Below are 56560 nucleotides of genomic sequence, written 5' to 3'. Positions count from 1 at the left end.
CGCCATGAGTAAAGACTTGACTATGATTGCAGCGGGTTCAACCGCTGCAGTGGTAGGAGGATTAATGATTGCCGTGGGGGCACTGGCGGAAATTGCGACCGCAGGTGTCAGTACCGCACTGATTGTCGGTGGATTGGTGGTCGTCGGGGCCGGTGCTGGTGTTGCCATTGCCGGGGGAGTTGACTATGCCAAGCAAACCAGCGCGCTCAGCACGGCTATTACGACCAAAACAAAACTACAACAACAGTATTCTGCCACCAAAAACGTGAATACGATTGTTCAGAATCTTTCGGGCCAGGCATCCGCTGCGGTTCAGGCCGCGGGTTCTTTACTGGCAGGTTGGCAGACGCTTGAACAGGACTTTATTGTCTTCCAGTCGGCGCTGACCAGCGCGACCCCAGATTTAGGCTATTTCCTGATCGCGCAACTCAATGCGGCGAAAGCGGACTGGGATGATGTTGGCAATCATGCCCGTAAGCTATTGGATTATGGTTCTTTACCGGTCAGCAACGCATCGGTCACCAGCAGTGGGATCCTGTTGCCTAACCCAACGGCGACGTTTGCACGGCTGGCTGCTGCATAGCGTTTATTAATCATCAATCAGGCCCGTGAGGGTCTGATTGTTTTAACAGACAAACCGGACGCATCGTTTCACGATGATGCCAATAAGTGACCCGTGTCTAAGGTTCAGAGTATGCCAGCATTGAAAGTCAGCTTTACTCAGGCATTAACGGCTCAACAAAATGTGCGTCAACAGATGACGCAGGTCGCACAACAATTAGAACAGCTTCCGCCCATTAACGATCCGCAGATCCCCGATCTGAATGGAAATATCCTCTCCGTCCACAATCATGCGAATTATTATCTGTCTGACATTGTGGTGAGAATGGATTCGTTGTATTCCGAGGTTATCAAGTTTGGAGACGAGCTGGATTCTACGGTTGCCAACATCCGTTCTGAATTAAATGGGCCTGACGGACAGGAATATCTCACAAAAGCTCAGGGGCAGATTAAGCAATTACTCTCCGACAGCACGCCGCTATCTGCATCTCTGAATGAGTTCAATGAGGTTGTTATTTCCTTTAATAATGACATTACGACGGACTCAAGGAACTTGCTAGCCGATCAGCAAAGGGCGCAACAGTTATTAGCTGCCGATCGGGCAAGGTTAGAAGCTCTTAACGCTCAGCTGAATGCGCTGAAAGCTGAGCTTGAAAGTAAAAAGAGGATGGAAATTATCATCGGCATTTTTACTTTTGGGATTGGCGCCGCGATTATGGAATTAACAGGCTATGTGCAAAGCACGGAGCGGACGATTGCTCAGGCGCAACAGGAAACGGGGATGCTTTATCAGGAAATAGGACAACTCGGCGCCACCAGTGATGCACTGAACGCATTGACCAAAGGAACCGCTATTTTGTGTGGCCTGACACAATCTCTTCAATATGGTTGGCAAACCGTGACGGCCGACCTGTCGGAGGTCACCCAACAACAGGTGACTGCGGATTTTCTTATAGTCTCCGTTAATACCGTACAGGCGAACTGGCAGGAAGTGATGCGCACCGTTGAGCAATTGCAGTAAGCCAAAAACCAATTAACGACTTTGAGGTTTTCATTATGATCATGCAAGCCATTGCAGCTGCGAAAAATGATACTGAATCATCATCAACCAATGCCTTAATGACAGGTATTCAGGGCATCGGTGCTTCATCGATTGCTCAACAGACTTATGCGAGCACTGTATTATGTCAACCCAATATTCATTTAGATATTTTACCCGATCTTCCTGCACAGCAGGCTATTGCGCGCGATCAGGCGCAGGAATGGTTATCTTCGATTAATCCGGCGGCCATCTCTTCGCTGGTAAATGTGCGTAATTTTTCGAATCAGGTGGGGGCTTACGTCGATGCACTTCTTCCGGCGGCACAAAAATATGACATGGGGGATAAAAGCCAGCTTCATTATATCCAGCAGGGTATCCAACAGTTGCTTTCTCTTGCTCAGAAAAACGTCACTTCCACGGGAGTGTTTGTCGATAACGTCCAGGTTTATGTGAATGGGATCAACAGCAGTCAGAGCACATTTAAAGCGGCTAAAGAAACCGTGCAGACGCAAATTACCGGTGATAAAGGGGAAATATCGGCACTCCGGCAGAAGCTAAACGATCTGAATAAACAGATGGATGCAGATATTGTGCAGATTTCGGCGGGAGCGGTGAGCGACATTATAGGGATCGGCATGATTGTCATTGCGGCCACAACAATTATCGAAACCGGTGGGGCAACGCAAACGCTTCTGGCTGCGGGTATTACCCTGGTCGCAGGCGGAACGCTGGCGATGACCATAAGCTCTGCCGATATCGTCAAAGCGCAAAAAGAGTACAGCACAACGTTGACCAATCTCGTTGGGCTTGAACTGGAGGTGGCTGTTTTTGACACGGTTTATAACCAGTTGACGGCCAGTGAAAGACTTTCTCAGTCTGCCATTGATTCCGCTAAGTTGCTGGTCAACGGATGGCAGACCGTTGCTGATAGCTACCAGCAAACGCTGACCGACCTGCAGCAGAGTTCAAAGGGGTATCTGGCACTGAGGCTGAGTGCGATGAAACGCCAGTGGCAACAGCTAGGTGAACAGGCGGGAAGCGTGATGCAGTTAGGGCCGCTGCCTTTCAATACTGTTCCCGCAAATGAACTGAAGTCGAGTGCATGACAAGCGAAGATTAATATTTGGCTGCTGCTGCCCGGCAACCGCCGGGCTGACAGGCTTGTTTCCGTCCGAAGGCGGTACACCGTCAGCGCTGTTGGCTGAAGGTGAGTGGTACAAAACAGAGCAGGGAATGCAATCGCATTCAGCCTGCATTGATCATGCGGCGGTGCGCTTCGGCCATGGCCTCATGTGGGCCGGACTGACCGTTATTCATGAATTCATGGGCAACCGCAGCTCTTTTATGCTCATCCATCGCTGCGTAAGACGTTGACGAGACGGTCATGGATACAGTGTTATTTCCCATCATCTTCTGATGACTTTCCACACCCTGGATCCTGACAGGAGCCGCGGCAGACTGCATCTGGTGAGCAGGAGCTTGCGCATTGTTGACGCGCTCATGGATATCCACGGTTTCAGTGGCCCAGGCCGAAGAAATTAAACCAAAGCCCAGCAAAGATGTTAATACGATATTTTTCATGATAACTCTCCATTTCTGAATTAGTGATGTCCGGGGAAGTACAACCGATATTTTCAGTTCCATAACTGAAACAGGTTCGGCAGTGTTTATTTATCCGGGAGAGGGCTGGATATTCATTTCCTGGCATACTCTGACGCCGAGTATTGATGAAGTGATTCAGCCTTTCTGATAAGTTGCACTAATTATATCGAATGGCTTCTGTTTGCTGCATGACATGCTAATGACATCTTTGTCATGAATGTCAGGGTTTACATCGATAATATACAGAGGTGAATATGAAAATGTTCGCTAGGAAACCTATAGGCTGGGCAATGTCATTCTCACCGGACAGCAACCTAACAATCAGGTAGTTGGAGGGGATAGGTAAGTTTATGATTAATCATAGTCTGTATGAACGGCAGACTTCATTTAACATAATATACATTATGCGCACCAGTATTGTAATGGCTCAATAGTAATGTCCGCCTGTGGCTCAATTCAGATGTCCGCGCTATGGTAAGCTTCACTGGTCCGTTTAAACTACCGGGAGGCATATCATGAGCGCAGAAAGCTCAGGAGTGTTTACTTTGAAAGAGATCAACCGGATCAAGATTATACAGGACGTCATTGAACGTCGCATCACAACGCGCCGTGCGGCCGAGCACCTCGGTATCAGCGACAGGCAATGCCGCAGACTTCTTGCCCGTTACCGTGAAGGCGGACCGCTTGGTATGGCCAGCAGACGATGTGGCATGCGTGGTAACCGCCAGTTGCCACCCGGGCTCGCAGATCAGGCTCTGGAACTGATCAAGACGCGTTATGCTGATTTCGGTCCGACTCTGGCGCGTGAAAAGCTCGAAGAACTCCACGGACTGTTTCTTGGCAAAGAAACTGTCCGGCGCATCATGGTGCGGGCTGGCTTATGGGTTCCCCGTAAACAACGTGCCGCAAGGATCCCTCAACCACGGTACCGGCGTCCGTGTACTGGTGAGCTGATACAAATAGATGGCTGTGATCACGACTGGTTTGAAGGCCGTGGCCCGGCCTGCACCGCGCTGGTCTATGTTGATGATGCAACCAGCAAACTGATGGAACTGTTGTTTGTTAAATCGGAGTCCACGTTTTCTTACTTCGAAGCCACGCGGCGCTATATCGATAAGCATGGTAAACCGCTGGCACTGTACAGCGATAAAGCCGGTGTTTTTCGTGTTAACAATAAACACGCCACAGGCGGAGACGGGCATACTCAGTTTGGGCGAGCCATGCATGAACTGAACATCCAGACTATCTGTGCAGAAACCAGTCCCGCCAAAGGGCGTGTAGAACGAGCTCACCTCACTTTACAGGATCGTCTGGTCAAAGAGCTGCGGTTACAGGGCATTTGTTCAATGGAGGCTGCAAATGACTTCGCTGAGGCCTATATGGCTGACTATAACCGCCGTTTTGGCAAAGTACCGCGACATGATTTTGACGTACACCGTGCTGTAGAACATGATGAGGACCTGGGGCTTATTTTCACTGTTCGTGAAAAACGTAAAGTCTCAAAATCGTTGACGATACAATATGATAAAATGTTGTACCTGATTGAAGACAGCGAACTGAGTCGCCGTGCAATAGGTAAATATATCGATGTGTATCACTATCCTGATGGCAGAAAAGAGCTGCGCCTGAACGGTACGCTACTTCCCTACTCTACCTACGACCGACTGTCAGAAATCGACCAGGGCGCGATTGTCGATAACAAGCGTCTTGGCCGAACCCTGGAGTTTATCAGTCTGGTGCAGAGCAAGCGGGATAACACGCGCTCTCAGTCAATTCCCGCTGGAGATGGCCCTTCCCGACGACGGCCAAAGCAGGAAGGGAAGAAATCCCAGCGCTCACTGGATAATGATGACATGCTCGAAGCACTCAAACAGCTTCAGTCACGTTCAGAGGACATTTTTGGTAAAAGAGCCCGCTGATGGTACTCACTGGCCGGACAGTGGTTGCTCACCAGTTGATATTGTCCGGCCAGACCCATGATGTATTATTCATTTCGTTCAGCATCTTTATGTCCTGCTTTTCACGGGCATACTTACCCCATAATGAATGAAAAGAACGAACAATACTGATTAACTGCTTTTTTCTTTGCTCCGGAGATAGGCTGATAAAATAGCAGCACCTGCTGTCAATATTATCCTCAATGAAATTAAAATCAGAGTCTGATGCATATTTTACTGTTAGCATAATATCATTCGACGTTGTTCTCTCAGACTCTGTTAATGCTGATTCTATCAGGTATTCAAAGGCATACATGACAGACAGCTGGTTTTTGTCTGTCTGAATATAACCCATTGAGTTTCTGAGTATTGAGGACTGTACCAGGACCAGAGGCCATAAAAGCTCAACACCATAAAGCTTATATGTATCATGTTGATCATACTGATGTTGCTCAACACGACGATTACCTTCCCGTGCTTTACGAATATCATAGGCAAGGGATAACATAAATCCGTCTTTAACTTTAATCAGTGGGCTTTCATCCACGATGTAATGAATGAGTTCATGTAATTCATTCAGGGCTTCTGAATCTCCCCACAGTATAAAACCTGCATTGTTCGGCGTTAACTCGTATCGAAGCATGGGCTCAATCATCCTGTTGTTTCAGTCGGAGGAAAGTCTATCGGCTTTGTTGAATAAATCGAACTTTTGCTGAGTTGAAGGATCAGATCACGCATCTTCCCGACAACGCAGACCGTTCCGTGGCAAAGCAAAAGTTCAAAATCACCAACTGGCCCACCTACAATAAAGCCCTCATCAACCGTGGCTCCATAACTTTCTGGCTGGATGATGAAGCTATTCAGGCCTGGTATGAGTCAGCAACACCTTCTTCACGAGGCAGACCTCAGCGCTATTCTGACCTTGCCATCACGACTGTGCTGGTCATTAAACGCGTATTCAGGCTGACCCTGCGCGCTGCGCAGGGCTTTATTGATTCCATTTTTTCTCTGATGAACGTTCCGCTACGCTGCCCGGATTACAGCTGTGTCAGCAGGCGGGCAAAGTCGGTTAACGTCAGTTTCAAAACGGCTTTGTTGAATAAATCGAACTTTTGCTGAGTTGAAGGATCAGATCACGTATCTTCCCGACAACGCAGACCGTTCCGTGGCAAAGCAAAAGTTCAAAATCACCAACTGGCCCACCTACAATAAAGCCCTCATCAACCGTGGCTCCATAACTTTCTGGCTGGATGATGAAGCTATTCAGGCCTGGTATGAGTCAGCAACACCTTCTTCACGAGGCAGACCTCAGCGCTATTCTGACCTTGCCATCACGACTGTGCTGGTCATTAAACGCGTGTTCAGGCTGACCCTGCGCGCTGCGCAGGGCTTTATTGATTCCATTTTTTCTCTGATGAACGTTCCGCTACGCTGCCCGGATTACAGCTGTGTCAGCAGGCGGGCAAAGTCGGTTAATGTCAGTTTCAAAACGCCCACCCGGGGTGAAATCGCGCATCTGGTGATTGATTCCACCGGGCTGAAGGTCTTCGGTGAAGGCGAGTGGAAAGTCAAAAAGCATGGCCAGGAACGCCGCCGTATCTGGCGTAAGCTGCATCTCGCCGTTGACAGTAAAACACATGAAATCATCTGTGCAGACCTGTCGCTGAACAATGTGACGGACTCAGAAGCCTTCCCGGGTCTTATCCGGCAGACTCACAGAAAAATCAGGGCAGCATCGGCAGACGGCGCTTACGACACCCGGCTCTGTCACGATGAACTGCGGCGTAAGAAAATCAGCGCGCTTATCCCGCCCCGAAAAGGCGCGGGTTACTGGCCCGGTGAATATGCAGACCGTAACCGTGCAGTGGCTAATCAGCGAATGACCGGGAGTAATGCGCGGTGGAAATGGACAACAGATTACAACCGTCGCTCGATAGCGGAAACGGCGATGTACCGGGTAAAACAGCTGTTCGGGGGTTCACTGACGCTGCGTGACTACGATGGTCAGGTTGCGGAGGCTATGGCCCTGGTACGAGCGCTGAACAAAATGACGAAAGCAGGTATGCCTGAAAGCGTGCGTATTGCCTGAAAACACAACCCGCTACGGGGGAGACTTACCCGAAATCTGATTTATTCAACAAAGCCACGTTGTGTCTCAAAATCTCTGATGTTACATTGCACAAGATAAAAATATATCATCATGAACAATAAAACTGTCTGCTTACATAAACAGTAATACAAGGGGTGTTATGAGCCATATTCAACGGGAAACGTCTTGCTCGAGGCCGCGATTAAATTCCAACCTGGATGTTGATTTATATGGGTATAGATGGGCTCGCGATAATGTCGGGCAATCAGGTGCGACAATCTATCGATTGTATGGGAAGCCCGATGCGCCAGAGTTGTTTCTGAAACATGGCAAAGGTAGCGTTGCCAATGATGTTACAGATGAGATGGTCAGACTAAACTGGCTGACGGCATTTATGCCTCTTCCGACCATCAAGCATTTTATCCGTACTCCTGATGATGCATGGTTACTCACCACTGCGATCCCCGGGAAAACAGCATTCCAGGTATTAGAAGAATATCCTGATTCAGGTGAAAATATTGTTGATGCGCTGGCAGCGTTCCTGCGCCGGTTGCATTCGATTCCTGTTTGTAATTGTCCTTTTAACAGCGATCGCGTATTTCGTCTCGCTCAGGCGCAATCACGAATGAATAACGGTTTGGTTGATGCGAGTGATTTTGATGACGAGCGTAATGGCTGGCCTGTTGAACAAGTCTGGAAAGAAATGCATAAGCTTTTGCCATTCTCACCGGATTCAGTCGTCACTCATGGTGATTTCTCACTTGATAACCTTATTTTTGACGAGGGGAAATTAATAGGTTGTATTGATGTTGGACGAGTCGGAATCGCAGACCGATACCAGGATCTTGCCATCCTATGGAACTGCCTCGGTGAGTTTTCTCCTTCATTACAGAAACGGCTTTTTCAAAAATATGGTATTGATAATCCTGATATGAATAAATTGCAGTTTCATTTGATGCTCGATGAGTTTTTCTAATCAGAATTGGTTAATTGGTTGTAACACTGGCAGAGCATTACGCTGACTTGACGGGACGGCGCTTCCCTACCCTCATGGCCGCCTCCCAGGAATCGACCCAGGTGCTTATCGTGGACATAATCCTTTACTCATAAATTTATCTTATTCCATTATTGTACCTGTCGCGCAAAAGTTGCAGAAAAGCCATAAACGCAGGAGAATCCTGTCGGCGGTGAGGATAATAAATATGGTAGCCGTCAAAATATGGACACCACTCGGTCAGAACAGCAATCAGCTTGCCGCTTTTGATATATCCATCTGCAACATACTCGGGAATATAGGCAATCCCCAGCCCGTCTAATGCTGCATCGAGCTGATGAATCGTGCTGTTCGCAATATATTGCCCTTTGACTTTCAGACTGAATTTCTGAGCATCTTTCTCGAATTCCCAGGCGTACAATCCACTCGTATCAGAATAGCGGACGTTAATGCAGTTGTGGTTCAAAAGATCCTGCGGCTTCCTGGGCTTAGCATAACGCTTAAAATAATCTGGTGCAGCAACAACAAGCTGGCGCCAGTTCTGGCTTATTTTTGCGGCAATCATATCATTATTCAGAACATCGCCCGGACGAATCCCGGCATCAAAACGCTGATCAACAATATCTGTAAATCCATAGTCAATGCCGATTTCAATCTGAATATCTGGGTAGCGACTCAGAAAGTCCGGTAATACAGGACGGATCAAATACTGGATAACATCATCTGCCGCCGTGAGGCGTATGACGCCAGTGGGTTTTTCCCTAAGCTCACTCAACCGACTAATAGCATCATCAACCTGTTCCATTAACGGGCCAACTTCGTTAATGAGCCTTTCACCTGCTTCCGTAGTGGAGATACTGCGGGTGGTTCTGGCCAGCAGGCGGATCCCAAGCCTTTCCTCAAGAGATTTCACCGTGTGGCTGATGGCTGAGGGTGTCACACCTATTTCAGCTGCGGCTTTGGTAAAGCTTTTCAGCCTGGCCACTGTTAAAAAAACCTTTAATTCATCCACACGATTCCTCCTCCTCGGTCCCTACTGGAGACGTCAGCGTACCAGTCTGTCATTAATTATCAAATAAATTTCACAAGTAAGTGAAATTTATGTTGATTAATAAATAAAATTCAAAATGGTACTTTATATTCCACGACGTGAATATGTCCTCGTTGTAGTGACGGCTTTTAATTCTGAAAATGAGGTAATCATTATGCAAGATTTTATCTATCATAATCCGGTAAAAATTCTTTTTGGTCGCGATCAAATTTCTGCGTTAGCACAAGAAGTCCCGCAGGGTAAAAAGGTCATGATTGTCTATGGCGGGGGCAGCGTTATAAAACACGGTATATTGAAACGCGTAAAAGAGTCCCTGACAAACACCCTGGTTTATGAGTTTGGCGGTGTAGAAGCAAACCCTCATTATGAAACCCTGATGAAAGCCGTTGAGATTGTCAGAACAGAAAAAATTGATTTTCTTCTGGCCGTGGGCGGCGGTTCAGTGATCGACGGGACTAAATTTATTGCCGCCGCAGCCCTCTACGAAAATGATCCATGGGAGATCGTCAAGAGTTATGGCGGCGTGGTGAAACAAGCTCTCCCTTTTGGATGCGTGCTGACCCTGGCGGCCACGGGTTCAGAGATGAATAACACGGCGGTGATTAATCGGGTGACCACCCAGGATAAACTCTTTTTCACCTCCCCTTACGTTATGCCGAAATTTTCAGTGCTCGAACCGGAAATGACCTACACGCTGCCTGAACAACAAACCGCAAACGGGGTTGTTGATGCCTTTGTCCACGTTCTTGAGCAATACATTACTTACCCGGTTAACGCTAAGGTGCAGGATCGCCTGGCGGAAGGACTGCTGAGCACGCTGAAAGAAGAAGGCCCAGTAGCCCTTAAAAATCCACAGAACTACGACGCCAGAGCTAACATCATGTGGGCTGCGACGATGGCCCTGAATGGAATGTTGAGCGCAGGTGTCCCAACTGACTGGGCTTCTCACATGATTGGCCAGGAAATTACTGCATTATACGGAATCGACCACGCCCGTACCCTCGCTATCGTTATGCCTGCACTATGGCGCTTGTGCAAAAAGGAAAAAGCAGAAAAGCTGGCTCAGTACGGTGCGCGTGTCTGGAATATTCCTGAGTCTGATAGCGAAAAAATGGCCGATGAGGCTATCAATGCCACCGTGGAATTTTTTGAACTGATGGGCGTTAAAACCCGACTTTCTGATTATGGTCTGGGCGCGGAAGATATTTCAGCTGTTATCGGCAAGTTAAAAGAACATGGGCACATCGCATTAGGTGAACATGGAAAAATTACTGCTGAAGTGGCGGAAACAATACTGAACATGGCACTTTAATTGACTAACGATCTACTCTATTAGGCGCTAAGCCTGCGCACCTGGCAGGCTTAATTAAACATTAACGGTATTGCAAAATGCAGAAAATGAATGACACATTTCCCTATATGCCATTAATGGCTTTTGCGATGACCGGATTTATTTGCATCATGACGGAAACTATTCCAGCAGGATTATTGCCAGAAATCAGTAAGGGAATGAATATTTCGCTGGCTAGCGCAGGCCAGTGGGTCACCGTCTACGCCCTCGGGTCATTATTTGCCGCTATTCCGTTAACTATCGTTACCCGGTCGTGGAATCGGAAATATGTCTTATTAATGACCGTAGCGGGATTCTTCATTTTTAATACCATTACCGCACTTTCATCAAATGTTTACCTGACCCTGTTAGCGCGTTTGGGGGCCGGGGCGGCTGCGGGACTGGCGTGGAGCCTGCTGGCGGGGTTTTCACGCCGAATTGTTGAGCCGCTTCATCAGGGTCGGGCTATGGCGATAGCCATGGCTGGGACACCGCTGGCGCTCTCACTAGGCGTTCCGCTGGGAACCTGGCTTGGGCATTATCTTGGCTGGCGCCTGACGTTCGGTATTATGTCAGTACTTTCGCTGTTACTAATGATATGGATCCGTATCAGCGTTCCGGACTCTGCGGGGCGGCTTTGTTGAATAAATCGAACTTTTGCTGAGTTGAAGGATCAGATCACGCATCTTCCCGACAACGCAGACCGTTCCGTGGCAAAGCAAAAGTTCAAAATCACCAACTGGCCCACCTACAATAAAGCCCTCATCAACCGTGGCTCCATAACTTTCTGGCTGGATGATGAAGCTATTCAGGCCTGGTATGAGTCAGCAACACCTTCTTCACGAGGCAGACCTCAGCGCTATTCTGACCTTGCCATCACGACTGTGCTGGTCATTAAACGCGTATTCAGGCTGACCCTGCGCGCTGCGCAGGGCTTTATTGATTCCATTTTTTCTCTGATGAACGTTCCGCTACGCTGCCCGGATTACAGCTGTGTCAGCAGGCGGGCAAAGTCGGTTAACGTCAGTTTCAAAACGTTCACCCGGGGTGAAATCGCGCATCTGGTGATTGATTCCACCGGGCTGAAGGTCTTTGGTGAAGGCGAGTGGAAAGTCAAAAAGCATGGCCAGGAACGCCGTCGTATATGGCGAAAGTTGCATCTGGCAGTTGACAGCAACACACATGAAATCATCTGTGCAGACCTGTCGCTGAACAATGTGACGGACTCAGAAGCCTTCCCGGGTCTTATCCGGCAGACTCACAGAAAAATCAGGGCAGCATCGGCAGACGGCGCTTACGACACCCGGCTCTGTCACGATGAACTGCGGCGTAAGAAAATCAGCGCGCTTATCCCACCCCGAAAAGGTGCGGGTTACTGGCCCGGTGAATATGCAGACCGTAACCGTGCAGTGGCTAATCAGCGAATGACCGGGAGTAATGCGCGGTGGAAATGGACAACAGATTACAACCGTCGCTCGATAGCGGAAACGGCGATGTACCGGGTAAAACAGCTGTTCGGGGGTTCACTGACGCTGCGTGACTACGATGGTCAGGTTGCGGAGGCTATGGCCCTGGTACGAGCGCTGAACAAAATGACGAAAGCAGGTATGCCTGAAAGCGTGCGTATTGCCTGAAAACACAACCCGCTACGGGGGAGACTTACCCGAAATCTGATTTATTCAACAAAGCCAAGTCTATCAGTAAAGAGAATGAGAGATCAAAGTGGTCATTTTAATTGAGCTGGATAACGGACATTTCAATTGAGCCTTGACAAGTATGAATCCATGGGAAATCTACACATTATCTGTTGTCATTGCCCTGGTCATTGAGCCCACTGAAAGTACCTTCCAGACGCTGTTCATCATTTTCCGTTTTCAGGTGGCGTCGCTGGTGCGCTATACCAGTTCTCTTTTGGCACCATTACACTGTTTTCCGGTTGCAATACAAAGTTCGGAGACATGATCTGCACGTTAAATTCATTGAAGACGTCCTGAATATTGCTGTGCAGTTCGTTACGGGCATCCGCCAGTGACACATCCGGCAGCAGTCGTACCTGTAATTCATAAGCAATGTACCAATCCATCAGACTCAACTGTCGCACCAACGGTGGCTGTGAAAGATCGATTCCTTTGGCACGTTTGGCCGCCAACTCCAACATTGCATGCACCTGACGCCATGGCGTGTCGTAACCAATGGTGACGCCGACAGTCAGGTTAACGCCACCGTTTGTACTTTGCGCACTCAAATTGGTAATTTTACCGCTTACCACGACAGCGTTCGGCACGGTAACCACGTAGTTTTCACGGGTGATAATTTTGGTTGCAAGCATACCAATTTCACTTACCAGCCCCTCGTTATCTGCCACCCGAATCATGTCTCCTTTGCGGAGAGCACGCGAGTAAATCAAAACCAGACCACTCATTGCATGGTTCATCACCCCGGCAGAGCCTAGCGTGAGCATCAGGCCAAAGAAAACACTGATGCCTTTAAAAGCCAGTGAATTGGCCCCGGGCAAAAAAGGATAAGCTGCCGAAAGCGCAAAGAGCCACACCACGACTGAAATCAGCTTGCGGGTTGCACCAACTGTTTCAGGATGGATACCGGGCAGTTGCAAACGCCCTGCTTCCACCTGATTGAGTACCATCTTTAACAACTTCAAAATGAAGGCGGTAATAAGGAAGATGATCAGAACAATCAACAGGCCCGGTAACGCTGAGACAATAGACAGCGCGATATCGCGTACCGCGCGTACGGACCACTCTCCCAGAGACTCTCCCCAGACGCGCGTCCAGGGGAACAGGCTGAAGGTCCAACTCAGCCAGACATAGAGTGCGACAATTCCCAGTAAAATCATCAACAACGTATACAGGCGCGTTTCGATAGCACCGATAAACCGCCGCCAGCGCTGAGGTACCCAGCTTCGATTCTCAAAAATACGCCGGCGATAAACACGTTTGATCCAGCGCCATAAACGGTATGTGCCGTACCAGAACAGCACCAGTGCCAGCAGTCCCGCTACGGTCTTCACCGCCGATAGCGCCAGCCAGCCGCTGTTATACTGATCGCTCAAGGCTGAGCGTTGCGCTTCCATACGCGCCAGTACGCGCTGCGCCGCCTGGTCAAGCGTAAGATCGTCTCCCTCGTCGAGATCGCCTGCTGTCAGTAGCATCACCGGTTTGCCGTTCATCACGATGAGCCGTCCCGGCTGGTTATAACGATTTACTGACACAATCTTTAGCGGTTCGCGAACATCAGCTTCAGTGAAATTTCGTAGCGTATTGCGGATGCGTAACACCCGTTCTTCTGGCGTGGTAAGACCGAACTTTGCCTGTAGCATGACGATCGGTTGATGGAAAATATAAACCGTGCGAGCGCGCTCCTTTTCAGTGGGCTCCTGTCGAGGTTCCGCCGCATGGGAATTAACAAGCACAGAGAAGAGAAAACACGTTAAAAGCGCGAGCACAATCCTGTTCATATTCGCCACCGAAAACGCGAGAATTATCGTTATTTTTCAAAAAGCCAAATCAAGGCCGATCGCTTTTTTAGCATAGTCCAGCCCTTCACTTACGCAATGATAGATACCCCTTTTTCCGATATCGCACGGATCCAGTCCTCATCGGTATTGCCATCGATAACGATGGTATTCGCCAGAGACACATCGCCAATCACAAACGATGACGCGGTGTTTATTTTTTCCGGTGAGGCCAGGACAACCGTCTCGGCGGCTCTGCCGGAAAATGCACGTTTGATGCACGCTTCTTCAAAATCACCGGTCGTCAGTCCCGCGTCAGGGTGGATGCCGGTCACTCCCATAAAGAACAGATCTGCGTGAATATTTTCGATACCTTCAATGGCCCCCGCGCCGACCGCAACAATAGAGTGTTTATACAGGCGGCCACCAATCAGAATCACCTCGACAGAAGGATGATTAACCAGTCCCAGAGCGATACTCGGGCTGTGCGTTACCACGGTGATGTGCAGGTCAGGAGGTAAAAACGTAATCAGTTCAGCGGTCGTTGTCCCGCCGTCAACGATCACCACCTGACCCGAAGAGATAAGCTGGGCACCTTTTTGGGCCACCTTTTTTTTCGCATCCATCTTAACGAGTTGACGTTCTGCGAACGGAGCAATGGCTGAAGATGACGGTAGCGCGCCACCGTGAACGCGCTGTAAACGCCCTTCTGCCGCCAGTTCACGTAGATCACGCCGTATAGTGTCTTCAGAGACATCGAAGAGAATACTAAGTGCTTTCGACTGAACTTGCCCTTCGGCTTCGAGTTTTTCAACGATCAATTGTTTGCGCTGACTGGTGAGCATTTAGATTCCTGATGTTGCATGATTAATCTTGAAGTTGCACGATAATGCTGGTTATGATGAATACTCTACGTAAGGAGGAACAATCGTGCAATCAAAACGTGCAGATGTACGCATTATTGACAGTGAAACGCTGTCAAATAACTGGTATATCCTTAAAAAATATACCTTTGACCTGCAGCGCCGTGATGGCGAATGGCAGCGGCAAAACCGTGAAGTTTATGACCGGGGTAACGGCGCGACAATCCTGCTCTATAACCGTGAGAAAAAGACGGTGATCCTGACCCGCCAGTTCCGTTTTCCTGTATTTATCAACGGCCATGAGGACGATTTGATCGAAGCTGCTGCCGGGTTGCTCGATAACATGGATCCAGAGAGCCGCATTAAAGCTGAGGCGGAGGAAGAAACCGGGTTTAGCGTTTCATGCGTGCAGAAAATCTTTGAAGCGTATATGAGCCCGGGCTCCGTTACGGAAAAACTCTATTTTTACCTTGCCGAGTACCATCCGAAAGACAAAACCAGCTCAGGCGGCGGAATCAAGGCGGAGGGCGAAGATATTGACGTACTCGAAATAACGCTGGAAGAAGCATTACAGGGCATTGAAACGGGTAAGATTGTCGACGGAAAAACCATCATGCTGCTTTACCATGTTGCACTGAAAGGCATTTTGTAATTTGCGACGCTCATGACGCCTGCCGCTGCGCAGGTGTCTGCCTGTGCTATTCTTGCAAAAACATGCAAAACGGAGATCTGACAATGGCTGACTGGAACCCTTCCCTTTACCTGCAATATGGTGCAGAACGAACGCGTCCTGCCGCTGAACTGCTCGCCAGAATTCCACTGGATGAGGTCTCCTCCATCGTTGATCTGGGCTGCGGGCCAGGCAACAGTACTGCCCTGTTAAAGCATCGCTGGCCCTCGGCACATATCACTGGGGTTGATAATTCACCTGCGATGCTGGAAGAAGCACGCAAGGCGTTACCTGACTGCCATTTTGTTGAAGCCGATATTCGCCAGTATAAGCCCGGCCAGCCGCTGAGTCTGATTTACGCTAATGCATCGCTGCAATGGATCCCTGACCATTACGATCTCCTGCCTCACCTTGTCTCTTTGCTTATGTTAAATGGCGTGCTGGCGATCCAGATGCCTGACAACTGGCTCGAACCCACCCATGTGGCGATGCGTGAAGTGGCGCTGGAGCAAGATTATCCCGATCGTGGTCGTGAACCGTTGCCCGGCGTACATGCCTATTTTGATATTTTGTCAGAAGCCGGTTGCGACGTAGATATCTGGCGGACAACGTATTTTCATAAAATGAGCTCTCACCAGGCCATTATTGACTGGGTCAGCGCCACCGGTTTGCGCCCCTGGCTGCAGGAGCTGAATGAGAGCGAGCAGAAACATTTTCTGAAACGCTACCATGAACTACTGGTAGAGCAGTATCCGCTCCAGGAAAACGGGCAGATACTGCTGGCTTTTCCACGGCTGTTTATTGTTGCTAAACGTCAACCCTGATGGCTTATGACCGGGCTTCTTTGAGCAGCTGTTGAATGACCTTCTCTTGCTGTTCATAGTTGCCTTCGCCAAAAGAGGTGTAGCGTAACTGCCCTTTCGCATCAAAATAGTAATGTGCGGGCCAGTACTGGTTGCTGGTTGCCGAAAGCATTCCAGATTTGATAGTTGTTATCGGTCACAACCCGATAGGGCAACTGCCACTTATTCACCGCATTTTTTACCGAGGAAAGCGGTTTTTCCCAGGGGTACTCGGGCGTGTGGACCCCAATCACCACCAGACCCTGTGACTGGTATTTTGTCGCCCAGTCACGCACATGCGGGAGCGTATGCTGGCAGTTGATACAGTCCCATGTCCAGAAATCGATCAGCACTACCTTACCGCGCAGCGATTCAGACGTGACACTGTCACCATTTATCCACCCTGTTCCACCGCTTAACGAAGGTAACTGACTGCTGGGCTCCGCCATCACGACTGGCTGAAGCTTCACCGGTGTGGTTGCTGGTTTTGCCAGATTCAGCAACGATGTTTCCAGATAGTCGGCAACGCCGTTAGCGCCTTTCAATATGGATGTTACGCCTGTTGCATTCAAAGCCACAGCCGCTAGCATCACGCCCCCCGCAGCCTGGCGTAATCTCTCCATCAGCGCCGACTTTGCTCTCAGCGGTGCCATCAGTTTTCGCCCGCCGATAATAAGCAATCCCAGCATCAGCGCGCATCCGCTGCCATAGGCGGCCAGCAGAGCCCCTGTCGCAATGGCTGAATTCCCCGCAATATTAATGCTGAAAATGGCGCCCAGAATCGGTCCGGCACAGGGAGACCAGAGCAACCCCACGGCTAGTCCGGCCAGAAAAGCCGATGCTATACCGCGCGTTTGCCCGCTCCGGGTATTGAGGGCATTTCCCACGCTGACGGCAGGCTGCGCAATACGCCGGGCAAAGGATGGAGAGATTAAGCTCAGCGCGGCGATAGCCAGAATGACAAGCGCGACCCAGCGCCCGATAATGGTTGCCTCTGCAATCCACTCGCTGGCGACGGTGACGGCCATCGCCACCAGGGTGAACATCACGATCATCCCCGCAAAGAGCGCCAGAATATGTCGTCGTTGCCCTTGAAAACCGGCGAACAGGAGCGGAATAACCGGGAGCGTACATGGACTGAGCAGGCTTATCATCCCACCTAAAAAAGCGATTATCAGAAACATAGTGACCTCACATGACAGATGCTGCAACGCTGCAGTGAGGCTATTTCATCGTACCGATGTGTTCAGGATATGTGTAAAACCTGGGGTTTTGTCTGGCTCTGTATCTGTCTCCCTGAGAGATACAAAGCCGTACAATTAGCGTCGAGGCAGTGCAATGGAGACGTCGAGCCCTCCCTCTGCGCGGTTTACCAGCTTCAGCTTTCCTTCGAGTTGGGCGGTGAGCTGCGCGGCAATAGCCAGACCAAGCCCGGTTCCGCCGGTGTCACGGTTGCGCGATGTTTCAACTCGATAAAAAGGCTGCAACACGGCCGCGAGCTCGGCCTCGGGTATTCCCGGCCCCGCGTCCCTAATGTGAATGATAAGCTCCTGGGCAGATGAATCATCAATAGCGATGACGGCACGCTCGCCGAATTTCAGAGCGTTATCCAGCAAATTAGTCATCACCCGACGAAGCGCCTGCGGGCGAGTAACAACGGGTAAACGAGCCTCGCTTGCCTGAAACTGCACGTTTTTACCGATGTCCTGATAATCGCACGCTATGCTATTTACCCACGCGTTCAACTCCAGTTTCAGCGACGTCTCTTCCAGTGATTCTGATGACCGGGCATATGCAATCCCCTCCCGCACCAGACGCGACATGTTATCAAGGTCATTTAATAGCTTGTCGCGAAGCTCAGGTTGTTCTGCCATTTCGACACGCAGTTTCATGCGTGTTATTGGGGTCTGGAGATCGTGAGAAATGGATGCGAGGATCTGCGCGCGGTCTTTGATATAGGACTGGATGCGAGCCTGCATTGCATTGAAGGCATGCGCTGCTCGTTGTACTTCAACCGGTCCCTTCTCTTTCATGGGGGCATTTGCCGAAGGATCCAGCGTATCTACCGCATGGGTAAATTGTGAAAAAGGCCGTATCACCTGTCGTACCGCGATCCAGGAGCAGGCAGCAAGGAGCAAAAGTTGCAGGATGAGAACAACAGGTAGCCAGCTTGCGACCGGCGGCATTCGGGGGATCAGGTCAATGGTCAGCGGCGAGCCATCGTGCAATGTGAGATGTGCCTGAATATGGGAAACAGAACCCGGAACCGCGGTAAAACTGAGCGGATAGTCAGCCGCGAGGGTCTCTTTTAACGTTCGGATGGCATCCTGCGAACGCTTATCCGTCGGCGCGGCGCCAGGCTCACCTGCACCGAGGATATAACGATAGTTACCCCGTTCAAGTCGCGGAAGCCAGGCCGCGCGTTCACTGGCGGGTAACCGGTCTAAAATGGCCACGCTGGTTGCAACATCGTATTCCAGATTACCGAGCATCACCGTGCGGGCACTGTGCATTCGTTCAACCATGACCAGCGTCATACTCAGGGCGTTGGCCAGCAAGAGACCCGCAAGCACAATGATCAGCAGTCGGGCAAGCAGTGAGCGTGGCCAAAGCGTCATTCATTAACCTCTTTGATTGTCACGGGCATGGTAAAAACATAGCCTTCACTGCGCACGGTTTTAATATAGGCAGGCGTGCGTGCATCTTCATTCAGACGCTGGCGAACCCGGCTTACGAGCAAATCGATAGAACGTTCAAACAGTTCGGCGTCTCGCCCTTGCGTCAGGTTGAGCAACTGATCCCGGGAGAGAACACGTTGAGGATGGTCGAGGAATACGCGCAGCAGGCGATACTCCGCCCCGCTGAGCGCCACGATCACCCCTTCCGGGTCAATTAAGTGGCGGGCGACGGTATCCAGTTGCCATTCACCAAACATCACCAGTCGTCCTGCCTCGGTCACCTGTAAATTGGGCGGCATGGTGCGAAACCGCCGCAAAATTGCTTTGATACGTGCCAGTAGCTCACGGGCGACAAACGGCTTCACAACGTAATCATCCGCCCCCATTTCCAGTCCCAGGATCCTGTCCGTCTCTTCGCTGCGCGCCGTCAGCATCAGGATGGGCAAATCTTTGTGTTTGCCGCTGCGAAGCTGTCGACACAGGGTGAGTCCATCATCACCGGGCATCATGACATCCAGCACTACCAGGTCGATATGCTGTTTATCCAGCACGGCACGCATCTCTTTACCGTTTGCCGCACCGGTCGCGCGATAACCGGACTTAATGAGATAGTCGACAATCAGTTCACGAATATCCCTGTCGTCATCGACGACAAGGATATGATCAATATGCTCCACCGAATTCTCCTGACTGAGGGGTAACGTATTGAAAATAGCACATATCACAGCCTATCCGCGTCGATAACCGCCTTGACGAAATCCTGTGGATCTTCCTGAGGAGGGTTGTGCCCCACGGTTGCGCCGAAGGTGCGGTGCTCATATTTACCGGTAAATTTACCTGCATAGGCCTGCGGTGCCGGGTGCGGCGCACCGTTATTTCCGCCTTCAATGGTAATGGTCGGGACGGTAATATTCGGCAAAGTCGCCAGTTTTTGCTCGTAGCTGTCGTATTTACGCTCCCCTTTTTCCAGCCCTAAACGCCAGCGATAGTTGCTGAGCGTCACTGCGACGTGATCCGGGTTATCAAGGGATTTGGCGCTGGCGTTAAAGGCTGCATCGCTAAATTTCCAGTCAGGCGATGCCTGCGACCAGATTAAGCGCGCGAAATCATGCGTGTTTTTGGCATAGCCTTCAGCACCACGCTCGGTGGCGAAATAGAACTGATACCACCACTGCTGTTCGGCTTTTGGCGGCAACGGTTGTTTGCCAATCTGCTGGCTGCTGATGAGATATCCACTCACCGACACCAGTGATTTAACGCGCTCTGGCCAAAGCGCCGCAACGATATCCGCCGTACGGGCACCCCAGTCGTATCCCGCGAACACCGCCTGTTTGATATTCAAAGCGTCCATCAGGTTAACAATGTCTTTCGCCATCGCCGAAGGCTGGCCGTTGCGCGGCGTTTTTGCAGACAGGAAGCGCGTGGTGCCGTAGCCGCGCAGAGAAGGCACAATCACCCGGTAGCCTTTGGCCGCCAGCGCAGGCGCTACCTCGGCGTAGCTGTGAATATCGTAAGGCCAGCCGTGTAATAAAATGACCGGTTGACCATTTTTGGGGCCGATGTCGACATAACCGACATTCAGATCGCCGGCGTTAATTTGCAGTGGATGATCAAAAGCTGACGCGAAGTTTGTGCCGGTGGCTTCGGCCTGACAGGACATCACCGTGCCAAGAGAAACGGTCAGTGCGAGGGTTGAGTACGCGAGTTTGCTGAACATGTTGGTATCTCCGGTTGAGTACATTTCACGGGGATATAACAACACCTCAATGTATAGCGGATATGTGCGAAAGCGGGTTTATTGCAAGCCTGTGTATGTATCCGGGGCGCTGATACAGTGTGATACAAACACAGGCGTTACAGATTTACAGGGAGAGGCGATAGCGGACGTAATCGTCAGCTTCACCATATTTATCATAGAGTTTACGCGCCGGATTGTTCTCCCTGGTGACCCAGTATAGTTTTGACCACCCTTCCCGCTTGCCTTCCTCTATCAGGGCATCAATGAGCGCTTTTCCGGCTCCCGCCCCGCGCTCGGTGGCATCAACAAACAGATCTTCCAGGTAACAAATGGGCGCCGTCGACCAGGTTCCTTCGTGCAGAATGCACATCGCAAAACCGATGACCTTTTCGTTCTTCTCTACTACGCGGCAGAACATCTGTGAACGATCTGATAACGCCCTTTCCCATGTCGATGCGGTAACAGATTCCTCAAGGTAGCAGTCATAAAAATGGGTATAGCCATCCCACAGGGGACGCCATTGAGAATAATCATCTGCGCGTAAAGCTCTTACCGTGACAGCCATGTATTTCCTCGTATTACAAAGAGTTCGCCATTATCAAAACCCGACTTAGTTTTCGGTAACGTCACATCACCTCTTTAACGGATTTTTAACCGCATTTCACGTGCCAGCCTGGCAAGACGCTGAGTACGACAATACAGCGTAAACAGCACAAAACCACTGCTATTCATCACTACCCGACAAAGTAACAGTGCGGAGAATGCGATGACTAGTGGCCAAAGACTTCCGTCATGGGAAAGCAGAAGATATAGCGTCTGAACGAGGGTTAGTACCAGCATAACTATGAACAGCGTCATAAACCCCTGCAATCCCGACGTTGCCCCTCGTGCCAGAAGCGCGCTTATAACAATGAGCGCGCCTGTCATTACTAATGATGGTACGAAAAAGCTCAGTGCATGATTTAATGGAGATAACCCCTGCATAGTATGGAGAAAAGGCAAAAGGTTAAACGCAAACACCACTAAAAACAGAGGGAACAACGTGGCTACCGGGTAAGGATTTTGACGCGGCAACTCGCTAAGGGGACGAGAAAAATACTGTTCCATCTCGGGAGTGGAATAGTTCAACAAACGAGGATCACGACGAGCAATAGCTTCCTCTATCTCTCTGCCATGCTGCAGAAGATCCAGGAAAACCCGTCCCGTTAAAAGAGACAAAAATCCCATCAAAATTTCGCCACTAAAGAAATGTTGCCCATTTTTGGTAGTGAATAACCCCAGCATGGCTCAGCAGAATGTGATAGACATGAAAATATCAGAACCCAAACAAAAGCATAACGCTTAAATATGGAGATCCGCGGATGACGATACCGACTCTCACGACAGAACGCCTATTGCTAAAACCGTTGGTTGCCGAAGATGCCGTCCAGATACAGAAGCTTTATCCGCGCTGGGAGATCGTCCGCTATATGGTCTCTTCTGTACCCTGGCCCTACCCGGATAACGGCGCGGAAAACTATGTCAATAATGTGGCGCTGCCGGATATGGCAAAAGGAATTGCCTGGTTCTGGAGCATCCGCCGTCGCGACGTTCCCGATGAACTGATGGGCATTATCTGCCTTTACGATGTCGAAGATAATAACCGTGGTTTTTGGCTGGCTCCGGAGTTTCAGGGTCAGGGATTTATGCGAGAGGCCAGTATTGCAGCAACGGATTATTGGTTTAATACACTGAACAAGTCGTTATTGCGTGCGCCAAAAGCCGCTGCAAATAGCCGCTCCCGACGTATTTCGGACAGTAGCGGCATGCGGCTTATCAGGACAGAAAAGAAAGCGTACGTCAGCGGAATACTGGATTCTGAGCTGTGGGAGATCACCCGCGACGAGTGGAACGCCCGTCAGGTCAGCTGATAATGTTTATCCGGCATCAGCCTGTCAGGAATAGTCTCTTCATCGTTCATCTGCAGCAGATCGCGTTCCATCATGTTGCAGATGGCGTCCAATGGCAGGTCATTATTTTCTGTACCAAACGGGTCTTCCAGTTCTTCCGCCAGTGCATCCAGCGAGATGAAAGTGTAAGAAATCAGCGCAGAGACAAACGGCGTCATGTAATGCAGGTCCACAACCAGCGCGAACGGCAGCATGATGCAAAACAGATACACCGTACGGTGCAGAATTAACGTATACGCAAACGGCACTGGAGTCGTCGCAATACGCTCACAACCAGACAGAACGATGGACATGTCGTTCAGACGGTTATTCAGACTGTGGAAAAGAATGTCTGATAGTTGTCCGTTACGACGTCGAACAGCCAACCACTCTCCCATGATCAGCAAAATACGGTTCGCCGGCGAGTTGGCTTCCATCACTTTTTTTAAATCATCTGCGGCAAGATAGCGAGACAACTGACCGGCGTTCATTTCCCGGCGCAGGGTCATGCGTAAACAGTTGGCGAAGGCAATCTGCAGGCGGACAAATTCACCCAGATACTTATCGTCTGGTAGGGTGTTTTTTACCTCGCGAAACAGAGAGCGGGCCGCTATCATCAGTTGCCCCCAAAGCAGGCGAGCTTCAACGTAGCGCGAATAACAGGCGTTGTTTCTGAAACCTAAAAAGATAGCGATCGCCACGCCGAGAATGCTAAATGGCGCAACCGTAAATTTGATGCCGAGAGAGGTATACCACGGTAGCATCACGATCACGGCGATAGATAACAGGAAGTTAAGTAACAGTCGGGTATAGATTTTAGGCAGTACTGAGCCATGCCAGACAAAAATCATTTGCAGCCAGTGCTGCTTAGGACGAACAATCATAGTGAGTTTCAGAAAAGAAAAGAGCGTGGTTATTAAACGTGATCCCCCACACGGTTGCAAGCATGTTAATGGAACATTGAAATTTCACACCTGTTTAGCTTTAACCGCACGGTGCTGCATCTGAATTTTTAAACAGGCATAATAGTATGTTGTAACTAAATGGTGATGTTATTAAACCCGGCCGAAGCCGGGTACCGTCCTTAGCAAAGCGGTTTTACCGCTGAGCGCATTCCTTTCAACAAAATGGCATCAAGATCCAGTGTCACCTGGTCTACGAGACCACGAACCTGAGTGAGATCCTGCTCCCAGTGCTCACTTACGCTCAATACCGCCTGCACCAGCTCACGGGTACTGATCTGCTTATCGTGATGCTGCGCCCACAGCTGTTGATAACGTTCGAGCCAGTGTGCATCATCCTGCACCGGATAGCGTTCCCCGTTACGCTCTGCACGATAGAACGCCATCAGTGCCGCTAAGGCAAATGTCAGGCGTGCAGGTAATTTACCTGTCGCTTTCTGCCCTGCCAGCAGCTGCGGCAGTATACGAGTGCGATATTTGGTCATGCCGTTGAGCGCAATAGAGAGCAACTGATGCCTGATGTAAGGATTACGGAACCGACCTGTTACCGCGCTGGCGAAAGATTCCAGTTCATCACGCGGTAGATCCAGAACAGGAATAATTTCCTGATAAATCGCTTTCTCGACGAAGGCGCAAACGTCGCTATCATTCATCGCCTCACCTACCGTATCCAGCCCTGCCTGAAATGCCACCGGCACCAGCGCCGTGTGTGCACCGTTCAGAATCGCGACTTTTCGCTCTTTGTATGGCTTGATGTCATCAACAATCAGCACATTTAGCGGGTATTTATCCAGGCAAAGCTCACGGGCAAGGGATGCCGGTCCCTGAATGACAAATAAATAGAAATGTTCAGCCGTATCCAGGAACCCATCGTGATAACCCAGCTCAGCTTCCAGCGTGGCCACTTCGTCACGCGGATAACCGGTCACAATACGGTCGACCAGCGTCGAACAGAAGCTGTTGGCCTCGTTCAGCCAGCGGATAAAAGCGGCAGGCAGCGCCCACTCTTGCGCATAGCGCAACACCAGTTCACGAAGTGCATCTCCGTTGTAGTCAATCAATTCACAGGGAATGATTATCCAGCCTTTGTCTCGCGCGCCGTTAAAGTGACTGAAACGCTCAAACAGCAATCGCGTGAGCTTCGCCGGGTAACTCACTGCGGGGGCATCTTCAAATCTGTCACCGGCGTGATAACTTATCCCGGCTTCGGTGGTATTCGAGAAAACAAAGCGCATATCCGGGTTGTGAGCCAGTTTCAGGAACTCATCATACTGGCTATAGACGCTGATCTCCCGGTTAACGGAACGGATAAGACGGGCATCGCTCACCGCCTCCCCCTGCGCATTCAGGCCACGAATAATCGTGGTATACAGGCCATCCTGTGTGCTAAGCGACGGCGGGAAGTCACTTTGAATAGGACGAACGATAACCACACCAGCGTTAAGATCGGTATGTTCATTTAACAAATCGAGTTGCCAGTCGACGAACGCACGCAGGAAATTGCCTTCACCAAACTGAATGATACGTTCAGGATATTGCGCACCGGGAAAATCACGACGGTTGAGAGTGTCCACTTTAGGTTCCTTTTATAATTAGTCATACAGCCTGATAAGATTGGTACGATAACTTATCAAAACCTGACGACCAGAAACCCTGTTTTGATCAATCCCGGTGCAGTTGTGCAAAATAATTACAGGAACTTGTAGAACACGGACGTGGCCGTCATGGCACCGTCCGGCATAAGAGCATAGCGTGGGATCTCGCCGACCTTTTGCCAGCCAGCGCGCTGGTAAAACGTCTCGGCGCCGCTGCCTGTGGAAGTATCAAGCACCAGCACGGAAATGCCTCTGGCTCTGGCCTGAACTTCAAGCGCTTCCATTAGCGCCATCGCGGCCCCTTTCCGACGCGCTTTCTCATGAACCAGCAGCTTCGCTACATCGGCGCGATGCGGCTGGTTTTCCGGCTGGTCTGTGATTAACTGCACCGTTCCGATGATGCCGTCCTGCAAGTCGACACAGGCCAGCACGAGGCGCTCATTGCGCCCTACGCTTTCAGCAACACCGCGCCAGAAAGAGCGGCCCTTCTCCAGACTAAAGGGAAGCATAAAGCTGACGGATGCGCCGCCGTTGACACAGTTTTCGAGGATCCCGGCCAGGGCATCAATATGGGTGAGAATGTCTTCGCGGGTGAGGCTTTTGATTTGCAGTGAGGTATTCATTGTTATTCCTTACGTTGAATACGCTCACTGTGCATTTAACATCTTCTTAACGCAAACGGATCGGACATAGGCTTTTGTTATGTCACCGGGCGCGCTGGCGCTGCTGTTTCATGGCATACATCTTTTCATCAGCATCTTTTAACCACTGCTGCAGGTCGTTGCCGTTATGATCGAATTCACTTAGCCCCCATGAGAAGTGAAGCGACCAGGGGTGTAACTTGCGGGCGTTATAGTTTTCTACCTGCTCGACGAGGTACTGCATGGCAATCCAGGCGCCCTGCTCATCCGTATCCGCAAACAGCACGGCGAACTCGTCCCCGCCAAAACGAACCAGCAGATCCGCTTCACGGAAAGAAGCACGCATCAGTTGCGCCATGGCTTTCAGCGCCTTATCCCCCTCTTCATGCCCGAAGCGATCGTTAATTTCCTTAAAGCGATCCAAATCCAGCCAGCCGAGCGTCAGCGGCTCGGCCCGGCGCCGGGCAACGGAAAGCGTGAAACGCACGAGTTGATTAAAACCCCGACGGTTGAATAGCCCGGTTAATTCATCCGTGGTCGCCGCGCTGATGGCAGCAAATTCATCTTCCGCCAGTGCGCCAAGGTCTCCCAGGACAGCAAGGTCGGCGTCAGAAAACTCCCGGGGAGCGTAATCAATCAGGCATAGCGAACCAACGCTTGCGCCGTCACGCAGGCGCAATGGGAAGCCCGCGTAGAAACGAACACCGGGTTCGCCTGCCACCAGCGGATTATCAGCAAAACGATCGTCCTGTAGCATATCTCCCACCACCAGCGGCGCTTCGGTAAGGATCGTATGGCCACAAAATGAGATGTTACGTGGCACACTGCCGGGTGCCTGCCCATCGGCTGATTTAACGATCAGGGCATGTTCATCAATAAGATTGACCATCGCAAGCGGCACCTGGAAGAATCGCTTTGCCAGTCGTGTTAAGCGGTCAAACGATGGGGAACCGTCAATCTCGAGCAAACCAGACTCACGCAGTGAGTTAAGACGTTCCGTTTCATTTTCAGGGATTGCAGGTGCTTTCATAATGTCTCCTGACGTAAAGCGTTACTCAAAGCGTAGCTTAAACAGGGACATTGTCAGTGTTCTAACATCCTGCTAAGTCGCTTACTATTCACGTCAATGCCTTATGACGATTAACGCAGCTATGTTTCACTCCCGGAGGTCGCGGCAATTTGCTCATCCGACACCCGGGCGCTGGTACGATTTCGACCCGCTTTTTTGGAACGATAGAGATGATCGTCCGCTTCGGCCATCAGTTTGTTGAAGACCTCCGTCAACTGCCATGACTCAGCCTTGCCACTCCCCAGGCCAATACTGACCGTCAGATGGAGCGCTTGCTGACGCCATGTAAAAGGGTGACTGGAAACAGTGGACCGGATACGCTCAGCCAGTTCAAAACCATTCTGCGCGTCGCCAGAGTTTACCACCACCGCGAACTCTTCTCCGCCCATTCGCGCCACCATCCCATCTTCACCAACGACCTCCTGAACCTGCTGGGCGAACGACGCGAGCACACGATCACCGCACTCATGGCCGTAGTTATCATTAATGCTTTTGAAGTAATCAATATCCAGCAGCATGACGGTCAGAAAACGTGAATGGCGGTGCGTTTCTTCACGCTTTAACGCCTCATAAAGCCCGGAACGCGAGTAAACCTGCGTTAAAAAGTCGTAATCCGCCCTGAGAGAAACCTGGCGAATCAGGGAATTAATCGCTGCCATGCTGACGGATACCATCACCGGGCAGATCGCCATTGTGGCGATCCCCAGACGGGCTGAAAACATCATCGGCGTCGTAAACGGTGTCGCCACGGCAATATTAATAATCGAGTTGGCGACCAGAATGATTTCAGTCGCGCCCGTGATAAACGTCAGCAGACAGGTCGCAGGCAATGAGTAGCGAACCGCACACCAGATAAGCGCAGGAAGAGGAAATGAGAGACTCCCCGCCCCGCCAATCACCACCGATGCAACCACCGAGACGATCAAGGCAATCACCGGCAAGAGCTGTTCAAGACGTAACCTGAATTCACGCTGGGGCATACGTAACGTGAGCATACAAGGCACAACAAGCACGCCGGTTGAGAATTGTTCGCTAAACCAGTCGGCAAACAGCGGCCAGAAGGTGTGACTATCAATCCCCACTGACCCCACCGCACCGAGCAACGCACAAAGCAGCGCGGCAATCAGGCAGTAGTTAAACAGACGTAACGCGTTGAGCGGGTCGGGGGTTTTCTTCATTAACCGTCTGTCGCGCTGAACCAGCACGGCGACAACAACGATAAAGATCATATTAGACAGATTAATCACCACTGAGGCCATTCCCCAGTTGGTCGTCACTGCGTCGTACGTCAGCATAGCAACATACGACACCGCGTAATAATGCAGGCGATTCAGATAGACATAACGGGCAAAGATCCCCGCCATGACGCCATTCAGCGGCCAGAACAGCGACAAGGCCTCAACCAGCCGTAATTCCGCCCCCACAAAATAGAATAAGGTGGTGAGAATAAAAATCGCCAACGCATTTCGCAGCGGCGTATCGGGTTGGAACAGCCTGAAAGCGGTAAGAGCAGAACGCATTAAATATCATTCCATATGTTGCTTATGGCAATTACTGCGGTCGTCAGCATGGTCGGGACTAACTTAGGATGCATCTATAACACAATTACAACGGGAGCATAACTCGTCAAATTTAGGTGTTCATCTGGAGCACCAGCCAGTGGTGGATCACGCTGACGATATAATGCTGTTGCTGCACCGTAAGCTGAACACCCTGCGGAATGTTATGCCATTTTGCCAGACAACCCCGACAACAGGTGGCCGTAGCATGTTGGGCAATAAACACCGGGTGACCACGCATCGGTGTCTGTTTGCCATCATTTACCGGCAAGGCCGGAGCAAGGCGCTTTTCTACAAAGTCAGCGGCATGTCGATCGATGGTTTCGGCACCTTTGTCCCAGCAGTACTGTCTTTCCTTATCGCCTAAGCGAAAGCGCGAACGAAAAGTCGATCGCGCCAGGCGGGAAAAGAGAGGGTCAAGGTCAGGCATCAGTACACGGAACGCCCAAGACGCTGGGTCAGTTTTTCCAGAACCGCCACACCGGCAAGCGAATTCCCCGTTTCATCCAGCTCCGGGCTCCAGACGGCAATCGCCATTTCATGAGGCACAATTGCCACCACACCGCCGCCAACGCCCGATTTTGCCGGGAGGCCGACGCGCCAGGCAAACTCACCAGCGTTTTGATACATCCCGCTGGTTGCCATCAGCGCATTAATCTGACGCGCCTGCAGAGGTGAAACCACCGGCTGGTTAAGATGCGGAGCGTGCCCCTGGTGCGCCAGGAACAGGAATGTCTGAGCCAGCTCAACGCAGCTCATTTTCAGGGCGCAGTAATGGAAATAATTTTGCAGTACAGTCGCCACGTCATTATGGAAATTGCCGAAGGATTTCATCAGCCAGGCGATGGCGGCATTGCGGGCGGAGTGTTCAAATTCCGAGCGCGCCACCACCGGATCGTAGGCGATATCGTCTACGCCTGAAAGCTGGCGAACAATCTCAAGCATTCGCTGACGCGGCGCGCTGAGGCGGCTTTGCAACATGTCGCAGACCACCAGAGCCCCGGCATTGATAAAGGGATTTCGCGGTTTACCCTGTTCGATTTCAAGCTGCAGCAGTGAGTTAAAAGGCTGGCCGGAAGGATCTTTACCCACGCGCTGCCAGATCTCGTCACCTTCATACTGGCGCATAGCTGCAACCAGACTCAGCACTTTGGAAATGGACTGAATGGAAAAACGTTCAGTTGCATCGCCTGCCTGGTATCGCTGTCCGTCCAGGGTGCAGATAGCGATGCCAAGTTTATTCCCGCTGACCGAGGCAAGGGCCGGAATGTAGTCGGCAACCTTCCCCTTTCCAATTAACGGACGAACCTGCGCCAGAATCTCGTCCAACATCTCATTATGGATGACCGCAGCCACACTTTGCTCCTTGCCCTCAGGCTAAAACGGGCAGCGAGTATAACAGAGGCTAATGTATTGCGTCAGGCGCTAAGACGAAAACGCGAAACCGCCTGCAATAAAAGATCGGATTGCTTTTGCAGCCGCACTGAGGAATCCGAGGCGTCAGAGACCAGTAAATCCGTCTGACGGGAGACCTGATTAAGCGCCTGAAGTTGGCTCGTCATCCGATGAATACTCTCTCCCTGACTGAGCGTGGCGGCTGAGATCTCATTCAGCAAACTACTTAAATTCCCCACCAGACCGGTGACCTGCTGCAAATTCTCTTCCATCAGGTTGACGGCGCGGGAACCGTCTTCAATGCCCTGCAAAGAGCGATTGATTAGCTCCTGGATAGTCTGGGTCGAATGACTGCTCTTTCTGGCCAGCAGTCCGACTTCCCTGGCGACAACGGCGAACCCCCGCCCCTGGTTCCCGGCATGGGCAGCCTCGATGGCGGCATTCAGCGCCAGGATATTGGTCTGAAACGCCACGCTGTCGATCATTGCCACGATCCCGCGCATCTCTGAGGATCGGTCGACGATCGCCTGCATAGAGGCATTAACGGCAGACATCATCCGATCTCCGCCAACTACCGCCTGGCGCGCTTCATCAGCCCGCGAGCTGGCGAGTCTGGCATAACCGGTGTTCCCTTCTACATGCGTTTCCAGTGCCGCAATATGCGCCGTCACGTCCTCAAGCTCTTTCGCCTGACGTGCCGACTGCTGATACAGCTTCTGGTTGCCCTGCGCCAGGGCACCAATGTTCTCAACCATAGCGGTGGTCGCATTGCTGACCTCAGACACCAGCTGCTGCAAACCCTGTTGCATAGTGGCAATACTGTCGCTGAGCTGCCCTATTTCCCGGTTGAAACGTATGACACCCGGCGGGATGCCGGAGAGATCTCCGGCAGCCAGTCGGTTGATATGCGCAATCAACCGACGCAACGGCGTAATCACCCATCGGGACATGCCGAACCAGACGGCAATAGCGATGGCGAGTAACAGAACCGGAGCAAACAGGAACAACGTTTGCAGACCGGAAAGCTGCGCCATCAACGTCTGGCGGCCCTGCACAGCCTGCTGCTCGCTGGCTTGCTGGTAGCGCGCGTAATTGTCGTTAAAGTCTGTCTGAAAAGCCTGAGCCGGTACGGCAAAAAACGCGTCGATAGTGTTGGTTTTGACCAGACCTTCCGCCTGCTCTTTGATCGCGCCGTAGAACAGCTGATAGCTATTCGTCAGGGCTTCATCTTTCGGCGGATTGAGCGCCAGCCAGGCCTTCCATGCCTGCTGAGAAACCGTCAGCGCCTTTTGCGCGTCATCCATCAGGCTATGCCAGCTTCCGTCGGAGCCGGTCTCTTTATCCTGCATAAACCAGACGCCGGACCGGTTAAGCAGATCGCTTGCTGCCAGCAGGGAAACGCGGGCCAGATCCAGCTTACTCTGTTGCTGATACGCCAGCAGATTTTGCTGCTCGTTGCGTTGGGCTTCGTTCAGTGAGGCGTTAAGCAAAAATGAAGAGGAGAGCTGCAGCGCGGAGAAAAGGCCAATAATACAAAAAATACCCGTCAGCAGGCCAAAGTGACGAGGGATAACACGCTGCGCAATACGGCGGAAAATTTGCGTTAGGTTCATGATTTTCTTCATTAACAATGCGTTAGACGCGTGCGAGTCTACGAAATGAAAATGACAGAACCATTGCAAAGAAATGACAACGGCCCTCGTGATGAGGGCCGAATAAATTACACGCGATCCTTCCACACCGTCTGCACGTTGCAGAACTCGTGCAGCCCAAAGTGGGAAAGTTCGCGGCCAAATCCACTCTTCTTCACGCCACCAAAGGCCACGCGCGCGTCGCTGGCGCTATAGCCATTGATAAACACCCCGCCGCATTCCAGCTCGCGAGAGAATGTATCCGCAAGCGCTTCATCGGCGGTAAATACGGTGGCGGAGAGTCCAAAGTCACTGTCATTTGCCAGTTGCAGAGCATGTTCCGCGTCTTTCGCTACTGTGATGGCCGCGACCGGACCAAACAGCTCCTGGCGGAACGCCGTCATCGATGGGGTAACCTTCGACAACACGGTTGGTGCGTAATAGTTACCCTCACCGCTGATTTTCTCCCCGCCCAGCAGCAACGTTGCCCCTTCAGCCAGCGTGGCCTGCACCTGCTGATGCAGTTCATCGCGCAGGTCAAAACGCGCCATCGGGCCAATATAGTTCTCTTCCCGATCCGGAGCACCCATCTTCAGCGCAGAAACCGCATCGACAAAACGTTGGGTAAAGGTATCCGCAATACCCTCTTCCACAATGAAGCGTTTTGCTGCCGCACACACCTGTCCAGTGTTCTGGTAGCGACCCGCTACCGCCGCCTTCACGGCAAGATCGAGGTCGGCATCGTTGAGAACAATAAACGGATCGGAACCACCCAGCTCAAGCACGCATTTTTTCAGCGCCGCCCCGGCCTGGGCGCCAATTGCCGCACCGGCGCGCACGCTGCCGGTTACGGTAATTGCCGCAATACGACGATCGTTAATCACCTGGCTCACGCCATCATTAGTGGCATTCACCCAACCAAAAACGCCTTCAGGAAACCCTGCGTCTGCAAAAATCTGCGCAATAAGATCGGCTGAACTGAGGACGTTTGGCGCATGCTTAAGCAGATAGCTGTTCCCGGCAAGCAGGATCGGTACCGCACCGCGCAGCACCTGCCAGAGCGGGAAGTTCCACGGCATCACCGCGAGAACCGGTCCCATTGGTCGGTACTCAATCACCGCCTGCTGGTTTTCCACCAGCGTGGGCTCCGCGCGCAGCATCGCCGGGCCATGCTCAGCATACCAGTCGCACAGACCGGCGGATTTTGCCACTTCCGCCCGCGCCTGCAGAATGGGTTTTCCCATTTCCCGGGAGATCGTCTGCGCCATCTCTTCCGCACGGTTGCGCAGCGCTGCGCCGAGAGCGCGTAGTTTCTGCGCACGGTGTGAAACGCTTTCGCGTCGCCACTGACGAAAACCCGCGTCAGACAGTGAAATCGCGTGCTCAACCTCCTCCTGGGTTGCCCACGGCCAGGCTGCGAGCGTTTCCCCCGTTGTCGGGTTCACAGAGAGGGCATGTGTTGCAGGTGAATAAGTCATGATGTTCTCCACGTTAAAACGGTTGATTAATTGTGGCCCACTCTGCTATTTCTTAAAAATGAATAATACTAACCACCTTATTCACGAATCGAGAATGCCATGGATTTAACCCAGCTTGAAATGTTTAACGCCGTCGCACAGACGGGCAGTATCACCCAGGCGGCTCAGAAGGTGCATCGCGTGCCGTCTAACCTGACGACCCGCATCCGCCAGCTGGAAGCTGACCTTGGCGTTGAGTTGTTTATTCGTGAGAACCAGCGTTTGCGTTTATCCCCCGCCGGGCATAACTTCCTGCGCTACAGCAAGCAGATCCTGGCGCTGGTGGATGAAGCGCGCATGGTCGTAGCGGGAGATGAACCCCAGGGGTTATTTGCCCTCGGGGCGCTGGAAAGTACCGCTGCGGTACGCATTCCTGAGACGCTGGCGCAGTTTAACCAGCGCTACCCGCGTATCCAGTTTGCCCTTTCTACCGGGCCATCCGGGACGATGATTGATGGCGTACTGGAGGGAACCTTAAGCGCCGCCTTTGTCGACGGGCCACTTTCGCACCCGGAACTGGAGGGAATGCCCGTCTACCGCGAAGAAATGATACTGGTCACCCCCGCCGGACATGCGGAGGTCAAACGTGCCACGCAGGTGAGCGGTAGCGACGTCTACGCTTTTCGCGCGAACTGCTCGTACCGTCGACACCTGGAAAGCTGGTTTCATGCGGACAGAGCCACGCCCGGGCGCATTCACGAGATGGAGTCCTATCACGGTATGCTCGCCTGTGTTATCGCGGGTGCGGGTATTGCGCTGATGCCCCGTTCAATGCTGGAAAGCATGCCGGGGCATCATCAGGTTGAGGCGTGGCCGCTGGCGGAAAACTGGCGCTGGCTGACCACCTGGCTGGTGTGGCGCCGCGGGGCAATGACTCGCCAGCTGGAGGCCTTTATAGCGCAGCTAAACGAACGTCCACAACCAGTGCCTTCTCCATAAACAGGCTGAGGGGATCGTCAACGTACGGGGCAAACGCCGGGCGCATTTCGTACCCGCACTGTTCGTAAAGCCGAACCGCAGCGCGCTGTTTGATGCCCGTCTCCAGCCGTACCGTGTGGCAATGTCGGCTGAGGGCTTCGTCCTCCAGTGCGGCCAGCAGCGTCTCTCCAAGATGTTGGCCCCGATGGGCCGGGTCGATATAGACCCGCTTCATCTCCCCCGTTCCGTCACCGTTGAGAACGACCGCTCCACACCCGACAGCCTGAAGCTGCTGGTCGCGAATGATCATCAAAATTAACGATGACTCTGGTAGCGCAGTCAGATCAAGCAGATGGTTACTTTCGGCGGGATAGAGTTCGCTCTGATAGCGGTCAAGCGCCGCAATCAGTTTGAGGATATCCGGGTGACGGGCAGACTCAGAGGTAATGGAATACATGGCAGGCTCCTTGCTTTTTTTGTGAGACTAAACTTCAACATAGCGCAGCCCTGCCATGGTGCTTCATAGTATTAACTTATAGCGATCCACTCTTAGCGTAAATAGATACGCCCTTTCAGATACAAGGTCGCCTGGCCGCCAATTAACACCCGGTCGCCCTTCAGTTCGCAGCGCAGATCCCCGCCGCGATACGACACCTGGCGGGCATTCAGTGAGGTTTTACCCAACCTCTCGCTCCAGTATGGGATCAGCATGCTGTGGGCGGATCCTGTGACCGGATCTTCCGGCACCCCTTCACCCGGGCAGAAGAAGCGACTGACGAAATCGTACTCATCACCCGGCGCCGTCACGCAAACCATTTTATCCAGCGGGAGCATCGCCGCGATGTCCGGCGTTAGTGCTTCCACCGCCTCCTGGCTCTCCAGCACCACCATGTAATCTCGACCAACGCGCACCTCTTTCGCCTCTGTGATGCCCAGCGCGCTAAACAGTACCGCAGGTGGGTTATCGACCCCCTCCGTTGACCACGCAGGGAAATTCAGGGTCAGCCAGTCGCCGCTGCGTTTTACCGTCAGTTCACCGACAAAGCGCGTGGTGAAGGTGATTTCGGTATGAGGGTAATCAAGGTATTCGAAAATAACGTGTGATGCCGCCAGCGTGGCATGGCCGCACAGGTTAATTTCATCCAGCGTGGTAAACCAGCGCAGCTCAAACCCGTCGTCGGTTCGTACAAAAAAAGCTGTCTCAGACTGGTTATGCTGCTGCGCCATTTTGAGCAGCGTCTCGTCCGGCAACCACTCTTCCAGAGGACACACTGCTGCCGCATTGCCGCCAAACGTTTTGTCACTAAAGGCATCCACCAGATAAAATTCAATTTCCTGCATTGTCTCTTCCTCTCTTGTTATGGGTATTCAGCGCAGAAAAACTGTGCCTTTTAAATAAAGTGCGGCCTGGCCGCTCATCAGCACGCGTGAGTCTTTCAACTCGCAGCGGACATCCCCGCCGCGTGCGGAAACCTGACGAGCAAGCATCGTCGTTTTACGCAGTTTTTCACTCCAGTAAGGAATGAGCATCGTATGTGCAGAGCCGGTAACCGGATCTTCCGGGACGGACACCCCCGGCGAGAAGAAGCGGCTGACAAAATCATATTCACCGTCTCCCCGTGCCGTTACCGTCACTTTATGTTCGCCTGGCGTCATCGCGGAGATGTCTGGCGCGAGCGCTTCGACCTGCTGGCGATCGTCCAGCACGATGAGCCAGGCCCGGCCTTTACGGGCTTCAGCGTAGTGGCTGATCCCCAGGGCCGAGAGCATCTCCGGCGGGGGCGTCTCTTCATGAGTTGGGCATGCCGGGAAATCCAGTGTCATCCAGTCACCTTCACGGCTTACCGTCAGGCGGCCAGATGCGGTATCAAAGTGGATCCGCGAGTCGGGATAATCCAGTTCGGTAAACAGGACATACGCCGCCGCCAGCGTGGCGTGACCGCAGAGATTCACTTCCGTAAGGGTGGTAAACCAGCGTAGCTCAATCCCCCCTTTACTGCAGACGAAAAAAGCCGTCTCCGACTGATTATGCTCTTGCGCCATTCTCAGCAAGGTCTCATCGGGTAACCATGTCTTCAACGGGCAAACCGCTGCCGGATTGCCGCCAAAGGTTTTGTCCCTGAAGGCATCAACCAGATAAAAATCAATCTCCTGCATTGTCTTACCGCCTGTTTTTATTATGTTGTTCTTTTATATTCAATGAAAACGACGTTCCCGGCTACCGCTTTCATAAGGTAAATATTGAGATCTGCATCACATAATGATTGAGTTTTCACCATTTAACGTTTTAAGATCGACATCTCTTCTTTTCAGCAACGAATCTCCGACATCCCTATGACAACGAACACAGTTTCCCGCAGAGTTGCGTGGCTACGGGTGGTCACGCTGGCTATTGCCGCATTTATTTTTAACACCACAGAATTTGTTCCGGTTGGGCTGTTGTCTGATATCGCGGAAAGTTTCCAGATGGAAACGGCGCAGGTGGGCATTATGTTGACCATCTACGCCTGGGTGGTGGCGCTGATGTCCCTGCCGTTTATGCTCATGACCAGCCAGATGGAGCGGCGTAAGCTGTTAATCGGTCTGTTTGCGTTGTTTATTGCCAGTCACGTTTTGTCGTTTATGGCGTGGAGCTTTACCGTGCTGGTCATTAGCCGCGTCGGTATTGCCTTTGCCCACGCGGTGTTCTGGTCAATAACCGCGTCTCTGGCTATACGGCTGGCACCGGCCGGCAAGCGTGCCCAGGCGCTGAGCCTGATTGCCACCGGTACGGCGCTGGCGATGGTATTGGGTCTGCCTATTGGCCGCATCGTAGGGCAATATTTCGGCTGGCGTACCACCTTCTTCGCCATCGGCATGGGGGCACTGATCACGCTGGTTTGCCTGATCAAACTGCTGCCGACGCTGCCAAGCGAACATTCTGGCTCGCTGAAAAGCCTGCCGCTGCTGATGCGTCGCCCGGCGTTACTGAGTATCTACCTGCTTACCGTCATTGTGGTGACGGCGCATTACACGGCGTATAGCTACATTGAGCCGTTTGTACAGGTTGTGGCGGGCTTTAGCGCCAACTTTGCCACGGTATTACTGTTAATCCTCGGTGGAGCGGGCATTATTGGCAGCATTCTGTTTGGTAAGCTGGGTAACCAGCATGCCTCCACTCTGGTGAGTAGTGCCATTGGCCTGCTGCTGGCCTGCCTGCTGTTACTGATGCCCGCGGCGGGAAGTGAAAACCATCTGGCGATCCTCAGCCTGTTCTGGGGGGTGGCGATCATGATTATTGGTCTGGGCATGCAGGTGAAAGTCCTGGCCCTGGCACCCGATGCGACGGACGTCGCCATGTCACTCTTCTCGGGGATTTTTAATCTGGGCATTGGCGCGGGCGCGCTGGTGGGAAATCAAATTAGCCTGCATGTGTCGATGTCGGCGATTGGCTATCTGGGCGCTATTCCGGCACTGGTGGCGCTTGTCTGGTCGGTGCTCATTTTCCGTAAATGGCCGGTGGCGCTGGAGGAACAGGGTCAGCACGGGTGAGCCTTCTTGCCGGGTGGCGGCTTCGCCTTACCCGACCTACAAAACCCGTAGGCCCGTGCAAGCGAAGCGCCGCCTGGCAAGACATCAATGATAGGTCTTAATAATTTCCAGCACGCCGTTAATAATAAACTGCACGCCCATACAGACCAGTAAGAAGCCCATCAGACGGGAAATCGCCTCGATACCGCCCTTGCCTACCCAGCGCATAATCGCGCCAGAACTGCGCAGTGAGACCCACACGATAACCCCAATAATCGCAAAAATCAGCGGTGGCGCAATCGTCAGCACCCAGTCCGGGAAGGTTGCGCTGTCGCGCACCGTGGATGCGGAACTGATGATCATCGCGATGGTACCCGGCCCCGCCGTGCTCGGCATGGCAATTGGTACAAAGGCGATATTCGCACTCGGTTCGGTTTCCAGCTCTTCCGATTTACTGGTCGCTTCCGGTGACTCATGCGCTTTTTGTGCCGGGAACAGCATACGGAAACCGATAAAGGCCACAATCAGCCCCCCGGCGATACGCAGGCCAGGGATAGAAATCCCGAAGGTGTTCATCACCAGTTGTCCGGCGTAGTAAGCCACCATCATGATGGCGAATACATACACAGAGGCCATCATCGACTGATGATTACGCTCGGCGCTGTTCATGTTCCCCGCGAGCCCGAGGAAGAGCGCAACCGTCGTTAACGGGTTGGCCAACGGCAGCAATACCACCAGCCCAAGACCAATTGCTTTAATCAAATCCAACATAGTGCGTTGTTATCCTTATTCATATTTAACACAGCAATTATAGGGGGAAAGTGTGACGTTCAGCCATGTGCACAACGTAACGATTATTTTCCTCCGTGAACAATTACTCCCAGTTATCTATTTGATTTGAAAGACCTCAAAAACGTACATGAAACGTTTTAGCAATTCGTGGCATCGGTTAATTCATTCAGTTGACTTATACTTGCCTGAGCAATAATATCTGCCGTGACTAAACTACTTGCCAGGGCAACCATTGTGAAAAGCACCAGTGATCTCTTTAACGACATTATTCCACTGGGTCGTCTTATTCATATGGTCAATCAGAAAAAAGAGCGCCTGCTCAATGACTACCTGTCACCGCTGGATATCACCGCAACACAGTTCAAAGTGCTGTGTTCCATTCGCTGCGAAATGTGTATCACGCCGGTTGAGCTGAAAAAGGTGCTCTCTGTCGATCTGGGTGCGCTAACCCGCATGCTGGATCGTCTCGTCTGCAAAGGATGGATAGAACGAAGCCCTAATCCGAATGACAAACGCGGCGTGCTGGTGAAACTCACCGAGGATGGCGCAGCGATGTGCGAACAATGTCATCAATTAGTAGGACAAAAATTACATCAGGAACTCACAAAAAACCTAACGGCAGATGAAGTGGCAACCCTTGAGCTTTTGCTTAAGAGAATACTGCCGTAATCAGAATAAGAGGTATGACGATGTCCAGACGCAATACTGACGCTATTACCATTCATAGCATTTTGGACTGGATCGAAGATAACCTGGAATCGCCGCTCTCCCTTGAAAAAGTGTCCGAGCGTTCAGGTTACTCCAAATGGCACCTGCAACGGATGTTCAAAAAAGAGACTGGCCATTCATTAGGTCAATATATTCGCAGCCGCAAGCTGACAGAAATTGCCCAGAAACTGAAAGAAAGCAATGAGCCGATCCTTTATCTGGCGGAGCGTTACGGATTTGAATCGCAACAAACCCTGACGCGTACGTTCAAGAACTACTTTGACGTGCCACCTCATAAGTACCGAATTACCAGCGTGCCGGGCGAATCCCGATACCTGTATCCGTTAAAACATTGTAGTTAATCATCGCCTTTAAAGACGTAACCGAGGAAATCATGAAAGCTATCGCCTCCGCCGCCCTCGCCTTGCTGGTGCTATTCTCCAGCCAGACCTTCGCGGAGCAAACCCCTCGTGCAACGCAGCAAAATAATCCTGATACGATGATTTTGCCGTCAGCACATGACCGGTCACCCTACGATTTCAACCACATGGGTGCAGGTAGCGACAAGTCCGACGAATTAGGCGTGCCTTATTACAATTAGCACGGCCTCTGATTCGTTTTGCCCCGCAGATGCGGGGCTTTTTTATGCCTTTCCACTGACCCGCGTCGCCCGACGCACGCGCAAACCAAAGACATTAATATACAACCCGGCCATGATCAGCACAGCGCCAAGCAGCTGCAGCGCGCTCAGCGTTTCATTCAGTAAGAGTGCCGCACTGGCAAGCCCCACCACCGGAACCAGCAGCGACAGCGGTGCGACGCGCCAGGTTTCATACTTGCCAAGCAGTGACCCCCAGATCCCATAGCCGATAATGGTGGCGACAAACGCCAGGTAGAGTAGCGACAAAATCGTGGTGAGATCTATTTCAACTAGGCTGTTCAGCATCACATCCGGACCATCCAGAATAAACGACGCCGCCAGAAACGGGATTATCGGGATCAGCGCACTCCAGACCACCAACGACATAACCGCCGGACGCGCCTCATGCTGCATGATCAATTTGTTGAAGATATTCCCGCAGGCCCAGCTCAGCCCCGCCGCCAGCGTCAGCATAAAGCCGAGCAGCGCCACATCCTGACCATTCAGACTGGCCTCAATCAGTACCAGCACGCCAAACACCGCGAGCGTGATCCCCGCCAGCTGTTTGCCCTGCAGACGCTCACCAAACACAAACGCGCCGAGAATAATGGTAAAGAACGCCTGCGCCTGTAACACCAGAGAGGCAAGACCGGCCGGCATTCCGAACTTGATGGCACAGAAGAGAAAAGCGAACTGGCCAAAGCTGATGGTCAGGCCATAGCCCAGCAGCAGTTTCAACGGGATTTTAGGACGGGCGACGAAAAAAAGCGCCGGGAACGCCACCAGCATGAAGCGTAAACCGGCCAGCATCAGCGGCGGCATGTTATGCAACCCCAGCTTGATGACCACAAAATTGAGCCCCCATACTACGACCACCAGCAACGCCAGCAGCCCGTCTTTACGCGTCATACCCTGCCCCTGAATTATTAATTATTTGTTAACACTTCAAGGTAACAGAAAAAAGCACGCTGCGAGAAGATCATTAATTCTGGCAGTCAGGCGAAGCACTTACGGATAAATTGGGTGCTATACAAGCCCCTTATGTCGTGATACTCCTTTTAGAACACCACAAAAAAAGCATAAGCAATTGTCGGGCAGGAATATGAAACCATCTCTCAGGCGCTCAACCGCAGCGCTGCTGGCATCGTCATTGTTGTTAACAATCGGTCGGGGGGCAACGCTGCCGTTTATGACCATTTATCTCACGCGCGTCTATAGCATGAGCGTCGAGAATATTGGTTATGCCCTGACGATTGCGCTGACTATCGGCGTGGTGTTCAGCCTGGGGTTTGGCATTCTTGCCGATAAGTTTGATAAAAAACGCTACATGCTGATCGCGATCGTGGCTTTTATTGCCGGATTTGTCGCGATCCCGTTGGTCGATAACGTCACGCTGGTGGTGCTGTTCTTTGCGCTGATCAACTGCGCCTATTCCGTCTTTTCAACGGTGCTGAAGGCCTGGTTCTCCGACGTGCTCACCGCAAGTCAGAAAGCGCGTGTCTTCTCGCTGAACTACAGCTTCCTGAATATTGGCTGGACGATCGGGCCGCCCATTGGCACCCTGCTGGTGATGTACAGCCTGCAGCTGCCGTTCTGGCTGGCCGCCTTCTGTGCCGCACTGCCGCTCGGATTTATCCATTTCTTCGTGCAAAAAAGCGTCGCACTGGATACCACCGAGGAGAAAATGCCCTGGCAGCCTTCAGTGTTGTTGAAAGACCGCGCGCTGTTCTGGTACACGCTCTCTGGCCTGCTGGCGTCCTACGTGGGCGGATCGTTCGCGAGCTGTATTTCGCAATACGTTCTGGCCGCGCATGCAGACAGTGATTTCGCTGAAAAAGTGGTCGCCGTGGTGCTGCCCGTCAACGCCGCCGTGGTGGTGACGCTGCAATATGCGCTGGGTCGCAAGATCTCTGCCAGCAATATTCGCCCGCTGATGACCCTCGCGACCCTGTTTTTTATTATGGGACTGGGCGGCTTCATGCTCTCCGGAGAAAACCTGATTTACTGGGGTATTGCTGCCGCCATCTTTACGCTCGGCGAAATCATCTATGCACCGGGTGAATACATGTTGATCGACAATATCGCTCCACCGGGAATGAAAGCGAGCTACTTCTCCGCGCAGGCGCTGGGCTGGCTCGGCGCAGCGGCAAACCCAATGATCACCGGTATTATCCTGACCAACCTGCCGCACTGGTCGTTATTTGTGATTATGATGGTCGCCATTGTGATTGCCTGGCTGATGATCTTGCGCGGGATGAGCGTGAAGGCATGGTGCGAGTCACCCAATGTAGCGTAGCACGTGTAGGCCGGGTAAGGCATTGCCGCTACCCGGCCGTAAAGCATCAATGGTGTAACATCTCCTCCACCACCTGCTCTTTGTACATCTCGTTCGGGTAGTAGGTCGGCCAATTATCCATCTCTTTCAGCAGCGCCTCGTGGGAGGTGTTGCCCATGAAGATATGGAAGTGCGAAGAGGCCTTCGGTCCGATGGTATGGTCGCTGAACTGCACGAATTTCGGCGCCTTGCTGCTGGTGTCCTTGCACTCAAACAGATAGCGAACGCCTTTCTTACCTGACGCGTAGGTCAGGATTTTGTAGCCGCTGTAATCATAATGACAGCGGCTAACCTCTTTACCTTTGTGAAATTCCATAACGTTATTTTCAATGCCGATGGCATCCACGTCCGTCGCATATCCCGTGCGGTAGTAGGCTTTCACCTCATCAAAGGATTTGCTTTTATCCTTCTGCGCTTTCTGCCTAAAGACCGGATCCAGCGAACCATCGAGCAGGAACGGATAGACCGACTGCCAGGTACCGTCCCAGTCAGACAGCGCTCTGTCCTTCACGTCTTTATCCTCAAACACGCCGTTCGCCGCCTTCTGTTCCGCTTCGGTCATCTGATGCCCGTGCGAGTGAGCAAACAGCTGGCCGCTGACCAGCAGCGCCCCCAGAGTCATGGCAAATTTTCCAATATGTGCAGCCAACATAACATCCTCATTCCGTTTGATAAGAATGCGAATGTTATATTATAACATTTCAAATCGCAACCAGGCCGCGAACGCCCTCCTGCTCCATGTTTTCACCTCGTCCGCGCTGAATGATAGTGCCGCGCGACATCAGCAGATAGCTGTCAGCCAGCCCGGCGGCAAAATCATAAAACTGCTCGACCAGCAGGATCGCCATATCGCCCCGATCCGCCAGGGTGCGGATCACCTGACCTATCTCTTTTATGACAGACGGCTGTATACCTTCGGTGGGTTCATCGAGGATCAACAATTGCGGGCGGCTTGCCAGCGCTCGACCAATCGCCAGCTGTTGCTGTTGTCCTCCGGAGAGATCGCCCCCGCGACGCTGTTTCATCTCTTTAAGCACCGGGAACAACTGCCAGATCTCTTCCGGAACATGCTTTGCATCGCGGGCAGAAAACCGCGACAGGCCAAGCAGCAAATTTTCTTCAACGGTTAAGCGAGGGAAAATTTCACGCCCCTGCGGGACATACGCCACGCCAGACTGCACCCGCTGGTGCGGCTTGCTATAGGTGATTTTTTTGCCCTGCCAAATCACCTCCCCGGTTTTCGCCGGGATCAGACCCATAAGGCACTTCAGCAGCGTAGTTTTCCCGACGCCGTTACGCCCCAGCAGGCAGGTGACTTCGCCAGTGATGGCTTCAAAGCTCACGCCGCGCAGAATATGGCTGCCGCCATAATATTGATTCAGTTCGTTAACCTGTAACATCACCGCTCCTTAGCGTCCCAGATAGACTTCAATCACATGCTCATTGGCCTGCACCTCGCGAAGCGATCCCTCCGCCAGCACGCGCCCCTGGTGCAGTACCGTCACGTGATCGGCAATGGTTTCTACAAAGCCCATATCGTGCTCCACCACCATCAGAGAATGCTTGCCCGCCAGCGTTTTGAACAACTCAGCGGTATATTCGGTTTCCGCATCGGTCATCCCGGCCGCCGGCTCATCCAGCAACAACAGATGCGGATCCTGGACCAACAGCATGCCGATCTCGAGGAACTGTTTTTGCCCGTGCGAAAGTAGCCCGGCCAGGCGGTCACGTTCACTACTCAGCCGCAGCAAAACCAGCATTTCATCAATCCGGTCACGTTGTTCCCCGTTGAGTTTTGCCCGCAGGCTCGCCCAGACGGATTTATCGGTTTTCATGGCAATCTCAAGGTTTTCCCACACCGTTAGCGCTTCAAATACCGTCGGTTTCTGGAATTTTCGGCCAATCCCCTGACGGGCAATGGCGGCGGGCTCAAGCAGCGTCAGGTCAATAGACTGGTCATAAATCGCTTTGCCGCTTTTCGGCCGTGTTTTGCCAGTGATGACATCCATCAGCGTGGTTTTCCCTGCACCATTGGGACCAATCACGCAGCGCAACTCGCCCACACCGATATTCAGCGTCAGATCCGTCAGGGCCTGAAACCCATCAAAGTTAACGTTGATCTTATCCAGTTGCAGCACAGGGTCAGTCTGCTCACGGTAGCGATCGCCAGGTAACTGGCGGGTGAATAATCCTTCAGCTGGCTGCATTACTTCTCTCCCTTACGAAACAGACCGTAAACGCCGCGTGGTAAAAACAGGGTCACGGCGATAAAAATCATCCCGAGAAACAGTTGCCAGTATTCCGGCATCGCGAACGTGAAAACACTCTTTGCACCATTCACCAGCGCAGCGCCTATCACCGGCCCCACCAACGTGCCACGTCCGCCCAGCGCTACCCAGATTGCCGCTTCTATCGAGTTTGTCGGCGACATCTCTCCTGGGTTGATAATGCCCACCTGCGGAACGTAGAGTGCCCCTGCCAGGCCACACAGCACTGCAGAAAGTGTCCACACCAGCAGCTTGAACCCGCGAGGATCGTACCCGCAAAACGTCAGGCGGTTTTCGGCATCCCGTACGGCGGTCAAAATACGGCCAAACTTGCTCTTCGCCAGCGCAAATCCGGTGCCTAACGCCAGGAGCAGCAACAATACGGTCGCCAGAAACAGCGCAATGCGCGTGGTCGTTTCCGTCACCGAAAACCCCAGCAACGTGGTGAAACCGGTAAAGCCGTTATTACCGCCAAAACCGGTTTCGTTGCGAAAGAACAGCAACATCCCCGCATAGGTCAGCGCCTGGGTCATAATTGAGAAGTAGACCCCTTTGATCTTCGAGCGGAAGGCAAACCAGCCAAACACCAGCGCCAGCAGGCCAGGCACCATGACAATCAGCACCAGCGTCCATGCAAAGTACTGGGTTCCCCACCAGAACCACGGCATTTCGGTCCAGGAGAGAAACGACATAAACGCGGGCAAACCGTCACCTGCGGCCTGGCGCATCAGGTACATGCCCATCGCATAGCCACCCAGCGCGAAGAAAATGCCGTGCCCAAGGGACAACATTCCGGCATAGCCCCACACCAGATCCAGCGCCACCGCAACAATGGCGTAGCAGAGGATCTTACCGATAAGCGTCAGCATCCAGGTCGAAAGCGCCAGCGGATGCGTCGCAGGCAGCAAGGCAAAAAACGGTAATATTAGCAGACACGCCACCAGCAGGCTGCCGACAATCTGAATGGTTCGTGGCGCTTTACGCGCCAGCGTTAAGGTGAGTGGCTGGCTCATCAGTCAATAACCCTCCCTTTCAGTGCAAACAACCCCTGCGGTCGTTTCTGAATAAACAGAATGATCGCCACCAGAATCAGAATCTTGCCCAGTACCGCCCCCATCTGCGGCTCAAGGATTTTATTAAAGATCCCAAGACCAAAGGCTGCGGCCACGCTGCCTGCCAGCTGGCCTACGCCACCGAGAACGACCACGAGGAAAGAGTCGATGATATAGCCCTGACCCAGCTCTGGCCCGACGTTCCCAAGCTGAGATAGCGCCACGCCGCCTAACCCGGCAATGCCTGAGCCAAGCCCGAAAGCCAGCATATCGACACGCCCCGTCGGCACCCCACAACAGGCAGCCATGCTGCGGTTTTGTGTCACCGCACGCACGTTAAGCCCCAGACGGGTTTTATTCAGAATCAGCCAGGTGAAGAACAGCACCAGCAGCACGAATCCCAGCACCACTATGCGGTTCCACGGCAACGTCAGGTTAGCAAAGACCTGCACGCCGCCAGACAACCATGCCGGGTTTGCCACCTCCAGATTCTGTGCGCCAAAGGTCATGCGCACCAGTTGGATGAGCATCAGGCTGATGCCCCAGGTTGCCAGCAGCGTTTCCAGCGGACGACCGTACAGGTGACGGATCACGGTACGCTCCAGCACCATCCCGATGCCCGCCGTCAGGCAGAACGCCACCGGCAACGCGATAATCGGATAGAGCGCCAGCCACTGGGGAGCAAGCCCGGCCATCACCTGCTGCACCATCCATGTAGCGTACGCCCCGAGCATTAGCATCTCACCGTGGGCCATATTGATTACCCCCAGCAAACCGTAGGTGATAGCAAGACCCAGCGCGGCCAGCAGCAGCACCGATCCCAGAGAGAGTCCCATAAACGCCTGTCCCAGCAGATCGCCCCACATCAGGCGATGCTTAATCTGGCTAAGGCTCTCTTCTGCGGCAGCGCGAACGCCAGCATCAGGCTCTGTCTGTACCTGCGCAAACGGTGTTAGCTTTGACTGCACATCCGGATCGTCGGACTGACCTAACAGCTCGACTGCCTTGCGGCGCACCTCTGCCTGCGGACTTGCCAGCTGAAGATTCGCCACCGCCAGCAGCAGCGCCTGGCGCGCCACATCATCGGTTTCACTCACAACCCGCGTTTGCAGGAAACCGAGCATGCCTGGCTGAGCGTCACGCTGAAGCTGGCGAGCCGCAGCACGTCTTTCAGTGACACTGTCACTCACAAGCTGATGTGTAGCAATGGCTGTTGCGGCAAGCACCCGCAGCCGGTTGGTCAGACGCACGGCTTTGGTTGGCCCCTCTGCAGTTTTGGTTTCCCCCAGCGGCTTGATGTCGCCATTACGTTGCACAAACGCGTGCTTTTGGCTGTCGGTGTAGAGGTTTTCATCTTGCAGTGCCTGAAGCAGCGGCAACCTTGCGGCATCCGGCGCTGCGGCCCACTGCGTCAACAGGTCAGCCTGCTGGCTGCGACTGGCGGCAACAAAACGATCGGCATCCGATGCCTGCGCCATCCCTGGCAGCAGACCGGCAAGCCACACAATAGCGACGATCGTGCGCATGACGTTCATGGATTATCTCCCTGCTGTAATGGCTCAGTTGCTGGCGGTTTTCATCGGCTGATCGGGCTTTTTGTCATTCCCGGCAATGAACGGGCTCCACGGCTGGGCACGTACCGGCTGTTCAGTCTGCCACACCACGTTAAACTGACCGTTCCCTTCAATTTCACCGATCATGACCGGCTTATGCAGGTGATGGTTGGTGGCATCCATGGTGAGCGTAAAACCTGAAGGGGCTTTGAATGACTGGCCTGCCATCGCCGCGCGCACTTTATCTACATCGGTAGAACCGGCTTTTTCCACCGCCTGTGCCCACATATGGATGCCCACGTAGGTGGCTTCCATCGGGTCATTCGTGACCACGGTGTCGGCATTCGGCAGTTTGTGTGCTTTCGCATACGCTTTGTAATCCGCCACGAACGCCTGGTTGGTCGGGTTATCAACGGACTCAAAGTAGTTCCACGCCGCCAGGTTGCCGACCAGCGGTTTGGTGTCGATCCCGCGCAGCTCTTCTTCACCCACGGAGAATGCCACTACCGGCACGTCGGTCGCTTTCAGACCCTGGTTGGCCAGCTCTTTGTAGAACGGTACGTTGGAGTCTCCGTTGATGGTCGATACCACGGCGGTTTTACCGCCTGCGGAGAATTTCTTAATGTTGGCAACAATAGTCTGGTAGTCGCTGTGACCAAACGGGGTGTAAACCTCTTCGATATCCTTATCCTCGACACCTTTCGAATGCAGGAAGGCACGCAGGATCTTGTTGGTCGTACGGGGGTAAACGTAATCGGTACCTAACAGGAAGAAGCGTTTTGCCCCACCGCCGTCTTCACTCATCAGGTATTCCACCGCCGGGATCGCCTGCTGGTTCGGTGCCGCGCCGGTATAGAAGACGTTCGGTGACATCTCCTCGCCTTCATATTGCACCGGGTAGAACAGCAGGCCGTTCAGTTCTTCAAACACCGGCAGAACCGATTTACGCGACACCGATGTCCAGCAACCGAACACGACCGCAACTTTATCCTGGCTTAACAGCTGACGAGCTTTCTCAGCAAACAGCGGCCAGTTCGACGCCGGGTCAACCACTACCGGTTCCAGCTTTTTACCCAGTACGCCCCCTTTGGCGTTGATCTCATCGATCGTCATCAGCGCAACATCTTTCAGCGGGGTCTCGGAGATAGCCATCGTACCGGACAAAGAATGCATGATGCCCACTTTGATGGTATCGGCCGCTTGCACGCCAAAACTCATTCCCATAGCAACAACAGAAGCTGACAACGCGAAGGCTTTCAATAAGGTACGACGGTGCATATTTTCACTCCTGAAAAAGAACGCTGTGCGAAGACGTCCGTTACGGCGTGGACGCGGAAAAAAATGTGCCAGCTAAGCAGGAGCAAAAAGGATGCCAGAATGGAAAAAGCGCGATTGCAGGGAAAGTGAAAGCAGGATGTAAAGAGAACGACTCAGAATGGCACAGCGCTGCACTTTTATAATGCAGCGCCGGGAACGAAGGGTTTACCAGACTTCGCTGGCGATCTGCGTCACCAGACGCACTTTATCCCACTGCTGGTTTTCACTTAGCGTGTTGCCCTCTTCCGTGGAGGCAAAACCACACTGTGGGCTGAGGCAAATTTGCGCTTTCGCCACGTATTTTGCCGCCTCCTCCAGACGAGCCTTTACCCCTTCCGGGTTTTCAAGTTCGCCGTTTTTAGTGGTGATAAGGCCCAGCACCACCTGCTGCTTGCCCGGGCGAACAAAGCGCAGGGGTGCAAAATCACCGCTGCGGTCGTTGTCATACTCAAGGAAGAAGGCATCAACGTTGACCGTGCCAAACAGCACTTCCGCCACCGGCTCGTAGCCGCCTTCGGAAATCCAGGTTGAACGGAAATTCCCGCGACAGACGTGCAGCCCGATGGTCAGATCGTCCGGTTTCCCTTCCAGCGCCTTGTTTAGCACGCGGGCATAGATACGCGCCAGCTCATCGGCATCATCGCCGCGTTCGCGGATCTGACGGCGCTGTTCGTCAGAACAGAGATACGCCCAGACGGTGTCATCCAGCTGCAGATAACGGCAGCCTGCGTCGTAGAATGCGCGGATGGCATCACGCCAGGTGGTCGCCAGGTCGTCAAAATAGTCATTCAGATCCGGGTAAACCGTCGCATCAATGTCTTTACGGCCTCCGCGGAAATGGAGCACGCTCGGGCTGGGAATGGTCATCTTCGGCTGAGCGTTGCCGCTGATGCTTTTCAGATAACGAAAATCTTCCAGCATCGGATGCTCGCCAAAGCCCAGCTTGCCGATGACGCGCACGCCATGGGCTTTGGTTTGTACCCCGTTAAATTGAATACCCTGCTGTGAATCGTAACGCTCAACGCCCTGCAGACCGTCGAAGAAATCGAAATGCCACCAGGCGCGGCGAAACTCTCCGTCGGTGACCACATGGAGCCCACATGCGCACTGCTGCTCGACAACATGGCGGATCGCCTCATCCTCCATCGCGCGAAGTTCTCCGGCATCAATTTCGCCGCTGGCAAATTTCAGGCGGGCCTGTTTGATGGTGTCCGGACGTAAAAAACTGCCTACTACATCGGCGCGATACGGGGCGTGTTGTCGTTGCATGGAATTCTCCTCAGTCTGCCGGCGATAATTGCCAGAAGTGATAATTCATTATTTGAATATTTAGACTTCTGGATGTCTAAATGTCCAAAAAAGATGTCATATCTGTCATATCCCGGCAAACGAGAAAATTTCACGGGTGTTGAATAAAATTCATCTTCACAGCGCGGTAGCGGTTTCGCTGCTGGCAAAGGCGAACTTTTCATCTTCCCAGCCGGTGATCCCCCCGAGCATGATTTTGACCGGCAGCCCTAGACGTGCCAGCTTGAGCGCCGCTCTGTCCGCGCCGTTACAGTGCGGCCCTGCGCAGTAGACAACGAAAAGCGTGCCTTCAGGCCATTGCGCCATGCGCTCAGGAGTAATCTGGCTACGCGGCAGGTGCAAAGCACCAGGCACATGACGGCGTGCAAACTGCTCCGGACTCCCCACTACGTGCAGCAGCACAAAATCTTGCTCCTGGTTGACGATGGCATGATGCACATCAGCACAGTCGGTTTCGACGCTCAGGCGGCGCAGAAAATGGGTGACAGCTTCCTGCGGTTCCGCAGCCGGAAATTCAGTAACATAACTCATGATACTTCCTCATCTTTGGCGTTTGTGTTAACACTACTCTATCCACAAATTCAGCCCGTGAATGCCCGCGCGTATGCCAGAAAACAGCAAAAAGATGACAAACTTAAGACAGATAACGCGGCCGCTGGTGGCTGTGCTGGCGTATGACGGTCTGTGTACCTTTGAGTTTGGCGTGGCGGTGGAGATCTTTGGTCTACCGCGTCCTGAACTGGGGGACGAATGGTATCGTTTTGCGGTGGCGGGTATTGATAGCGGTGAACTACGGGCAACCGGTGGGATCCGTATAATAACCGACGGCGATTTAAGCCTGCTTGAATCTGCCGATCTGATCGTGATTCCTGGCTGGAGAGGCCTGGATTCACCAGTCCCGGACACACTTTGTGAGGCATTACGCCAGGCCAGCGCGCGAGGCTGCCAGTTGCTGTCCATCTGTTCGGGGGTCTTTGTGCTGGCGGCGTCGGGGTTGCTGAACGGACGTAAAGCCACGACGCACTGGCGCTATCTTGACGCGCTTAAAGCCCGTTACCCTGACATCCAGGTGGTCGAGGATGTGCTCTATCAGGATGAGGGAGATATTCTTACCTCCGCAGGCAGTGCGGCAGGAATTGATCTTTGCCTGCACGTTGTACGGCGGGATTATGGAATGGGAACGGCCAATAGCGTTGCGCGTCGGCTGGTCATTCCCCCTCACAGGGATGGCTCACAACCGCAACAGCTCAGTCGCCCGGTCGCGCAGTTGCGGGAAAGCCAGCGCCTGGGCCAGCTTTTTGATTTCCTGCACAATCATCTTGTCGAGCCTCATAGCGTCGATTCGCTGGCGCGTCGGGTGGGCATGAGCCAGCGTACTTTCCTTCGTCGCTTCGAGGCAGCGACAGGAATGACCCCAGCGCGTTGGTTGATCAATGAACGCCTGATGCGGGCAAAAGATTATCTTGAAAGCAGCCGTTTAAGTATCGACAGTATTGCAGAACAAACTGGATTTGGTCAGGCATCGACGTTGCGCCATCATTTTCGCCAGCAGTTTGCACTTTCCCCGGCACAGTATCGCAAGCAATTTTCAGGTCCAGGTAATGCCCGCTGAGGCATCACTCTTTTGGTTGTGTTGAAATACGGAGCACCTGATGATCACCACACACGTTTTTATCGCGGTCAGTCTTGATGGCTATATCGCCCGAGAGAATGACGATATCGACTGGCTTTTGCAGCGCGATGACCCGACAGAAGATCATGGCTATGAAGCGTTCATCGCGGACAAAGAGTGGATCGTAATGGGACGAGGGAGCTATGAGAAGGTATTGTCCTTTGACACATGGCCTTATGACCGGCCCGTGCTGGTACTCTCCCGACAGCTGGCGAATACTCCCGTGCCGGAGGCCCTGAAGGGCAAAGTACAGTTCTCTCATCGCACACCAACAGAGGTGCTCGATGACCTGGCGGCGCAGAACGTCCATCGCGTCTATCTCGATGGCGGACAGGTGATGCAGTCGTTCCTGCGTGAAGGGCTGGTCGCGGATATGGTTATCACGACCGTCCCTGTTCTGCTTGGTTCAGGAAAGTCTTTGTTCGGAAGCCTGCCCCAGGATATTGATTTGACACTGGTATCAAGCCACAGCTTCCCTTCAGGTCTGGTGCAGTCGCACTATCGGCTGAAATCATAAACCGCGGCAAACATCGTGACGACATGTACAAAAAAAACCGCCATTATCTGGCGGTAAATGCTTGCATGGATAGATTTGTATTTTATGCTCTACGTCCCGACACTCCATGGCCGGGCAGCGGATCCATTACAACCTAACACCTTTTATCTTAACGAGAGGTAAACAGCCCTATTAACCCGCTTTGGTATTGATTTGCAAATAACGCATCAGCCCCTGTTCAGCGCTCAATTTTGCGTCATCATTCATTGCTTCCAGATAAAACGAACGCGCGACGCTATAAGGTGCTTTATCAGAAGGATACACGGCAAACTGAAATGTTTTTCCCCGCAACTGATTGGTGCAGTCTAATTCCCAATGTTGATCGTTCACTTTGGTGCTATTGCAGGCAACACGGCCATAATCGCTGGTTAAATATGAACCAACACGTGTTTGTGCGGACTTAATATATTCCGGTTCGTTGTCACCAGCGTAGTGAAACCCAGCAGCAGCCACAACAGCAGCCGCTACAATCCCAAACGTTATCATTTTTTTCATTAATCAGGACCCATTCCTTAGCCATAGACTCGCTATTATATAGGAATAATCTTTAAAGTAACTGTCCAGTTATGTACCAAAAATGGCGGCTTGCAATATATCAGATGATTTTTAAGATGTTTCCTGGCTGTCTTTTATTCCGACAATATTTGACATTCTCTTTGCGATAATTTGAACTTTTGAATAATAACACCATGAAATAACAGGCATGATATTCCTGCTCTGTCATTTCGCGGTGAACACATGATAAAAAAAGGGTTAACACTCATAATGCTGATTTGCGCCCTGTTTTCAGGCCAACTGATGGCCGGGCACAAAGGTCATGAGTATTTATGGGTAAAAAATGTTGGGCATCAGCTTCGGCATGAAGCTGACAGCGATGAGTTGCGAAGTGAAGCAGAAGAATCAGCGGAAGGTTTGCGCGAACACCACCTGTGGCAAAAATCGCGCAAACCAGATACACACTTTCGTTAATTACCTTTGCGTTTAGGCAGGGTTTTCATAAGTTCGTCCGGGCTTACTGAGGCTACGACACTCCCCGGCGCTGGCATTTTGAAAATATGGTTTTTCATCTTGCCAATTACATGCATTTCGCAAGGACGGCAGTCAAATTTCAGGGTAAGCACTTCGTCACCATTCACCAGTTGCATAGGTGTGGCCTTCCAGCTCTTGATGTTCCCTTTCGCCTGCTTAGGACACAGGTTAAAGGCAAAACGGAGGCAGTGCTTGGTGATCATCACCGGCACATCACCCTTCTCTTCATGTGCTTCATAGGCCGCGTCGATCAGCTGCACGCCGTGACGATGATAGAATTCACGTGCTTTATGGTTGTAGACGTTAGCCAGGAACGACAAATGCGTATCCGGGTAAACGGGCGCTGGAACAGCTTCAGCTTTACGGCTACCTCGCGGATAGTGAGCCAGACGAGCCGCATCGAGCATTTCCGAGGTTTCCCGACGGAACTGGTTAAGCAGGCTGTTCGGCACGAACAGTGCGTCAGACAGATTCACCTCAATATTACGCGCGTAGTAAATCGTCTGCCCCAGTTTCGCCACACCCTCTTTCAGGTTGTTTAGCGCTTTGTCCGCATTGTTGGCGACCTCAAACTGGCCATCAAGTGTATGCGTCACGCTGATGCTGTCTTCGCAGGTCATGGTCAAAATCAGCTGCTCTTCCCAGCCTCCCAGTTCAATATCCACCGCGATGCGACGCTCGCTGGAGGTTTTCAGCAGCGCCTGCTGCCAGTTATGATCCAGGTTACGGTTTAGCGCCGCGTTCGGTCGCGCTTTGTAGAGATCGGCAGGCATTTCATTCGGCCACACGCGATAGCGATTTTCTCCGGTTTTTTCAACCGTATTGGCACGGAAGCCTACGACTTCACGCTTAATCATCACGTTCAGGCCATCGCCGTTCGCCAGCGGCTCCGTGACCTCCACGTCCAGATGATCCTTCGCCACTTTCAGAACTTCACCGACCGGCAAGCCGATAAATTTCGGCGAATCAAACGCGCCGATGTCACCTTTACGGGCGTTCACGAAATAGTCGGTACTGCCACGATGGAAGGTTTTATCGGTCGACGGAATAAAGAAATGCTCGGTACGACCGGCTGACGCGCGTGCCAGGTCACCACGATCTTCAATAATGGCATCCAGCATTTGACGATAGTGTGCGGTGATGTTCTTCACGTAGCTCATATCTTTATACCGCCCTTCAATTTTGAAGGAGCGCACGCCTGCATCAATCAGCGCACCGAGGTTGGCGGTCTGATCGTTATCCTTCATGGAAAGCAGGTGTTTTTCAAACGCCACGACGCGACCCTGATCGTCTTTCAGGGTATACGGCAGGCGACAAGCCTGAGAGCAATCGCCGCGGTTAGCGCTGCGCCCGGTCTGGGCGTGAGAAATATTGCACTGGCCGGAATAAGCCACGCACAACGCGCCGTGGATAAAGAACTCAATCGTCGCGTCTGTCGCCTGGTGGATATCACGGATCTGGTTCAGGTTCAGTTCACGCGCCAGAACGATCTGTGAAAAACCGACGTCGGAGAGGAATTTGGCTTTTTCAACGGTGCGGATATCGCACTGGGTGCTGGCGTGCAGTTCAATAGGTGGAATATCCAGCTCAAGAACGCCCATATCCTGAACAATCAGGGCATCGACCCCGGTCTGGTAGAGATCGGTGATCAGACGTTGCGCAGGTTCCAGTTCATCATCATGAAGAATGGTGTTCAGGGTCACGAACACTTTCGCCCCGAAACGGTGGGCGAACGGTACCAGTTCAGCAATATCCTGCAGACTGTTGCTGGCGTTATGGCGGGCACCAAAGCCTGGACCGCCAATGTAGACGGCATCTGCACCGTGAAGGATCGCTTCACGGGCAATGGCGGCGTCGCGGGCCGGGCTTAAAAGTTCAAGATGATGGGATTGCAGGCGCATACTTCGTCGTTATCCGTTATGGTCAAAATGGCGGCTATTGTAGTCAGAAGTATGCGACAGCGAAACAGTTTTGCGTAGCGTCAGCGGGGATAATGGATTAGGGAGTGAAAATGCACCGTCCGGTCGCTGCTGTTACGGTACGCGTGCGGTTTGTCTCCGGCAAAACGGATGCCCGAATCGGCAGGAATGGTCTGCCACTCACCCTCCAGCTGCATCTCCAGCTCGCCGCTTATCACCACCACATGCTCAATCACCCCCGTTTCATGGGGCGTTGACTCGCTTAGCGCGCCGGGTGCCAGGGTGATGGAGAAATGATCAAACTTCAGCGTCTCATCCCACGGGAACAGCGGTTTTACCACCATGGCCTGCTGCTGCGGGTCAAAAACAGCCTGCTTGTCCGCCTCTGGGGTGATAAAGGTGGAAAACGGTACGTTCAGCCCGGTGGCGATTTTCCACAGTGTTGATACCGTCGGGCTGGATTCATTGCGCTCGATTTGCCCGAGCATCGCTTTTGAAACCCCCGTCTCTTCTGCCAGCTTCGACAAACTCCAGCCGCGATCCTGGCGCAGTGTTTTCAGTGTGGTTGCAAGATGTTGTGTGATGTCCATGTGCCCTCCTGGTGAGGATGAGCATACCACTTGTACGCTATAACGCACAGTGTTACCTTACCACGGACGCTATAACGCACAACGGAGTCTTCATGCGCGATTCTTCAACACACCTTGTTCCAGCCGTTCTGGCGGGTTTTGTCGCCGTCCTGGTCGGCTACGCCAGTTCTGCTGCCATCATCTGGCAGGCCGCAGCGGCAGCCGGCGCAAATGCGCAACAGATTGCGGGCTGGATGACGGCACTCGGGATTGGGATGGGAGTCAGCACGCTGGCGCTTTCCTGGTGGTATAAAGCGCCGGTACTCACCGCCTGGTCAACACCCGGTGCGGCGCTGCTCGCGACCAGCCTGCACGGTGTCACGCTGGCTGAAACGATCGGCGTGTTCATCTTTGCCAATGCGCTCATTTTACTCTGCGGCATCACCGGGCTATTCGCCCGGCTGATGAAGTTGATCCCCCATTCGCTTGCGGCTGCCATGCTGGCAGGGGTGCTTTTGCAGTTTGGGCTGCATGCGTTTGCCCATCTGGAGGGGCACTTTCTGCTGTGCGGTAGCATGATTGCCGCGTGGCTAATGGCAAAAGCGCTGGCCCCCCGCTATGCCATTGTGGTTACGCTTCTGGCAGGCGGCATCGTGGCCTGGGTAAGTGGTGACGTTGTCACGGATAAATTCACCCTTTCCCTTGTTGTGCCGGAGTTTATTGCGCCATCCTTCACCTTCACCAGCCTGGTGAGCGTGGGCATCCCTTTCTTCCTGGTGACCATGGCCTCTCAAAATGCCCCGGGATTCGCCACGATGAAAGCCTCCGGCTACCCGTTGGCGGTTTCGCCGCTCATCATCTTTACGGGCGGGCTGGCACTGCTGTTTTCGCCCTTTGGCGTCTTTTCCATCTGTATCGCGGCGATTACCGCCGCCATTTGTCAGAGCCCGGATGCGCACCCGGATGCAGGTAAACGCTGGCTGGCAGCCATCGCGGCCGGGGGATTTTATCTGTTAGCCGGTATTTTCGGTGGTTCTATTACTGCAATCATGACGGCGCTACCGCTCAGTTGGATCCAGACGCTGGCGGGTCTGGCGCTACTGGGCACCATCAGCGGAAGTCTGTATCAGGCGCTGAATCACGAAGCGGAACGTGACGCAGCGATAGTCACATTCCTGATGACCGCGAGCGGTGTGACGCTCCTGGGCATTGGTTCGGCATTTTGGGGACTGGTTCTGGGCAGTGTGTG

General features: G+C 52.6%; 56 protein-coding genes and 3 pseudogenes (2 of these 59 running past the window's edge). 23 read left to right on the top strand and 36 right to left on the bottom strand.

Annotated elements, in window-relative coordinates; translation table 11 throughout:
- The 3 genes from AAHF05_RS11150 to AAHF05_RS11140 form a co-directional block, all read left to right on the top strand.
- Positions 1-583 carry the 3' portion of an HBL/NHE enterotoxin family protein gene (locus tag AAHF05_RS11150; RefSeq protein WP_028018976.1) on the top strand. It extends 560 nt beyond the left edge of the window, so the window shows 583 of its 1143 coding nt (coding positions 561-1143); its start codon lies off the left edge, out of view; it ends in the stop codon at positions 581-583.
- A 111-nt stretch (positions 584-694) separates the two neighbouring features.
- Entirely contained in the window at positions 695-1582 is an 888-nt protein-coding gene (locus tag AAHF05_RS11145; protein ID WP_129325128.1) for an HBL/NHE enterotoxin family protein, read from the top strand.
- A gap of 35 nt (positions 1583-1617) precedes the next feature.
- A complete protein-coding gene (locus tag AAHF05_RS11140; protein ID WP_128347701.1) occupies positions 1618-2709 on the top strand; it encodes an HBL/NHE enterotoxin family protein in 1092 nt (363 codons plus the stop codon).
- Positions 2710-2848: 139 nt separating this feature from the next.
- Here the strand turns inward: AAHF05_RS11140 and AAHF05_RS11135 are convergent, their stop codons facing one another.
- Entirely contained in the window at positions 2849-3184 is a 336-nt protein-coding gene (locus AAHF05_RS11135) for a copper-binding protein (RefSeq protein ID WP_129325129.1), read from the bottom strand.
- Positions 3185-3720: 536 nt separating this feature from the next.
- On the opposite strand from AAHF05_RS11135, the gene AAHF05_RS11130 reads away from it, so the two are divergent.
- On the top strand, positions 3721-5124 hold the full coding sequence (locus AAHF05_RS11130) for an ISNCY-like element ISKpn21 family transposase (protein ID WP_001567368.1): 1404 nt from the start codon (positions 3721-3723) through the stop codon (positions 5122-5124).
- Between the two features lie 28 nt (positions 5125-5152).
- Here AAHF05_RS11130 and AAHF05_RS11125 read toward each other — a convergent pair whose 3' ends face one another.
- Entirely contained in the window at positions 5153-5785 is a 633-nt protein-coding gene (locus AAHF05_RS11125; RefSeq protein ID WP_001567369.1) for a DUF6904 family protein, read from the bottom strand.
- 74 nt (positions 5786-5859) lie between these two features.
- Here AAHF05_RS11125 and AAHF05_RS11120 point away from each other — a divergent pair.
- The 3 genes and pseudogenes from AAHF05_RS11120 to AAHF05_RS11110 form a co-directional block, all read left to right on the top strand.
- Positions 5860-6231 (top strand): annotated as a pseudogene (locus tag AAHF05_RS11120) (IS5/IS1182 family transposase); the annotation flags it as partial.
- 31 nt (positions 6232-6262) lie between these two features.
- The gene (locus AAHF05_RS11115; protein ID WP_013815099.1) at positions 6263-7231 is read left to right on the top strand and encodes an IS5-like element IS903B family transposase; all 969 of its coding nucleotides are present in this window, start codon (positions 6263-6265) and stop codon (positions 7229-7231) included.
- Between the two features lie 160 nt (positions 7232-7391).
- Entirely contained in the window at positions 7392-8207 is an 816-nt protein-coding gene (locus AAHF05_RS11110) for an aminoglycoside O-phosphotransferase APH(3')-Ia (RefSeq protein ID WP_012695470.1), read from the top strand.
- A 136-nt stretch (positions 8208-8343) separates the two neighbouring features.
- On the opposite strand, the gene AAHF05_RS11105 is transcribed toward AAHF05_RS11110, so the two are convergent.
- Entirely contained in the window at positions 8344-9237 is an 894-nt protein-coding gene (locus AAHF05_RS11105) for a LysR family transcriptional regulator (protein WP_012695469.1), read from the bottom strand.
- A 193-nt stretch (positions 9238-9430) separates the two neighbouring features.
- On the opposite strand from AAHF05_RS11105, the gene AAHF05_RS11100 reads away from it, so the two are divergent.
- The 3 genes and pseudogenes from AAHF05_RS11100 (at position 9431) to AAHF05_RS11090 (ending at position 12240) form a co-directional block, all read left to right on the top strand.
- Positions 9431-10588, top strand: a complete 1158-nt coding sequence (locus AAHF05_RS11100) for an iron-containing alcohol dehydrogenase (RefSeq protein WP_021243026.1) — start codon at positions 9431-9433, stop codon at positions 10586-10588.
- A gap of 86 nt (positions 10589-10674) precedes the next feature.
- Positions 10675-11241, top strand: a pseudogene (locus AAHF05_RS11095) (MFS transporter); the annotation flags it as partial.
- Positions 11242-11271: 30 nt separating this feature from the next.
- Positions 11272-12240 (top strand): IS5-like element IS903B family transposase, encoded by a 969-nt coding sequence (locus AAHF05_RS11090; RefSeq protein ID WP_022652343.1) that lies wholly within the window; start codon positions 11272-11274, stop codon positions 12238-12240.
- A gap of 227 nt (positions 12241-12467) precedes the next feature.
- Here AAHF05_RS11090 and AAHF05_RS11085 read toward each other — a convergent pair whose 3' ends face one another.
- The gene (locus tag AAHF05_RS11085; RefSeq protein ID WP_129325033.1) at positions 12468-14081 is read right to left on the bottom strand and encodes a mechanosensitive ion channel family protein; all 1614 of its coding nucleotides are present in this window, start codon (positions 14079-14081) and stop codon (positions 12468-12470) included.
- Positions 14082-14170: 89 nt separating this feature from the next.
- Positions 14171-14923: a DeoR/GlpR family DNA-binding transcription regulator gene (locus tag AAHF05_RS11080; protein ID WP_129325032.1), complete on the bottom strand. Its 753-nt coding sequence runs from the start codon at positions 14921-14923 to the stop codon at positions 14171-14173.
- Between the two features lie 85 nt (positions 14924-15008).
- Between AAHF05_RS11080 and AAHF05_RS11075 the strand changes: the two genes are divergently transcribed.
- Both AAHF05_RS11075 and tam read left to right on the top strand, forming a co-directional pair.
- Positions 15009-15593, top strand: a complete 585-nt coding sequence (locus tag AAHF05_RS11075) for a GDP-mannose pyrophosphatase (RefSeq protein WP_129325031.1) — start codon at positions 15009-15011, stop codon at positions 15591-15593.
- 83 nt (positions 15594-15676) lie between these two features.
- The gene (tam, locus tag AAHF05_RS11070) at positions 15677-16435 is read left to right on the top strand and encodes a trans-aconitate 2-methyltransferase (RefSeq protein WP_129325030.1); all 759 of its coding nucleotides are present in this window, start codon (positions 15677-15679) and stop codon (positions 16433-16435) included.
- Positions 16436-16439: 4 nt separating this feature from the next.
- On the opposite strand, the pseudogene AAHF05_RS11065 reads toward tam, so the two are convergent.
- The 6 genes and pseudogenes from AAHF05_RS11065 to AAHF05_RS11040 form a co-directional block, all read right to left on the bottom strand.
- Positions 16440-17637 (bottom strand): annotated as a pseudogene (locus AAHF05_RS11065) (cytochrome c biogenesis protein/redoxin).
- A gap of 135 nt (positions 17638-17772) precedes the next feature.
- The gene (locus AAHF05_RS11060) at positions 17773-19071 is read right to left on the bottom strand and encodes an ATP-binding protein (protein WP_129325029.1); all 1299 of its coding nucleotides are present in this window, start codon (positions 19069-19071) and stop codon (positions 17773-17775) included.
- Positions 19068-19808 (bottom strand): response regulator, encoded by a 741-nt coding sequence (locus AAHF05_RS11055; protein ID WP_128347722.1) that lies wholly within the window; start codon positions 19806-19808, stop codon positions 19068-19070. The genes AAHF05_RS11060 and AAHF05_RS11055 overlap by 4 nt, the downstream gene beginning before the upstream one ends.
- A 44-nt stretch (positions 19809-19852) precedes the next feature.
- Positions 19853-20848: an alpha/beta fold hydrolase gene (locus AAHF05_RS11050; protein ID WP_129325028.1), complete on the bottom strand. Its 996-nt coding sequence runs from the start codon at positions 20846-20848 to the stop codon at positions 19853-19855.
- 145 nt (positions 20849-20993) lie between these two features.
- Positions 20994-21434, bottom strand: coding sequence for a GNAT family N-acetyltransferase (locus AAHF05_RS11045; RefSeq protein ID WP_108089916.1), 441 nt, complete (start codon positions 21432-21434; stop codon positions 20994-20996).
- A 74-nt stretch (positions 21435-21508) separates the two neighbouring features.
- Entirely contained in the window at positions 21509-22096 is a 588-nt protein-coding gene (locus AAHF05_RS11040) for a hypothetical protein (RefSeq protein WP_129325035.1), read from the bottom strand.
- Between the two features lie 134 nt (positions 22097-22230).
- On the opposite strand from AAHF05_RS11040, the gene AAHF05_RS11035 reads away from it, so the two are divergent.
- A complete protein-coding gene (locus AAHF05_RS11035; protein WP_129325027.1) occupies positions 22231-22779 on the top strand; it encodes a GNAT family N-acetyltransferase in 549 nt (182 codons plus the stop codon).
- On the opposite strand, the gene AAHF05_RS11030 is transcribed toward AAHF05_RS11035, so the two are convergent.
- The 9 genes from AAHF05_RS11030 to sad form a co-directional block, all read right to left on the bottom strand.
- Positions 22767-23681, bottom strand: a complete 915-nt coding sequence (locus tag AAHF05_RS11030) for a bestrophin family protein (RefSeq protein ID WP_238934275.1) — start codon at positions 23679-23681, stop codon at positions 22767-22769. The genes AAHF05_RS11035 and AAHF05_RS11030 overlap by 13 nt on opposite strands.
- A 200-nt stretch (positions 23682-23881) precedes the next feature.
- Positions 23882-25333 (bottom strand): tagaturonate reductase, encoded by a 1452-nt coding sequence (locus tag AAHF05_RS11025; protein ID WP_108089918.1) that lies wholly within the window; start codon positions 25331-25333, stop codon positions 23882-23884.
- 116 nt (positions 25334-25449) lie between these two features.
- On the bottom strand, positions 25450-25977 hold the full coding sequence (locus AAHF05_RS11020; RefSeq protein ID WP_129325025.1) for a GNAT family N-acetyltransferase: 528 nt from the start codon (positions 25975-25977) through the stop codon (positions 25450-25452).
- Between the two features lie 82 nt (positions 25978-26059).
- The gene (locus AAHF05_RS11015; protein WP_028017408.1) at positions 26060-27025 is read right to left on the bottom strand and encodes a sensor domain-containing diguanylate cyclase; all 966 of its coding nucleotides are present in this window, start codon (positions 27023-27025) and stop codon (positions 26060-26062) included.
- A 119-nt stretch (positions 27026-27144) separates the two neighbouring features.
- Positions 27145-28584, bottom strand: a complete 1440-nt coding sequence (locus tag AAHF05_RS11010) for a GGDEF domain-containing protein (RefSeq protein ID WP_108089920.1) — start codon at positions 28582-28584, stop codon at positions 27145-27147.
- A 112-nt stretch (positions 28585-28696) separates the two neighbouring features.
- Positions 28697-29053 (bottom strand): DUF4186 domain-containing protein, encoded by a 357-nt coding sequence (locus AAHF05_RS11005; protein ID WP_129325024.1) that lies wholly within the window; start codon positions 29051-29053, stop codon positions 28697-28699.
- Positions 29053-29955: a glutaminase B gene (glsB, locus tag AAHF05_RS11000; protein ID WP_244250096.1), complete on the bottom strand. Its 903-nt coding sequence runs from the start codon at positions 29953-29955 to the stop codon at positions 29053-29055. Before glsB ends, AAHF05_RS11005 begins: the two co-directional genes overlap by 1 nt.
- A gap of 86 nt (positions 29956-30041) precedes the next feature.
- A complete protein-coding gene (locus AAHF05_RS10995; protein ID WP_129325023.1) occupies positions 30042-31631 on the bottom strand; it encodes a methyl-accepting chemotaxis protein in 1590 nt (529 codons plus the stop codon).
- 107 nt (positions 31632-31738) lie between these two features.
- On the bottom strand, positions 31739-33127 hold the full coding sequence (gene sad, locus AAHF05_RS10990; protein WP_129325022.1) for a succinate-semialdehyde dehydrogenase: 1389 nt from the start codon (positions 33125-33127) through the stop codon (positions 31739-31741).
- Positions 33128-33226: 99 nt separating this feature from the next.
- Between sad and AAHF05_RS10985 the strand changes: the two genes are divergently transcribed.
- Positions 33227-34105, top strand: a complete 879-nt coding sequence (locus AAHF05_RS10985; protein WP_129325021.1) for a LysR family transcriptional regulator — start codon at positions 33227-33229, stop codon at positions 34103-34105.
- Here AAHF05_RS10985 and AAHF05_RS10980 read toward each other — a convergent pair.
- From AAHF05_RS10980 to AAHF05_RS10970, 3 genes are all read right to left on the bottom strand, one after another.
- Positions 34059-34541 (bottom strand): GNAT family N-acetyltransferase, encoded by a 483-nt coding sequence (locus AAHF05_RS10980; protein ID WP_128347732.1) that lies wholly within the window; start codon positions 34539-34541, stop codon positions 34059-34061. The genes AAHF05_RS10985 and AAHF05_RS10980 overlap by 47 nt on opposite strands.
- A gap of 92 nt (positions 34542-34633) precedes the next feature.
- Positions 34634-35425, bottom strand: coding sequence for a PhzF family phenazine biosynthesis protein (locus AAHF05_RS10975; RefSeq protein ID WP_129325020.1), 792 nt, complete (start codon positions 35423-35425; stop codon positions 34634-34636).
- Between the two features lie 27 nt (positions 35426-35452).
- Positions 35453-36241 carry a PhzF family phenazine biosynthesis protein gene (locus tag AAHF05_RS10970; RefSeq protein ID WP_129325019.1) on the bottom strand — a complete coding sequence of 263 codons (789 nt, stop codon included), beginning with the start codon at positions 36239-36241 and terminating at the stop codon, positions 35453-35455.
- A gap of 177 nt (positions 36242-36418) precedes the next feature.
- On the opposite strand from AAHF05_RS10970, the gene AAHF05_RS10965 reads away from it, so the two are divergent.
- Positions 36419-37615 carry a sugar transporter gene (locus AAHF05_RS10965; RefSeq protein WP_129325018.1) on the top strand — a complete coding sequence of 399 codons (1197 nt, stop codon included), beginning with the start codon at positions 36419-36421 and terminating at the stop codon, positions 37613-37615.
- Between the two features lie 84 nt (positions 37616-37699).
- Here the strand turns inward: AAHF05_RS10965 and AAHF05_RS10960 are convergent, their stop codons facing one another.
- A complete protein-coding gene (locus tag AAHF05_RS10960; protein ID WP_129325017.1) occupies positions 37700-38365 on the bottom strand; it encodes a MarC family NAAT transporter in 666 nt (221 codons plus the stop codon).
- A gap of 255 nt (positions 38366-38620) precedes the next feature.
- Here AAHF05_RS10960 and marR point away from each other — a divergent pair, with 255 nt between their 5' ends.
- Genes marR through marB form a run of 3 tightly spaced genes read left to right on the top strand, consistent with a single transcriptional unit; the run spans position 38621 to position 39695 of the window.
- Positions 38621-39055: a multiple antibiotic resistance transcriptional regulator MarR gene (gene marR / locus AAHF05_RS10955; protein ID WP_129325016.1), complete on the top strand. Its 435-nt coding sequence runs from the start codon at positions 38621-38623 to the stop codon at positions 39053-39055.
- A 20-nt stretch (positions 39056-39075) separates the two neighbouring features.
- Positions 39076-39456, top strand: coding sequence for an MDR efflux pump AcrAB transcriptional activator MarA (marA, locus tag AAHF05_RS10950; RefSeq protein WP_008502237.1), 381 nt, complete (start codon positions 39076-39078; stop codon positions 39454-39456).
- Between the two features lie 32 nt (positions 39457-39488).
- A complete protein-coding gene (gene marB / locus AAHF05_RS10945) occupies positions 39489-39695 on the top strand; it encodes a multiple antibiotic resistance protein MarB (RefSeq protein ID WP_028017430.1) in 207 nt (68 codons plus the stop codon).
- A gap of 42 nt (positions 39696-39737) precedes the next feature.
- Here the strand turns inward: marB and eamA are convergent, their stop codons facing one another.
- Entirely contained in the window at positions 39738-40643 is a 906-nt protein-coding gene (eamA, locus tag AAHF05_RS10940) for an O-acetylserine/cysteine exporter (protein ID WP_028017431.1), read from the bottom strand.
- 193 nt (positions 40644-40836) lie between these two features.
- Here eamA and ydeE point away from each other — a divergent pair, with 193 nt between their 5' ends.
- Positions 40837-42030, top strand: a complete 1194-nt coding sequence (gene ydeE, locus AAHF05_RS10935; protein ID WP_108089930.1) for an efflux MFS transporter YdeE — start codon at positions 40837-40839, stop codon at positions 42028-42030.
- 46 nt (positions 42031-42076) lie between these two features.
- Here ydeE and zinT read toward each other — a convergent pair whose 3' ends face one another.
- From zinT to AAHF05_RS10895, 8 genes are all read right to left on the bottom strand, one after another.
- Positions 42077-42718 (bottom strand): metal-binding protein ZinT, encoded by a 642-nt coding sequence (gene zinT / locus AAHF05_RS10930; protein WP_128347738.1) that lies wholly within the window; start codon positions 42716-42718, stop codon positions 42077-42079.
- 52 nt (positions 42719-42770) lie between these two features.
- Positions 42771-43469 (bottom strand): urea ABC transporter ATP-binding subunit UrtE, encoded by a 699-nt coding sequence (gene urtE, locus AAHF05_RS10925; RefSeq protein WP_049007235.1) that lies wholly within the window; start codon positions 43467-43469, stop codon positions 42771-42773.
- Positions 43470-43478: 9 nt separating this feature from the next.
- A complete protein-coding gene (gene urtD / locus AAHF05_RS10920; protein ID WP_129325014.1) occupies positions 43479-44276 on the bottom strand; it encodes an urea ABC transporter ATP-binding protein UrtD in 798 nt (265 codons plus the stop codon).
- Entirely contained in the window at positions 44276-45349 is a 1074-nt protein-coding gene (gene urtC, locus AAHF05_RS10915) for an urea ABC transporter permease subunit UrtC (RefSeq protein WP_129325013.1), read from the bottom strand. The genes urtD and urtC overlap by 1 nt, the downstream gene beginning before the upstream one ends.
- On the bottom strand, positions 45349-46923 hold the full coding sequence (urtB, locus tag AAHF05_RS10910; RefSeq protein ID WP_129325012.1) for an urea ABC transporter permease subunit UrtB: 1575 nt from the start codon (positions 46921-46923) through the stop codon (positions 45349-45351). The genes urtC and urtB overlap by 1 nt, the downstream gene beginning before the upstream one ends.
- Positions 46924-46947: 24 nt before the next feature.
- A complete protein-coding gene (urtA, locus tag AAHF05_RS10905; RefSeq protein WP_028017438.1) occupies positions 46948-48219 on the bottom strand; it encodes an urea ABC transporter substrate-binding protein in 1272 nt (423 codons plus the stop codon).
- Between the two features lie 204 nt (positions 48220-48423).
- Positions 48424-49527, bottom strand: a complete 1104-nt coding sequence (locus tag AAHF05_RS10900; RefSeq protein WP_129325011.1) for a cobalamin-independent methionine synthase II family protein — start codon at positions 49525-49527, stop codon at positions 48424-48426.
- 156 nt (positions 49528-49683) lie between these two features.
- Positions 49684-50097: a rhodanese-like domain-containing protein gene (locus AAHF05_RS10895; RefSeq protein ID WP_108089934.1), complete on the bottom strand. Its 414-nt coding sequence runs from the start codon at positions 50095-50097 to the stop codon at positions 49684-49686.
- Between the two features lie 73 nt (positions 50098-50170).
- Here AAHF05_RS10895 and ftrA point away from each other — a divergent pair, with 73 nt between their 5' ends.
- A complete protein-coding gene (gene ftrA, locus AAHF05_RS10890; protein ID WP_129325010.1) occupies positions 50171-51178 on the top strand; it encodes a transcriptional regulator FtrA in 1008 nt (335 codons plus the stop codon).
- Positions 51179-51218: 40 nt separating this feature from the next.
- Positions 51219-51755, top strand: a complete 537-nt coding sequence (locus AAHF05_RS10885; RefSeq protein ID WP_129325009.1) for a dihydrofolate reductase family protein — start codon at positions 51219-51221, stop codon at positions 51753-51755.
- Between the two features lie 171 nt (positions 51756-51926).
- Here the strand turns inward: AAHF05_RS10885 and AAHF05_RS10880 are convergent, their stop codons facing one another.
- Complete coding sequence (locus AAHF05_RS10880) at positions 51927-52289, bottom strand: hypothetical protein (RefSeq protein WP_129325008.1); 363 nt, start codon at positions 52287-52289, stop codon at positions 51927-51929.
- Positions 52290-52532: 243 nt separating this feature from the next.
- Here AAHF05_RS10880 and AAHF05_RS10875 point away from each other — a divergent pair, with 243 nt between their 5' ends.
- A complete protein-coding gene (locus AAHF05_RS10875) occupies positions 52533-52763 on the top strand; it encodes a DUF2554 family protein (protein WP_028017444.1) in 231 nt (76 codons plus the stop codon).
- Here the strand turns inward: AAHF05_RS10875 and AAHF05_RS10870 are convergent.
- Positions 52760-54724, bottom strand: a complete 1965-nt coding sequence (locus tag AAHF05_RS10870; protein ID WP_129325007.1) for a U32 family peptidase — start codon at positions 54722-54724, stop codon at positions 52760-52762. The genes AAHF05_RS10875 and AAHF05_RS10870 overlap by 4 nt on opposite strands.
- Before the next feature lie 80 nt (positions 54725-54804).
- Positions 54805-55332: a helix-turn-helix domain-containing protein gene (locus AAHF05_RS10865; protein WP_028017446.1), complete on the bottom strand. Its 528-nt coding sequence runs from the start codon at positions 55330-55332 to the stop codon at positions 54805-54807.
- 92 nt (positions 55333-55424) lie between these two features.
- On the opposite strand from AAHF05_RS10865, the gene AAHF05_RS10860 reads away from it, so the two are divergent.
- Positions 55425-56560: the 5' portion of a benzoate/H(+) symporter BenE family transporter gene (locus tag AAHF05_RS10860; RefSeq protein ID WP_129325006.1), read on the top strand. Its footprint extends 34 nt past the window's final position; only the first 1136 of its 1170 coding nucleotides appear in the window; it begins with the start codon at positions 55425-55427; its stop codon lies beyond the right edge, outside the window.

It is taken from the genome of Enterobacter adelaidei, assembly GCF_041937165.1.
Classification (GTDB): domain Bacteria; phylum Pseudomonadota; class Gammaproteobacteria; order Enterobacterales; family Enterobacteriaceae; genus Enterobacter; species Enterobacter adelaidei.
Note: the sequence above shows the minus strand (reverse complement) of the source record. Positions and strands in the feature narration are given on the sequence as shown.

Bases quoted from the DNA above. Each gene is read 5' to 3' on its own strand.
- urtD (WP_129325014.1), bottom strand. From the start codon at position 44,276: ATGCAGCCAGCTGAAGGATTATTCACCCGCCAGTTACCTGGCGATCGC.
- AAHF05_RS11005 (WP_129325024.1), bottom strand. From the start codon at position 29,053: ATGCCTGACCTTGACCCTCTCTTTTCCCGCCTGGCGCGATCGACTTTT.
- AAHF05_RS10865 (WP_028017446.1), bottom strand. From the start codon at position 55,332: ATGGACATCACACAACATCTTGCAACCACACTGAAAACACTGCGCCAG.
- AAHF05_RS11040 (WP_129325035.1), bottom strand. From the start codon at position 22,096: ATGGGATTTTTGTCTCTTTTAACGGGACGGGTTTTCCTGGATCTTCTG.
- eamA (WP_028017431.1), bottom strand. From the start codon at position 40,643: ATGACGCGTAAAGACGGGCTGCTGGCGTTGCTGGTGGTCGTAGTATGG.
- glsB (WP_244250096.1), bottom strand. From the start codon at position 29,955: ATGTTGGACGAGATTCTGGCGCAGGTTCGTCCGTTAATTGGAAAGGGG.
- urtA (WP_028017438.1), bottom strand. From the start codon at position 48,219: ATGCACCGTCGTACCTTATTGAAAGCCTTCGCGTTGTCAGCTTCTGTT.
- AAHF05_RS10970 (WP_129325019.1), bottom strand. From the start codon at position 36,241: ATGCAGGAGATTGATTTTTATCTGGTTGATGCCTTCAGGGACAAAACC.
- AAHF05_RS11045 (WP_108089916.1), bottom strand. From the start codon at position 21,434: ATGGCTGTCACGGTAAGAGCTTTACGCGCAGATGATTATTCTCAATGG.
- AAHF05_RS10975 (WP_129325020.1), bottom strand. From the start codon at position 35,425: ATGCAGGAAATTGAATTTTATCTGGTGGATGCCTTTAGTGACAAAACG.
- AAHF05_RS11035 (WP_129325027.1), top strand. From the start codon at position 22,231: ATGACGATACCGACTCTCACGACAGAACGCCTATTGCTAAAACCGTTG.
- AAHF05_RS11050 (WP_129325028.1), bottom strand. From the start codon at position 20,848: ATGTTCAGCAAACTCGCGTACTCAACCCTCGCACTGACCGTTTCTCTT.
- AAHF05_RS10900 (WP_129325011.1), bottom strand. From the start codon at position 49,527: ATGCAACGACAACACGCCCCGTATCGCGCCGATGTAGTAGGCAGTTTT.
- urtE (WP_049007235.1), bottom strand. From the start codon at position 43,469: ATGTTACAGGTTAACGAACTGAATCAATATTATGGCGGCAGCCATATT.
- AAHF05_RS10875 (WP_028017444.1), top strand. From the start codon at position 52,533: ATGATAAAAAAAGGGTTAACACTCATAATGCTGATTTGCGCCCTGTTT.
- urtB (WP_129325012.1), bottom strand. From the start codon at position 46,923: ATGAACGTCATGCGCACGATCGTCGCTATTGTGTGGCTTGCCGGTCTG.
- AAHF05_RS11110 (WP_012695470.1), top strand. From the start codon at position 7,392: ATGAGCCATATTCAACGGGAAACGTCTTGCTCGAGGCCGCGATTAAAT.
- AAHF05_RS11140 (WP_128347701.1), top strand. From the start codon at position 1,618: ATGATCATGCAAGCCATTGCAGCTGCGAAAAATGATACTGAATCATCA.
- AAHF05_RS10985 (WP_129325021.1), top strand. From the start codon at position 33,227: ATGGATTTAACCCAGCTTGAAATGTTTAACGCCGTCGCACAGACGGGC.
- marA (WP_008502237.1), top strand. From the start codon at position 39,076: ATGTCCAGACGCAATACTGACGCTATTACCATTCATAGCATTTTGGAC.
- AAHF05_RS10965 (WP_129325018.1), top strand. From the start codon at position 36,419: ATGACAACGAACACAGTTTCCCGCAGAGTTGCGTGGCTACGGGTGGTC.
- AAHF05_RS11100 (WP_021243026.1), top strand. From the start codon at position 9,431: ATGCAAGATTTTATCTATCATAATCCGGTAAAAATTCTTTTTGGTCGC.
- marB (WP_028017430.1), top strand. From the start codon at position 39,489: ATGAAAGCTATCGCCTCCGCCGCCCTCGCCTTGCTGGTGCTATTCTCC.
- AAHF05_RS10870 (WP_129325007.1), bottom strand. From the start codon at position 54,724: ATGCGCCTGCAATCCCATCATCTTGAACTTTTAAGCCCGGCCCGCGAC.
- ydeE (WP_108089930.1), top strand. From the start codon at position 40,837: ATGAAACCATCTCTCAGGCGCTCAACCGCAGCGCTGCTGGCATCGTCA.
- AAHF05_RS11085 (WP_129325033.1), bottom strand. From the start codon at position 14,081: ATGAACAGGATTGTGCTCGCGCTTTTAACGTGTTTTCTCTTCTCTGTG.
- AAHF05_RS11030 (WP_238934275.1), bottom strand. From the start codon at position 23,681: ATGATTGTTCGTCCTAAGCAGCACTGGCTGCAAATGATTTTTGTCTGG.
- AAHF05_RS11125 (WP_001567369.1), bottom strand. From the start codon at position 5,785: ATGCTTCGATACGAGTTAACGCCGAACAATGCAGGTTTTATACTGTGG.
- AAHF05_RS10995 (WP_129325023.1), bottom strand. From the start codon at position 31,631: ATGAACCTAACGCAAATTTTCCGCCGTATTGCGCAGCGTGTTATCCCT.
- sad (WP_129325022.1), bottom strand. From the start codon at position 33,127: ATGACTTATTCACCTGCAACACATGCCCTCTCTGTGAACCCGACAACG.
- AAHF05_RS11060 (WP_129325029.1), bottom strand. From the start codon at position 19,071: ATGACGCTTTGGCCACGCTCACTGCTTGCCCGACTGCTGATCATTGTG.
- AAHF05_RS10880 (WP_129325008.1), bottom strand. From the start codon at position 52,289: ATGAAAAAAATGATAACGTTTGGGATTGTAGCGGCTGCTGTTGTGGCT.
- AAHF05_RS11010 (WP_108089920.1), bottom strand. From the start codon at position 28,584: ATGCGTTCTGCTCTTACCGCTTTCAGGCTGTTCCAACCCGATACGCCG.
- AAHF05_RS11020 (WP_129325025.1), bottom strand. From the start codon at position 25,977: ATGAATACCTCACTGCAAATCAAAAGCCTCACCCGCGAAGACATTCTC.
- urtC (WP_129325013.1), bottom strand. From the start codon at position 45,349: ATGAGCCAGCCACTCACCTTAACGCTGGCGCGTAAAGCGCCACGAACC.
- tam (WP_129325030.1), top strand. From the start codon at position 15,677: ATGGCTGACTGGAACCCTTCCCTTTACCTGCAATATGGTGCAGAACGA.
- AAHF05_RS10895 (WP_108089934.1), bottom strand. From the start codon at position 50,097: ATGAGTTATGTTACTGAATTTCCGGCTGCGGAACCGCAGGAAGCTGTC.
- AAHF05_RS10960 (WP_129325017.1), bottom strand. From the start codon at position 38,365: ATGTTGGATTTGATTAAAGCAATTGGTCTTGGGCTGGTGGTATTGCTG.
- AAHF05_RS10885 (WP_129325009.1), top strand. From the start codon at position 51,219: ATGATCACCACACACGTTTTTATCGCGGTCAGTCTTGATGGCTATATC.
- AAHF05_RS10980 (WP_128347732.1), bottom strand. From the start codon at position 34,541: ATGTATTCCATTACCTCTGAGTCTGCCCGTCACCCGGATATCCTCAAA.
- AAHF05_RS11130 (WP_001567368.1), top strand. From the start codon at position 3,721: ATGAGCGCAGAAAGCTCAGGAGTGTTTACTTTGAAAGAGATCAACCGG.
- ftrA (WP_129325010.1), top strand. From the start codon at position 50,171: ATGCCAGAAAACAGCAAAAAGATGACAAACTTAAGACAGATAACGCGG.
- AAHF05_RS11145 (WP_129325128.1), top strand. From the start codon at position 695: ATGCCAGCATTGAAAGTCAGCTTTACTCAGGCATTAACGGCTCAACAA.
- AAHF05_RS11015 (WP_028017408.1), bottom strand. From the start codon at position 27,025: ATGAAAGCACCTGCAATCCCTGAAAATGAAACGGAACGTCTTAACTCA.
- AAHF05_RS11135 (WP_129325129.1), bottom strand. From the start codon at position 3,184: ATGAAAAATATCGTATTAACATCTTTGCTGGGCTTTGGTTTAATTTCT.
- AAHF05_RS11080 (WP_129325032.1), bottom strand. From the start codon at position 14,923: ATGCTCACCAGTCAGCGCAAACAATTGATCGTTGAAAAACTCGAAGCC.